The following is a 57,671-nucleotide window of genomic DNA, read 5'->3' on the forward strand; positions in this document are numbered from 1 at the left end:
ACCGTTTCCAAAGTGATAAACGATTATCCTGATGTAAGTGAAAAAACACGCAAAAAAGTCAATATAGCCATCGAATTATTGAAATATCAACCCAATGTGGTCGCACGTGGACTTGTCAAACGCCGTTCATGGACGGTGGGAGTGCTGTTAACGGTTCCGTTTACGAACCCTTTTGTGTCGGAGTTGCTGGAAGGGATCAAAACAGCGCTGGAGAACAGTGGATATGATCTGGTCCGGTTGTCTACTCGATTCGATGATCCGGCGTACTCGTTCATCAAACATTGCCGCAGTCGTAATGTGGATGGCGTAGTGGTATTCGGGGAAGGCAGAGAAAACGCGAGTATTCAGGAACTGGTGGATGCAGAGATTCCAACGATGTTTGTTGATACGGACATGTTGGGCAAACGTGCCGGTTACATTACTACGGATAACGCGAACGGAATCTCGATGGGGGTCAAACATCTGCATGAGCTTGGGCACCGCAAAATTGCCTATATCTCAGGGACACTTGGACCTGCCGTAGCCAATCTGCGATTGGAAGGATATCGGGAAGGGCTGCGAGAATGCGGTATCCCGTATTCTACGGTATATCTGGAGATCTGCGATTATTCCTTCGACGGGGGAAGCAAGGCTGCCCGACGATTGCTGGCACTTCAGGATCAACCAACGGGAATTGTCTGTGCATCAGACATGTCTGCTTTTGGTGCGATTCATGAAATTGAAAAGCATGGACTGAGTGTACCAGAAGATATCTCGGTTGTCGGGTTCGATAACACGTATTATGCTGAGGTATTCAAACCGGGGTTGACAACGGTGAATCAGAATATCTATTCTATTGGCATTAAGTCCATCGAATATCTGATTGCCATGATCGAGAATCCATCTTATTCTCCTCCTGTGGTGACGGAACCTTCCAATCTGGTCATCCGTCAGACGACAGCACCTTTAAAAGCTTAAAAACGTAAATAGTAAAGATGTTTACACGAAGCACAGCTAATAAGCTGTGCTTTTTGTCGTTCTATATCTCATTTGGAAACATATGGTTGATGGAGTGGTGCAAGTCCTATAGTTTAACGGGTAAACAAAGTTTACTGGCAATCGTATAATGAAAGTGCTTACAATTTTCTGTCCATTAGCATCTATCCATCCTGTATAACGATCTTGTAAAGGGCTGGCACATGGCAGAGCAAAGGTTATTCTTCACAAACAACAACGAACCAAGGAGGAGATCGGATGCATTTGAGAAAATGGTGGAGCTTGTGCTTGTCGGCTGTATTGATCTTCAGTTTGTTCCCAAGTGTGGGAACAGGAGGGACACGTGCTTCGGCAGCGGACGTTAAGACTGGCGATGATAAAGTACTGTTCAAGGCTGATTTTGAAGATGGTGTGTTGGGACAATGGCGTCCACGTGCAAGTGAAAAGCTTGATATCGTAACGCAAGTAGGTCATGACAGTACACGCAGCCTGAGAACCTCTTCACGTACCGAAACGTTCCATGGACCCTTAATTGAAGTAATAGATCATGTACAGAAGGGCAGCACGGTTCATATTTCGTTTTGGGCCATGTACGATGAAGGGCCGGACAGTCAGGTCCTTAACGGTGCACTCGAGAAAGAATACAATAAGGACGCTTCGAGTCTTGAATATGCTACCTTTGCCTCCGCTACCTTGAACAAAGGACAGTGGAAAAAAGTCGAGGCAGATGTGGTGATTCCCGAAGAAAATAGTGGCATCACAGGATTCCGCATGTATGTGGAGACACCATGGAAGACGTCAGCGGAAGTGACGCCGGCAGATACGATTTCATTTTACGTGGATGATGTTCTGATTACGGCTGCTCAGAAAATTGAAATTGAGAAGGATATTCCGAATCTGGTCGATATCGTGGGACAAAATTACGCAATGGGAGCTGCCATCAACCAGTCTGCACTAGACGCGGAAAACCAGCATTCCCAGTTGTTGACGAAACACTTTAATAGTATTACAGCGGACAATTTTATGAAAATGGATGCGATGCAGCCCAAGGAAGGAGAGTTTGTCTGGTCAGAGACAGATCGCCTGGTGAAGTTTGCCGAAGCAAATGACATGGAAATCAGAGGTCATACGCTGTTATGGCATAGTCAGGTGCCAGAGTGGTTCTTTACAGATCCAAACGATGCTTCGAAACCTGCCACGCGGGAACAGTTGCTTGCACGGATGAAAACCCATATTCAAACCATCGTGACCCGCTACAAAGGAAAGGTTCATACATGGGATGTCGTCAATGAAGTCATCTCGGATGGAGGCGGCTTGCGGAATGAGGCCAGTAATTCCAAGTGGAGAGATATTATTGGGGATGTAGATGGCGACGGAGATGACAGTGATTACATTGAGCTGGCTTTCCGTTATGCACGTGAGGCTGACCCCGATGCTGTACTGGTGATTAATGACTATGGAATGGAGGGCAATGGAAACAAGGTGAATGATATGGTGAAGCTTGTAGAGAAGCTGCTTGCCAAAGGAACACCGATTGATGCGGTTGGATTCCAGATGCATGTATCCATGTACGGACCGGATGTAAAGCTCATTCGTGAGGCTTTTGAGAAAGTGATCGCTCTTGGTGTGAATGTACAGGTTACAGAGCTGGACGTTTCAATCTATTCAAGTAATTCTGAACTGGAGATGCCTGTCACAGATGAATTAATGCTGCAACAAGCTTACCGTTATCGTGAACTGTTCGACCTGTTCGACGAGCTGGGAGAACGCGGCGTAATGGACAGTGTTACAGTATGGGGACTTGCGGATGATGGTACATGGCTTGATAATCATCCGGTCAAAGGACGCAAAGATGCACCATTGTTATTTGATCGTAAATTAAAAGCAAAACCGGCATTTTGGGCACTGGTGGACCCTACCACCCTTCCGATCTATCGTAATGAATGGACGGCATTGAAGGCCAGCCCTTCTTTCCCGAATCACAAAGGACAGGAAGATATTCTTTGGGGTGCTGTGAAAGGACTCGAAATTAATCATCTGGCAGATGGTACTTCTGCGGTTACGGGTGAGGCTCGTATGATGTGGGATGCCAAAAAGGTGAATTTACGAGTGGAAGTGAAGGATACCACACGTCGCAAAGGGGATCAGGTCCAGGTTTTCCTCGCGGAAGAAGTCAAGGGGACAGGCGCTGTAACTTCTGAAGCTGATCTGTCTGCCAAGAAGAAAAATCCGCCGTCTGCAAATGGTCAATATACATTTAAACGGGATGGCGCTAAAGGCAAAGATAAAAATACTTACAACGTACAGGAGACAAAAACCGGGTATGTTGTATACGCATCACTGCCTATGTCAGCTGCTTTACTTACCGAAGGCCAGGTCTTGTCTCTGGATTTTCGGATTACGGATGAACATGCTGCTGGAAAGACAGCGACCATTGTTTGGAATGATATTTCCAATCAACAGCCTGACAAACCAGCCAACCGGGGCAAACTGAAGCTCGGTTCTGTCTTGAAACAAACGAAGGTCACTTATGGCAAACCTGTCATTGATGCAAAAAAGGATAACGTCTGGAAAAAGGCTGCATCTGTTAAAACAGATGTCTGGGTGGTCGGAAACGCCGGTGCAACGGCGACTGCACAGCTGTTATGGGATGAGAAATACCTGTACGTATTGGCAGATGTGAAAGATCCATTGCGAAGCAAATTAAGTTCTAATGCACATGAGCAGGATTCGATCGAGATTTTTATCGACCCTAGCAAAGATCAGACAACATTCTATCAGGAGGATGACGCCCAGTACCGGGTCAATTTTGATAATGAGGCTTCTTTTGGTGGAAATGCACGGAAAGAAAGTTTCAAATCAGCTACCCGATTAACAAGCGGAGGGTATACAGTTGAAGTGGCAATCCCACTAGACAGCGTTCGTGCTGAAGGGCAAAGATGGATTGGGTTTGATCTTCAAGTTAATGATGATGGCGCGGGAGATGGCAAGCGAAGCAGTGTGTCCATCTGGAGTGATTCATCAGGTAATTCTTATCAAGATACTTCCGGTTTTGGCAGTCTGTTACTGACTCGTAAATAGAATATTTAGTTGTGAATTAGAATATGAGAATGTTAGTTATTCAACATTGTATATCTGGAAATAAGTGTTGATTTTAAAGGCTGGGACGTTTAGACTATATACATTCATATAAACGGGTTCCAATGTATGACAACGGCCTCAACTAAGTCTGTTGTCACGAGTCAAATGATGCGGAGGGAGTGCCTGTCATCCAGACAGCGCACTCGCTTCTTTTTTACATTTTTGCATACATACAAGGCATTTCCCGGTTGAAAGGACAGAGTGAGTGGAGCACCTACATGGCACGTACAACTTAGAACTTGTTATTTTATCCTATATTATTGCATCGTTAGCTTCATACGCTGCCCTTGACCTTGCAGGCCGTGTAAGTCAGGCTAGCGGGATGGCGCGGAATGTATGGCTTACCTGCGGTGCAGTATCGATGGGGCTGGGAATCTGGTCCATGCATTTCGTAGGTATGCTAGCTTTTGTTCTGCCTACGCAAGTCTCCTATTCCACCGGTAAGGTTGTTTTATCTGTTCTACTTGCTATTGTCGCATCGGGGGTGGCCTTGAACATTGCGGGTAGACAATCGGGCAGGATAAGCAAACTCATGATTGCTGGAGTACTGATGACCGCGGGGATCAGCTCGATGCATTATGTGGGAATGGCAGCGATGTCAATTCCGGTTACGTATGAACCAGGCAGAGTGGTGTTATCTATTCTGATTGCAGCGCTTGCTTCATTTGCGGCATTGTGGCTCATGTTTTTCTTCCGTTATCATCAATCAAGACATACCTGGGTTTACAAGATGGGCAGCGGTCTCATTATGGGTATTGGAATCTCTGGCATGCATTATACCGGGATGTCAGCCGCACATTTCCATCATTCACATGGCTCGAAGGTAAGTTCAGGTATGCAGATTGAGCCAGGTATTCTCGCCTACTTGATCGCATCGGGCACATTTATTGCTTTGGGTTTGACGTTGTTTGGCATATTTATCAATCAGCGAATGTCACAGAAAGATCGACGGATTCATGAGAATGAGCAATGGTATCAGGCCCTGTATCATAACCATTCGGATGCTATTATTTCAGTGAACAAGGAAGGTATTGTTAAAGGGATTAATGCTGCTGTAACAACAATCACCGGATATCCTGAAAAAGAGGTCATGGATCGTTCCATTGATGAGATCGCTCAGCAAATCGATATAGAGTGGATAAGTGAATTTGATTCCATCGATTGGGATGATCATGGGCTGGAGCAGGCGCACTACATGGCCAAAATGAGAGATGTACAGGGTGAACTTCTGGACCTTAGTATTGTTGTAGTTCCTGTTGTCATTGATGGCAGACATGTGGGAAGTCACATTTTGATCAAAGACGTAACGGAGGAGAAGCAGGCTCAGGAGAAGATTCGTCACCAAGCTTTGCATGATCCGTTGACGGGGTTGCCCAATCGGCGCAAGTTGGATGATGTGCTGGCTTGTACGATTAACGATTCAGCAGAAAAAGGGAACTCTTTTGCCGTTATGGTGATGGATATAGATCGTTTCAAGATGATTAATGACTCGCTGGGACATTCCATTGGAGATGTATTTCTAAGAGAAGTGAGCAACCGGATCATGAAAGCCATAGAAGCTTCTGATCCCTTGGCTATGGAAAATGTCATGCTGGCCCGGATGGGCGGGGACGAGTTCACACTCGTTGTGACCCAGGGTCAAGCGACAGAAGTAAGAGTGGCAGAACTTGCAAAACAGATTGTTGAAGCCATTCAGTTACCTTATCGACTGAAGGAGAATGACTTTTACGTAACCGCCAGCATTGGAATTGCGATGTATCCGGATCATGGAGTGGGCGTGGATGCTTTGCTGAAACATGCGGACTCCGCCATGTATGAAGTGAAGAAAAACGGCAAAAATGGTTTCCAATTCTACACGGCCCAACTGGATTCGGAACTATATGAACGCATTGAGCTGGAGGGTTATCTTCGTAAAGCTTTGGAACGTGATGAGATGGTCCTGTACTATCAACCACAGATTCGTACCGAGGATAGCCGCATGATTGGTGTGGAGGCTCTTATACGTTGGAACCATCCACTCAAAGGTCTGCTCGCACCCAATGTGTTTATCCCGCTTGCAGAAGAGACAGGCATGATCTATGAGATTGGCAATTGGACGCTCCGGGAAGCATGCAGGCAGATGAAACTCTGGCATGCCAGTGGCGGACCACTCATTCCGGTATCGGTTAACTTGTCCAGCCAGCAGTTCCACCAATCCAACTTGGTAGAACAGGTCAAGAATGCACTCTTGGAGACAGGGCTGGATGCTCGATATCTGGAGCTGGAAATAACAGAGAGCATGATGATGGATGCAGCCGTATCCACGGCGATCCTGAATGAACTGACAGCACTGGGTGTCAAGATCAGTCTGGATGATTTTGGTACGGGATACAGTTCACTCAGTTATCTGAAGCATTTCCCGATTCACAAGCTCAAGATTGATCGTTCGTTTGTGACGGACATTACAGAGAGTCACAGCGATCAAGCCATTGTGGCGACCATTATATCGATGGCACAGAATCTCAAGATGGAAGTCATTGCGGAAGGCATTGAGACGAAAGGCCAACTGGATATTCTGATGCAGAATGACTGCCGGGAGATTCAGGGCTATTATTTCAGTCGCCCACTGCCGGCAAGTGAAGTGGAGCATGATTTTTTTGTGCCGCTGCGATTACAGGGTAATGGTACACCACCGGCACCATCCTAATTTTATGTATGCCAAGCGGCAAGTCCCCGTTTATGTCGGGAACTTGCTGCTTTTTTATTTCTTATGTTAGTCAGTTATACTTTTGAGGAAAAGTTAGATCCAATATTTAAGAAAATTCATTATATATTCCGAAAAAAAAGCATTTTAGTTAAATTAAATCGGAGGATGTCAGATGAGTTCCCTCCAATTCTGATAGGGGTTATCTGGTATCATCCCGACAAGAGACAAATTGATTGAAACGACAAAGCGTTGGATATGATGGAAATACAAAGGAGTGACAATAAATGACCATGTTATTCACTATGCTGCTTATTTTTTCGTGCTACCTTGTTTATCTGTGTTACAAACAAAAACAAATGTTAGATGAGTACAGCAGTGATGCCTCTGATACTTTGTCAGTGCATAAACATATGAAGGAGACTCTTCGAATCGGTTTGTATAACCGCTTTAAACGAGACCTGGAAGAGGAGAAAGAAGAAAATCCATTATTGTTCGAACGTTTTGTAGCAGAGATCATGTCATCTGTTCGAGGCGGTAACACATACGTGACGAAGAGCTCAGGAGACTTCGGCATCGATATTGAAGAGCAAACTGACGAAGGACTATACCTAGGTCAAGTGAAATGTTATAACGATATGAATTTAGTCGGTTTTGGTCCGATTGCGATAATTCACTCTCAGATGGTTAAGCAAGATGCTATTGGTGGTTATGTGATAACGACGAGCGACTTTACGAGTAACGCCCGTAACTATGCTGAAGGATTGGATATCGATCTGATTAATGGCACACAGTTGGTGGAGTTATGGTTGGAACATTTGGAGACTAAGAGTGAACGTGTTATAGTGCTGAATCCTGTTCCGCAAATGTAATCGACAAAAAGTAATGGTTTCATGGCTGGGCTGAGATGTCACCTAGTTGTATGCTATAATTCAGGTAAAAGTATGATTCACCAAATTTAGCGATATCATCAAAGGAGGTTGCGAAGGATGAACTTTAGTCTTAAGGCTCCTGATGGCACTGTCATTGAATCCTATGAGAAGGATCATAAGGAATTCATTCGTATTGCCGGTCTGGAATATGAAGTCTATAACCCGGTGGATGAGCTAGACTCCGATCCGGAGATACGGCAAATGATTGAAGCTTCTGAGAAAGACATAAAACAAGGCAAGCTGTATTCAACAGATGACTTGATTGAACTGGTGAAGCGTGGTGAGCTGTAATTGATGGTTCAATGGACCGCCACGGCAATGAACCGACTTCGCCAGATCAAAAGCGAACATTTTACAGATCAAGAAACGATGGAATACAAAATGAATCTCATTCGCCGTGTTGAAGAGAAGATCGTTACTATGGGAACAATGTTGCCGTCTCGTGAGTACCGCAACACGTACTACTGTTTCGTGGATCGATACGTTGTATCTTACAAGCTGTTGGACAACGGTGAGCGATATGTAATCACTTCATTTAAGCATGGTGCAATGAAACGTAATTTTAAATATTAATTATGAAATGCCAAGCGGCAAGTCCCCGTGTATGTCGGGGACTTGCCGCTTTTTTTATGTCTTATCTTTTATTAATCATTAAACTCATCCATGATAAGCACATTTATATTTTCGTTTCCTATAATGATAATCGAAAACCTTACATAAACTTGCGGTGGTGTTTCTTGCCATCATACGTAAACCAGATCGGTTTATCCTCGACACGTGTCTCGACATGTACGGTACGCCCCCAGAGGCGATACAGATAAGGCAGGGTGCGTTCCATATATTTCAGATCCAACTCGATGCCTTCATATTGATGTTTCAGCACGAGTTCTCCTGTCCGCAGATAATCAGCATCTTGCACGACCAAGTAAGGGGAGCCCCCGTTGACACGTGAAAATACGAGCTGATCCCGTATGTTCTCCCAGGACTTGTCGGTGATTTTCCAGTCCGGGCCTTTTTTCTCAAATACGTAGAGGTCCAAATCCTCGGTTAATTGTTTGGTCATGTAATTGCGGATAAAGGAGGTATCGGAATCGAATTCACGCACCTCGAACATTTTGGCACGACCTTGGCCTGGTTTGCGGCCCCAACGATCCTGTTCTTCCCGGGTTGGGTTATCCCAGCGCCGTTCAATATCCTCGAAAATCTTCAGTCCCAAATAATACGGATTCAGACTTTGTTTGGATGGTTGCACCACGGAGGAGTTGAGTTTCGCAAATTCGATCGTATCCTCACTGTTCAGATCAAGCTCACGGATAATGCGTTGATGCCAGTAAGATGCCCAGCCTTCGTTCATGATTTTGGTTTCCATCTGTGGCCAGAAATATAACATCTCCTCACGCATCATACTCATGATATCCCGCTGCCAGTCGGTCAACACTTCCGAGAATTCCTGAATAAACCACATGACATCCTTCTCCGGTTCAGGCGGAAAATGATGGACCTGAATACCTTCAGCGGGTGCTTCTTCCGTCTGCACGTCATCAAGTGACCATAGATCATCATAGCGACCTTCCGGCCGTGGTTTTTTCTCACCGCGCTGCTCCCGCATTTTCATCTCCATGTAACGTTGTTTGTCCAAATGGCGGGGTTTAATCAGCTGTGGGTCCACATGTTCCTGAATTGCGATCACGGCATCGATAAATGCTTCAACCGCTTCCGTTCCGTACTCCATCTCATAATTGCTGATGCGATCCGCCGTAGCAGCCATGCTTTCGACCATATTACGGTTGGATTTGGAGAAGCGGGCATTGTTTTTGAAAAAATCGCAGTGTGCCAATACGTGGGCTACGATCAATTTGTTCTGAATCAGGGAATTGCCATCCAGCAGGAAAGCATAACAAGGGTTGGAGTTGATGACAAGCTCATAAATTTTGCTGAGTCCAAAATCGTATTGCATTTTCATCTTATGAAATGTTTTGCCAAAGCTCCAGTGGCTGAATCTGGTCGGCATGCCGTAGGCTCCAAATGTATAAATAATATCCGATGGGCAGATTTCGTACCGCATGGGGTAATAATCCAGGCCAAAACCATTGGCAATCTCCATAATCTCGGCAATAGCGTATTCTAGGTCGCGGATCTCATCTGTCATCTAACGCTGCCTCCTTCCCGTTTCTGGAAAAAGCTGCGCAAAGCTTTGTACACTTCGCCTTTTTCTTTGATCACATAATACATGAACTGATCCATCTTAATATGACGATAAGCCGACATCAGTGTGCTACTGCGGTTGTACTGATTCACTTCGCCGTATCCAAACATGTTGCTACGTTTCATTAACTCACCGATCAGCTTCACACACCGTTCGTTATCCGAGGTCAGATTATCCCCGTCAGAGAAGTGAAAAGGGTAGATGTTGTAGCTTGAAGGTGGATAACGACTGTCAATAATATCCAGTGCCTTCATATATACAGAGGAGCAGATGGTGCCTCCGCTCTCGCCACGGGTAAAGAACTCTTCTTCGGTTACTTCCTTGGCTTCCGTATGATGGGCGAGGAAAACAATCTCAACTTTCTCATACTGACGGCGTAGAAAACGGGTCATCCAGAAGAAAAAGCTGCGCGCGCAGTATTTCTCAAACGAACCCATGGACCCGGATGTATCCATCATGGCAATAATAACGGCATTGGATTGTGGAATGATTTTGTCTTCCCATGTCTTGTAGCGCAGGTCATCCGGACTGATGTGATGGATGCCTGGCGTACCAGTCGTTGCATTGCGACGCAGATTCTCCAGAATGGTACGTTTCTTGTCAATATTGGACTGCATGCCTTTTTTGCGAATATCGTTGAAAACTACCGTATGTGTCTCAATCAGGTCTTTGTCTTTCTGCTTCAGATCGGGTAATTCCAGCTCAGCGAAGAGCATATCTTCCAATTCCTCAATACTAACTTCGGCTTCCACAATATCATGACCAGGCTGATCGCCAGCTTTTTCGCCTTTGCCGGGTTTCTGCGAAGCAGAGGGATCACGACCGATGACGTCTCCGACCTGACTGTCACCGTCTCCTTGACCGACATGTTTTTGCTTCTGGTAGTTATACACAAAACGGTACTCATCCAGACTGCGGATTGGTACCTTGATGATTTGTTTTCCATCAGACATGATGATGTTTTCTTCCGTAATCAGATCAGGCAGATTCTGCTTGATGACATCTTTCACCTTTTGCTGATGGCGCTGTTGGTCCTGGTACCCTTTGCGGTGAAGCGACCAATCTTCCTTCGACACAACGAACGAGTAAGGCTGGTGTGAATTTGACATGTAGGCACCCCCCATTGATTACGCGGCACAGTTTGGCCTGTCGGTAATTAAGTATATTCACGGGCGAGGACGATATGTGATGAGAGTGGATATAAAATGATACAATTACGCAAGTTCACCTCAGAGGTAAGGTGAGTCGTAAGAACAGAACTGCACCATTTTTTACAATAACAGTGAACAAGTGTGATATCCTTCCTATACAATAGGAGAAAGACATCAATCATTTAATAGATGCATGTAAAGGAAGGATTTATGTGAATAAAAAGGCGATCAAGGCTTGGATTATGTATGATTGGGCCAACTCGGCTTATGCAACAACTGTGCTTGCCGCAGTACTGCCCGTATTCTATGCTTCGGTGGCTGCCGCAACGCTGGATACGGATACCGCCGCCTCCTATCTGGCCTATACACACTCCATTGGCATGTTGTGCGTAGCTCTGCTAACACCGTTGCTAGGCACGCTAGCTGATTTGTCAGGACGGAAGGGCGACTTCCTGCGTGTATTTGCAATTATAGGCGTCCTTGCCACATTGGGATTCAGCGCAATCGGTGAAGGGGACTGGTTCCTTGCTTCCGCGTTGCTGGTCATATCTACGATTGGTTTTGCAGGTGGTAATACCTTTTACGATGCAATGCTGCCGGATCTGGTACCCGTGGAACGAAGGGACATGATATCCTCCAAAGGTTATGCCTATGGTTATATTGGAGGAGGCTTGTTGCTTGCAGTGAACCTGCTGATGATTCAGCAACCGGGCTGGTTCGGGATGAGCAGTACACTGGCAGGCACAAGACTTGCTTTCATCTCCGTCTCGTTGTGGTGGTTGCTGTTCTCGATACCGATCTTCCGCCATGCTCCGAGACGGCCTGCATCACCGGATCTGCCCGGAACGTGGACAGGGTATGCTGCGGTGGGAGTGCGCAGACTGCGGCAAACCTTTCGTCAGATGCGGCGTTTTCCCCAGTTAATCCGCATGTTGGTGGCTTTCTGGTTTTTTAATGACGGCATTAATACCATCATTCTAATGGCTACGATCTATGGGACAAGTATAGGCATAGGCACAGCCGACCTGATGCTCGCGCTACTGTTAACCCAGTTCATCGGGTTCCCGTGTACATTGTTACTGGGAGCATGGGCACAGCGTTGGGGAGCAAAGCAGGTATTAATCGTTAGCTTATCGGTCTACATATGTATTGTGATTCTCGGTTATTTCATGACACAAGCGATCCACTTCTACGTACTCGCCGGGTTGGTTGGTGTCGTGCAGGGTGTGAGTCAATCCACAGCGCGTTCCCTGTTTAGCAATCTGATGCCAGCAGGCAGAACAGGAGAGTATTTTGGTTTTGTGAATATTACAGGCAAATTCTCTTCGATCTTTGGTCCATTTGTGTTTGGTTATGTTGGGCAGATCACGGGTTCCACACGTTGGGGTATTCTGTCGCTCATCTTCTTTTTCGTCGCGGGCATTGCTGTATTGTTAACCGTGAAGGTACAGAAGGGGTTGCAGGATGCTACACGGGCAGATCAGGAAGAAGAGCGAAATGGGAGCGTTGGAGCTACTGGGAAAAGTTCAGATGTAAGATTTACCTGATGGTTGTTCACCCGTTTTCATATTAAGTTTCTCAACGGATTACGTATGGCTTCAGGCATTGTTCCTCACAGAACATGTCTGGAGCTTATTCGCGTTTGTGCAATCAGAACATAATTGATCCATGAATAAGTGCTTAAATGACAGACAGCAGAATACAGTGAAAGAGTATCAATTTATGAAAAGGTGAAAATAAAAGATTGACATGATACATTTTGTATCATAGAGTAAAACTATAAATACATATTGTATCTGAGAGTTGTCGAATGTAATCATGTGTTTTGCTTCATTCCCGGGTGAACTTCCGACGGAATATTGCAAAATGCTCACCTATAGCATGCATATTACTCGTTTTGCCAAACACAAAGGTAGAGTCTGGTCTATCCCAGCTACACAATTTATACTAATGAACAGAGGAGAGGCTGCCATTGATCGATGCTCAAGGTAACGGACTTGTTTTCTTACTATGTGTTCCCCGCAGTGGTAGTTCCTTATCCACCGTAATGCTGCAAAATCATAGTCGTATATTTGCCACCCAGGAAATGTGGTTTCTGATGAATCTTGTCGATTTACCCAAGGCTGATTCACGTGCTTACGGTGGCAGCTCCATCATGCGCCAGTTCTACAATGCCATGGTATCTGAGGATGTCTTTGAGAAGGCGTGCAGAAGTTTTGCTCTTGAAATCTACAATGGATTCCTGGAGGGGAGCGGAGCAGACTTCATCGTTGATAAATCTCCACGGTACTATTACATGCTGGAATGGCTGGATCGTCTGTTCCCTCAGTCCAAGCGTATTCATCTCCAGCGTAATCCTCTGGCCGTAGCAGCATCATTCAAAAAGGTAAACCGCCATACAGGAGAAGGATTCGACCTGATTCATAGTCTGCAGAGCCCCAAATTAAATATGAAATCCGTAGATCTCACACTTGGGATGCTCCGCTTGAATGATTATTTTGCCAAACCCCACTCCAATGCGTATGAATTGCAATATGAACGATTGGTTTCCAATCCTCAAGAAGAACTTGAGAAACTATGTGCGTTTCTGGGAATTCGATATGAACAGGGAATGGAGCAGTATGGACAGTTTCTGGACAGTGCCAAGTCTGACATGTTCTACAGTATGGGCGTGGGTGATCCTTTCCTCTCTTCGCATCAAGAGGCACATCAGGGTTCTGTTAACAACTGGAAAAACATATTAGAACCACATGAAGTTGAACTGTATTGCCGTGTGATGGGGGCAGATCTGTTCCACCAGATGGGATACAGTGAACAGCTCGCAGAAGCCGAACAATGGACGGGTGTACATTATGATGCAAGTCCGGATCAAGAGGTCATTGATCGAATCACGCATCAGTTGACAGCAGCGACCGGTTGCCACTGGCAACCGCAATACCGAATGCAACCGGCAGATTCTGTCGTTCATGATCCGGTTGGGAATCTTAATGACCCAGTTGTCGAAGAACCGGAAAAGACAGACCCGACGCTAGCTGCACTGGTAACGATCAGACAGTTGCAAGCCGCATTACGGGCAGCAGATCATCGTCTGGAACGGGGTTACAGTGAGCGAGAACGCTTGAAAGTCCAGCTGGCTTCTGCTCAAAGCAAAATACAGCGTATCAAATCATGGGTACCATTTGGTCATCAGATCAGCGCCTGGGCTTCACAGCGCAAGATTCTACGGGGAGGCAAGTCATGAGCGCCATAGCAGGAATTGTTCACAACGATGGTCAGCAGGCGCTATGGGAAGACAGCTGGCGTCTGTACGCAAGCCTGGGGCATGTCCCTGCGGATACAACAGGAGTGTGGAAAGGCAATGAGGCGTTCCTCAGCTGTCATGCCCAATGGATTACACCGGAATCGGTTAGCGAGAAGTTGCCTTTATATGATGAGGAAAGTGGTCTGACCATCACGGCAGATGCCATTCTGGATAACCGAGAACAACTGGCAGATCAATTACAAATATCCAGAGCTGAACTGGCTATGTTGGCGGATAGTGAATTGATCTTGCGTGCCTATCAGCGCTGGGGAGACGATGTAGCCGTCCGATTGCTGGGGGATTTTGTATTCGCGATATGGGATGAGCGGAATCGAAAACTGTATGCAGCGAGAGACATTACAGGCATGAGAGCTTTTTATTACCGACATGATGGTTCACGTTTTGCTTTCTGCACACTGATGAATCCGTTGCTCGGGCTTGAAGGGGTACATAAAGAACTTGATGAGACCTGGCTGTCCGAATTCCTTGCCATTCCTGACATGCATGATTCAGCAGATATCAATTCAACTGTATATCGGGGAATAAGCCAGCTGCCTTCTGCACATACACTTGTCTTCCGGGATGGGAGACTGGAGCTGAAGCAATATCATCGCTGGAATGAAGTGGAACCTCTAAGGCTTAAATCCGATGGCGAGTATGTAGAAGCGTTTCGGGAGGTCTTTGGGCAGGCGGTTGGATCACGATTACGAACGCACAGACAGGTGGCTGCTGCATTAAGTGGCGGACTGGACTCGGGAGCCGTGGTTGGTTTTGCATCCGGAACACTGAGAAGTCAGGGCAAACGGCTGCAGGCCTATAGTTATGTTCCCGTACCCGATTTCACAGATTATACGTCGAAAACGTTGCTCGCAGACGAACGGCCCTTCATACGTTCCACGATTAATCATGTCGGCAATATCACAGAGAACTACCTCGATTTTGAAGGCAGAAGTCCACTCAGTGAAGTAGATACCTGGCTCGACATTATGGAAATGCCCTATAAATACTTTGAAAATTCATTCTGGATTCGCGGATTCTATGAAAAAGCGAGCCAGCAAGATGCAGGCATCCTGCTCACAGGGGCACGTGGTAATTTCACCATCTCCTGGGGACCGGCTCTGGATTATTACGCCAGTCTACTGAAAAGTGGCCGCTGGTACCGCTGGTTCCGTGAGATGCAGCAGTATAGTGAACGAACGGGCATGCCTTTCTCACGTATAGCCAAGATCACCGGGAAAAAGGCATATCCGGATTGGTTCAAGGCTCAGTCCAAAGGAGCCAGCCAGGCCGCATCCGTACAATTGATCCATCCTGACTTTGCGCAGAGAACGGGTGTACTGGAAAGACTCAAATCCATTATTGTTCTGCAGGGCGGTGCCCAGGCTGATGCACTCAAAGTACGTGCCGAGAAATTTAATAACCTGGCCATCGCCAACAAAAACGGTGCTGTAGCTACGAAATGTTCTCTGCGTTACCGCGCTTGGGAACGTGATCCGACAAGTGATGCCAGAGTCATCCGGTTCTGTCTGTCCGTTCCGATTGAACAATATGTGAAACAAGGGACGGATCGTTCATTGATTCGCCGGGCTACTTCACCGGAGTTGCCTGACAAGGTCAGACTGAATCAACGGGTACGGGGTGTGCAGCCTGCAGATTGGTTACATCGCATCATTCCAAATTGGGATGCCTTTACCGCCGAGTTACGTGCTTTGTGTTCTGACAGCAAGGTCGCTGGCATATTAAACACGGAGCGTATCAAGTCTGCCCTGGCCAACTTTCCAAGTCCGAGACCAGAGCTTGCTTCACATCCTGATCTGCGATTGATGATGCATAGTCTGATTGTCTATCGGTTCATTCGGAAATTCTGATATAGCCCGGTGAACTGTGGGCCCGGATTTTTCTTACAATTGACTCATGATAGGAGGTGAATACGATGCAAATGGAAAAAAAGGAATGGCAAGCACCAGCACTGGAAATATTGGAAGTCAACCAAACAATGGCGGGCACAGGTTACAAACATATCGACTGGGTTACGGTTCACGATGCGGATCTCTACGGAACAAGTTAGAAAGCTTTACCATATGCCATCATACTTAGAAGTGCGAAAAGGAGGTGAATACGATGCAAATGGAAAAAAAGGAATGGCAAGCACCAGCTCTTGAAGTGTTGGAAGTCAATCAAACAATGGCCGGTACTGGCTACAGACAAATTGACTGGATCACGGTTCACGATGCGGATCTGTACGATCCAACTTCCTAAGTTGTTTAGTTTTATGAAGTGTCATCATACTTAAAGGGCGGAAATGCAACAAATCCAGCTTTTCGCCTCCGCCCTTATATTTAGCAACATGAATATAAGGGCTTTTTTTTACATTTTATTACGAAGGAGGCGTCGTTCATTGTTGCCTGTGCATTATGTGGCGTATGGTCTGCGCTGGTCGAGTCAAATTCGAATGCCTGAACTACAGATCGCACCCAAGGATGCAGAGACTGATTTTGATGTCGTGGATGTGCACATCGAGTCTTCAGATCTGACCCTATTGTGGGAGGGTTGGGATGTAGGCAACGACAACTTTGTGGCACGAGAGGGCAGTCTTTTTTTCAAAATCGAAGATACAGGTCTGTTTCTAATGGAACAAGGAAAGCGCATTGTTGTATCCCCTCAGCCAGGAGCGGATGAGAAAAAGGTCAGATTATTCATCCTGGGCACCTGTATGGCGGTCATTATGATGCAGCGTGGCATCCTTCCATTGCATGGTAGTGCAGTGGTTATTGATGGCTGGGCTTACGCATTTGTCGGACATTCGGGAGCAGGCAAATCGACACTGTCGGCCGCACTGGCATCACGCGGATATCCACTTCTCACCGATGATGTTGTTGCACTGACCTGGGATGCCGGAGGAAGAGCTATCGTATCACCTGGTTACCCGCAACAGAAGTTATGGCAGCCCAGTCTGGACGGCTTCGGCATGAAGGAACAGGATTATGCAACGGTTCACGCAGAGATTACAAAGTATGCGATACCTGTTCAGCACTATTTTCATGAGATGGCCGTACCACTAGGTGGAATATTCGAACTTGCTCCACAACCGGAGGCAAACCATACATCTGTTCAACTGGTGGAAGTGACGGGGCTAGAACGACTGCATCTGTTATGCTCGCATACGTTCCGTGGTGGACTCGTTGCAAGACAGGGGCTGGCACAATGGTTGTTTGAGACGGCTTCAAGACTTTCAGCAAGTGTGGAGATTGGCAGATTGGTCAGAACGGGTGCTGAGTTTACAGCATTTGAGATGGTGGATCGGATCACAGATCATATACGTAAAGGAGTGCATACAGGACAATGACAGCGACTACGCCGATGAATGTGGAAGACCGGGTAACCCGGAAGGAAGGCAATCTGGTCAGTGATATGGGCAGTGAGAAAGTCATGATGAGCATTAGCTCTGGAAAATACTATAATCTCGGGAGTACCGGTGGACGAATCTGGGACCTGATCGCAGAAGAACGCACGCTGGGTGAAGTTGTTGAGGTACTTGCTGCGGAGTATGAGATTGAGCCAGATGTATGTCGTGAGCAGGTGGTGCAATTCCTGGAACATCTGTCCCGTGAAGGTTTAATCGACGTTACTCGCGGAGTGTAGAATGATGTTGCGAAAAATAAAGGCTTATCTCTCGCTCCCGCGGTCGATGCGTCGACTGGTATGGGAGGCCTATATCCTCCTTGGCTGGGCACGCATACAGAAGGCTATGCCATTTGCCAAAATCGCGCCAGGGCTGGGTACGCCTATGGTAGAAACACCGATGACAGGACTCGAACGCAGCGAGGTCATCACTATACGGAATATTTCCAAAGCAATTTCGCTCGCCAGCAAATATACGTTATGGGAAAGCCGCTGCCTTGTAATGGCGATTGCCGGGATGAAGATGCTTGAGCGACGCAAGATAGAGAGTACGTTATATATGGGGACTGCACGGAATAAGCAAGGACATATGATGGCTCATGCCTGGCTGCGAAGTGGTAAATTGATCGTGACCGGAGCTGATACTATGGACCAATATACGGTTGTCGGTGTGTTTGGCAAACGGTGTCCGGAGAAGGGATCTGGGGAGATTGTCTATGATACATGAAAGTGAACTCTATTCATCAGGGTTTCCGAAGGAGCTTAAGCTGATTTTGAGCATGATTAGAGGTGATCTGACGGCTCTATCCCCTGAAGAACTCAAGGCGGGTTTGCAAGGAACCGATTGGCAACTTTTTCTGCGGCTTGTCTATCATCACCGTTTATACTCTGTCCTTTATGTGAAAATGAAAGAATTCAACTCTGCAATCATTCCTGCAGATGTTATGGAGAGTCTGAGACAACAATATACGGTCAATACGTTCCGCATGTTACATCTAACAGCTGAAATGGAGCAGGTGTGTGGTGCTTTTCGTGAACGCGGTATCCGCAATATTACACTAAAGGGACCAGCGCTCGCCCATGATCTCTATGGCGATGTATCGATGCGAACCTCCAAAGACCTGGATATCCTGATTCCGTTTGATGATGTGGAAGCGGCTGAAGGCATTCTGGCTACCCTCGGATATGTATCCAAGGAAGGGGAGCGGGCACCTACGGTGCGCAGCTGGAAATGGCGGGAACATCATATCTGTTACACCCATCCGGTCAAAAGGACTCAAGTGGAGATCCATTGGCGCTTGAACCCGGATTCGGGCAAAGAAACCGATTTTGAATTGCTGTGGAAACGCAGCCGGTTCAGTTCATACACACAGACACCTGTCCGTATGCTCGAACAAGAAGACCTATGGGCTTATCTCGTAACCCATGGTGCACGACACGGCTGGTTCAGACTGCGCTGGTTACTGGATATCGACCAGATGATCCGCAGCATGCCACTTGATGTGAAGAAATTAGAGAGACGTCTGAAAGCGGAGGGGCGTTTATCGATCGGTTCGCAGGCTCTTCACTTAGCCTCAGATCTGTTGAATACGCCGCTGGATGTAGAGTACAGGTCCTTGATGTCCTTAAGTGACCGTACAGGCAAGCGATTAGCCAACGAAGGCGCAAAGTTCATGAACGACATGCTGGAAAGTCCGGCTGATATGAAGTCTTATCAATCGTATTTGTTTAAACTTCGAAGTACAAAACAGAAATGGTTTTTCTTTATTGAACGTTTATATCCAAGTACATGGGATGTGGATCAATTGCCACTTCCACGTTCTTTGTTTTTTCTATACTTTCCGTTACGTCCGTTTCTCTGGTTCTGGCGGCGAATTAAAAGGTATACGGTGACGGAAAGGGGTAAAGTATGATCTCGGAATTAAGGTATTTCATGCGAAAGTTGCATCATGTCACGGGGCCCATTTTATATTGGAATCTGCTAGGGATGATCTGTATCAGTCTCATGGAAGGGATCGGTATCTACATGCTTGTTCCGATGCTGAGTCTGATTGGCATATTTGAGATGGGCTCCACAGGCTTAAACATTCCCTGGCTTGGCGACGTGTTGAATCGTTTTTCTGAAAATAGCCAATTGTTACTCGTATTGTTCACCTTTGTGTTGATTGTCTCCGGACAGGCCTGGATGCAGCGTCTCCAGACGATCCGTAATACTCGAATCCAACAGCAATTTGTACGAACGCTGCGCATGGAAACCTATGGTGCTATTATTATGGCGCAATGGTCATTTTTTCTCCAAAAACGAAAATCCGATTTTAACCATATATTAACGACTGAACTTGCACGTGTGAGCCAGGGAACGAGCATTATGCTGCAAATGGCAGCCTCTCTGATCTTTACGGGCATTCAGATCGGTCTTGCTTTCTGGTTATCCGCCAAGCTGACGGCACTTGTGCTGGTCTGTGGATTGGTATTATTTATCGTCTTACGAAAATTCGTCAAGCGGGCCAAGCAGATCGGAGACCAGACCTCTGAATTCTCGCAAAGTTATTATAACGGCATTACCGAGCATTTTAACGGCATTAAGGATATTAAGAGCAACATGCTTGAGCGCTCCCACATGAACTGGTTTGAGCGCATGTGCAGACAGATAGAACGCAATGTCATTCAATTTAGCCAATTGAACAGTGGAACACAGCTAATTCACCGGATGTCCGCGGCAATCATTATTGCGGCATTCATCTATCTTTCTCTCCGTGTAATGACGGTGCCACCCGCAAGTCTGCTGCTCATCATCCTAATCTTTTCCCGCTTATGGCCAAGGTTTACGGCAATTCAGTCCAATCTGGAGTACATCAGCTCCATGCTGCCTGCATTTCGGGTAGTCAGAGAATTACAAGCGCAGACGGCGAAGAGTCGTGAGATTAGTGAAGAGATTGCTTCGGCAGGAGACGTTGGAACTGATGGGATTCAACCTATGGAACTGAAGGAATCTATCACCTGTGAGGATGTCTGCTATCGCTATGAGGGAAGTGATGCTTACTCATTGAGAAATGTGCAAGCTTCGATTCCAGCAAGGGGTATGACCGCAATTGTGGGGAAATCCGGAGCAGGCAAGAGCACGCTGATAGATCTGATTATGGGCCTTGTGAGGCCTGAAACTGGTCGTATTTTGATTGACGGTGTTCCTCTGTCAGAAGAACGATTATTGAGCTGGCGAAGTTCAATCGGATATGTCTCCCAAGATCCATTCCTGTTTCACACAAGTATTCGTGAGAATCTGCGTCTGGTTGATCCAAATGCAAGTGAAGAACAGATGTGGCAGGCTTTGCAATTTTCCTCCTCTGCAGCATTTGTACGGAAGTTGCCTCAGGGTCTGGATACGATTATTGGTGATCGGGGTATTCGTCTATCCGGGGGTGAACGTCAGCGATTGGTGCTTGCCCGGGCTATGCTGCGTAATCCTTCTGTATTGGTACTGGATGAAGCAACGAGTGCGCTGGACAGTGAGAATGAACAGTACATTCATGAGGCGCTGGAACGGTTAAAAGGACATGTGACCATTATCGTGATTGCACACCGATTGTCCACGATTCGGACGGCAGATCGTGTAATTGTACTTGATGAAGGTCGGGTGATTCAAGAGGGCGGGTACCAGCAGTTATCAACTGATCCGGTAGGGACGTTCAGCAAACTTTTGAACATGCAAGCGGGTGTTGTGGGACAATAAGTAGGTTATGACATAACGTAAAGAGGCGCGCCACGATTGGTGCGCCTTTCATGTAAGTAGTTAGTATAATGAGCAAGAATTAATGAACGAGGGCTGTTTTCGTAGGAAGCGGCAGTTGAAGAGCACCGATCTGCTCCAAATGCTGTACGATCTCTTGCACGGCTTCCTCAATGGACCATTGCTCTGTATCGATGATAAATGAAGGAGATTTGGGTACATCATAGGGGGCGGAAATGCCTGTGAAATGCGGGATGTCACCATTGCGTGCTTTTTTGTATAGACCCTTGGGATCACGACGCTCACATTCTTGAATTGAACAGCGCACATAGATTTCAATGAAATCATCTGGTTCAAATAACTGTCTAACCATCTCCCGATCCTGTTCATGAGGAGAGATAAAAGCCGAAAGTACAAACAACCCGGCGTCTACCATTAACTTTGATACTTCACCAATTCGCCGCAGATTTTCTTGACGATCCCCTGCTGTAAAACCGAGATCACGGTTCAGTCCATGACGTACATTATCCCCGTCCAGAACATAACAGCGTACGCCTTGATCGGAGAGATACTGCTCCAGGGCAAATGCAAGGGATGACTTTCCTGCACCTGATAACCCGGTAAACCATATGGCACGACTACGGTGCCCATTATGCTTCTCCCGGTCTTGCCTGTTGATGCTGGATGATTGCCAGGTTATATTGCGCTCTTCCTTTGACATGAGTATCCCGCCTTTTCCCTACCATGATATGTATAATATTTTAACATATTTACAAGATTATAGCACCTTGCAGATTTCTTCAAAATAAGCGTGAATCGACAAAATATCGGGTATAGATGTAGTACATACATAAGCATTATGCATATATCCAAGGAGTATTTTGAATAGAATGATGCAAAATGCTCACATCGCAGGAGGAACAATGTCATGAACAAAAACATACAAAACATACAAGTTGGGTTTAAATGCCCGGATTGCCAGCAGGATATCCGAGCGGAATTTATAGATGAACAGGTCAGCACGGTTCGTTGTAAAGGTTGTGACAGAGCGTATACACTTTTGAAGCCAACCATCGGTGATGAGATTCTACTGGATTGGGAGCAGGAGGCTTTGTATCACAAGCTGAGGGCAGAGCGGTCCGAACTGGAGAATCACAATATGTCGGCCTTGATTATCAAAGTTATCGAGTTGCTTACATGGCGTGATCGGGGAGATGGACAGACCCGTGCCATACAGACCGTGAGGGAATGGCTTGTTTCCAGTGGCAAACCTCAGACCTTACTTGAATTGTTCCATCAATCTCAGTCACAACCTGAAAATAAACGTTTCGATCGTTAATGATTTACATACATTAGCCGTTACTGTGGCATATTACCTGAAGGTGTTCGTGTGTGCAAACGACTAACCGAATTTTTCAGGAACAGGAGCGGATAGAATGAAGCGAATGGTTCTATATATACTGTTGGGACTGTTATCCATCAGTATGGTACCGGCACAGACTGAAGCGTCACCGGTTACCGGAGCGTATCACTTTGGCTTCAAAAAAAGTCAAAACGGTCAACTGCCCTCCATTGATCAGGAAGGCTTTAAATCAATCTTACAACATAACGATGCCATTTTCCTGGGGGATACAAAACAGAAGGAATTGTATCTCACGTTTGATAACGGGTATGAGAATGGATTCACACCTGCCATACTGGATGTTTTGCGTACCAAGAAGGTGCCGGCGGCTTTCTTTGTGACAGGTCATTATCTGAAAGATCAGCCTGAGTTGGTCAAACGTATGGCGGCTGAAGGTCATATTGTCGGTAATCATTCATGGAGTCATCCGGATATGACCCGCATCTCCAATGAAAAGCTTAGAGAGGAACTTGAGAAGGTCAAGACGGAGGTCAATCGGCTGACCGGTCAACAAGCGACCTTTTTACGGCCACCGCGTGGAATTTTTAACAATCGTACGCTTGCAGAGAGTCATGCCCAAGGGTATGTGAATGTGTTCTGGTCTGTTGCTTATAAAGATTGGGATACCAATGTGCAGCGTGGCGCACAATATGCTCATCAACAGGTGTTGAAACAACTCCATCCGGGTGCTGTCATTTTGCTTCATTCGGTATCCAAAGATAACACGGAAGCTCTGGGTTCCATTATTGATGAGGCCCGCAAGCAAGGATACGCATTCAAAAGTCTGGATGATCTGCGGACCAAAAGTTATTGATCCTGTATCATAATGAGCAATGGACCAAGTGTAGGTCATTCAAAAGTTTAGCAAAAATATTAAAGGGCATCCTGAGCGATTAAGCTCGGAATGCCCTTTTTTGTTTATAACGGTATGCCAGTCCAAGTATTGGATGTACCACATACAGATTTAGAAGAAAGGATTGGGTAATACGATACGATGTAACGTGTAATACTATAAAACAGTATTATAGATGATTCCAATCGTTTTCGGGCCGCAATGACTGCATACTACACAACCAGCAGTGGTTAGTTCAACTCGGGCACCCGTCTGTTCCTGCAAAGACTTCTGCAAGTCAAGCGCATCCTCTTCAGCCATGGTGTGCACAACAATCAGCAGGTCTGGATCGATCTGATCCTTCTGGCTGAGCGTATTATTCAGCATTTGTTCCAGAGCTTTCTCCCGTTTCCCGCGCACTTTATAGGCAGGTGCCATCTTGCCATCTGTTACCCGGATGACAGGACGAATCTTCAACAGGCTTCCAATCAGGTTCTGCATGCCCGAACAGCGTCCGCCTTTATGCAGATACTCTAGTGTATCGATAACAAACTCCGTGCGTACATTTGATTTCATCGCCTCAATCAGGTGTGTAATCTGAGTCAGGTTTTGTCCTTTATCAGCAGCATTAACAGCTTTCATTACCATCAGTGCAATTCCTGATGAGAGATTCTGTGAGTCAATGACCGATATTCGACCTTCCGGGAACTCGGAACTAGCTAGTCGTGCATTTTGATAGGTAGAGGAAAGTTCAGAAGATAAGCTGATATATAAAATCTCATCCCCTTGATCTATGTAAGGTTGAAATGCCGTTATGAAGTCAGCGGGGGAAGGTGCAGCTGTTTTGGGAAGACGCCCATCTTGGCTAACACGTTCATATAGCTGTTCAGGCTTAATCTCAGCACCGTCTTTCAGTGATTCTTCACCGAACACGACATACAAAGGGATGATACCGATATCGTGCTGCTGGATCCATTCTGGAGCCAGATCACTTGTGCTGTCCGCAAAAATTTTGATTCGTGACATGTCAATCTCCTTTGAAAACAATGATTTTGGCAAAAAATATAGATTATACTTATGTGTAAACCCATTCATTTTAATTATAAGGAAACATGACGTTGATGCAAAGCGTTACATCAGCGTCATGCCTACCAAGATAAGTCCAACGAATAACAGAATCATGATCCCATTTAATATGGTTCCGATAATGGCAAAAACTTTCTTTCGATTCTTGAGGACAAGACCAATAATTCCGACGATACCTCCGGCCAGATTGAGAATCAGGCAGACCAGGATGGCTAATGAAGCCAGAACCACTGCTGGATGCAAGGCGATCTCTTCTGTCTGCAACGGGGTGAGAACTCCGATGGATTCGTTTACAGCCATGGTGGCAATAAAGAATATCAGAATATAACCCAAGATTGCAACCAATCCAATGACAAAGCTGGCGATCCCAGGTCCGGAATGTTTCAGTGGTGCCATTGGTTGCCTCTCATGATCTGGCGGGTATGCTTCATACCCATTGTTATTGTATGGATCTGCATGGCCAGGATTCTGATCCGTGTTGTTATAACCTGAATTATAGGAATCGCGATTATCCATAATGTTGACTTGCCTCCCTTAATCATCGTACTGAGTGTTATTAACCTAATCAATGAGTAATGATTCTTTCTTAAAATACAACGATTACATACCTGTTTACTTTTCCATAAATATCGATAAAAATCAAGGATTTGCGCTTGTTTCCTACAATTTATAGGGCAGGGATAGGATTGTTAAGTATAAACAGACATATGACCTTTGAAGCTCCGTCCCGACTGGTAAAGAAGGAGTGGATTCGCTACAATAATAGGTGTGAAGTGTAGTTGAATTAAGGGAGAGAACTTATATGCAACGAAGATGGATGATGCTTGGAGCTGTAATGACCATGCTGTCGGTGGCGATTGGTGCGTTTGGTGCTCACATGCTCAAGGATACGATTGGGCCGGCGGCCATAGCTACATATGAGACAGGTGTGCAATATCACATGATTCATGCATTGGCTTTGCTCATTATTGGTTTGACGGCTGGTCAACTTGGAGCATCGACAAAACTGAAGTGGGCAGCGCGTCTGTTGTTTATCGGAATTATTGTGTTCTCAGGCAGTTTGTATGTGCTTAGTATTTCTGGCATCAAGATTCTGGGTGCCATCACACCGATTGGTGGGGTAGCCTTCATTGCCGGATGGTTGTTATTGGCATTAGATGTATGGCAGCGAGGTAAGGATCGCTCCTGATCGGTCCAAATAAATCTCGGAGGGTTCAATCCTACATGAACCATTGAAGTAAAAAAGCAACTTGCGTTAGAATGTCCCGTCATTCTAACGCAAGTTGCTTTTTGTTTTAATCTGATGAAGTTAGTTACAGAAACTCATCGATTTCATTGGTTCGGAACGTATACACCTGTTTTTCATCGACATGGTAGATGCTCACAATACTGGTATCACGATCAAAATTCAGAATACGGCAAGGAATGCTCTGATGTTTACCGTTCTTGTTATTGACAACAATACGGGTGAGTTTATTCTCTTTAATGAGCGTGTCAATCCACGCGTCAAACGAGTTCCCATCGGATACATTGGATGTTTGGGTGGCAGGCTTTTTCTCGCTAACCGGTTGTTCTTGTTGATTCTGTGTTTTGACTGGAGCAGGTGAGGCAGGTGTCTGAGCTGCAGTGGACGCCTTCTGTGCTGCGTTGGCTTTTTTGCGTTCGTTGTGAAGTGTGACGAAAGAGTCCTTCTTGGACTGGAGTGTCGCTTCAATAATTTTGCCTAGCTCTATGCCGGATTGAATCCGAAAGTCCGCAATTTGTTCTTCATTGTTTATGAACTCCAACAGGGACTGCAGTGCCAATGCATTTGAGCGGCTCTTAATAAGTATATCGACATTAAATAAAAAGCCGATGTCCTCTTGATTGGATAAGGTTTCTTTCATTCATCCCAGCCCCGTTAAAAATTATGTCAGCTCAAAAAAACGCTTCAATTCACTATATCATTAAAAAGGAAATTATCATAGTGCTAGAGACGCAGAAATATGCCGAAACAAATGGGTGAATATTACAAATAAACCTTATTATTCACGTCTTTTAGAAGGTGTCCACAAGACAATCCAGAATGAGGAAAACAACATTCGTGAACTGTGGAAGAGGAGGTGGATCGGGCAATTTGTTGACCGATGCAGCCCATTATTGTTGGAGAGCACGTATTGGCATTTACGGAGCAACTACCTTACCTCATTTTGGAGTAGAGTCGCAAAGTGCTGTTACACGTAAATAATGAACCCGTATGAGACAACATTCATCTTATGCCCACTTTAATTGTTTGTACTCTGACGTTTAACAACCGTCTTCTCGTTATTATGTTACAATATGCTCATCACACATTAAGGAATGAAGACCATGCATCAAGAGGACAGTGTATTTGAACAGATTATGAAGCAGAAAAGATTGAAGCCTGTCAAGCCTGAAACTACAAAAGTTCAAGTTAAACCAATACATAAAAAGAAACTAGCTCAGGAGCCATTAAGTGAATTGGATGTCCAGTTCAAAAAGTCGGTAGCTGAATCAATAGACCGCAGTGTACTTCATAGACGAGTACTGGGGATTAGAAGAGATTTAACGGAGATAAGGCGATTAAAGAATGATGAGCATACGTTTTAAAGTAGGCCCAATTCAACTCACCTTGGGTGAGGGGGGCTTTTATTGGTGTGTATTCCCTGCTTTCTAATCCCTTTTATCGAATCCCATAGACCCGCTCCTTTTGGCATGGTATAATCATTCCATAATTTAGGAGACGAGGTCTACATATGAAGAAGTTGGTTTTATCGTTTTTAGTTTTATTATTGTTTGTCGTTTCAACTACATATGAACCAGCAACAGCAGCTACTAAGTATGATTTTAAGAACGTAAATTGGGGTATGACAGTTAATCAGGTTAAAAAGAAAGAAAAATCTAAATTGCTAGATCAATCAAAAATAAAGGATATCTCGTTATTGGAGTACAAAACAACGGGATTCAGAGTCAACGCAAAACTAGTATACATATTCTACAAAAACAAATTAGTACGTGCAGTATACGAGATTTTTCCTAATGATACTAAGAAAACCACTATGGATAAGTACTATAAATACTTCAGCATAAAACGTGATCTCTTTGATGAATATGATGGTTCAATTAACTTCAAAGATGGTTTAACTCCAAGTGGGAAACGAGTACTTTATGATAGTGAAGACGTAGAAAAAGATTTAGTCTCGGGTGCTATTGCTCTTGAATCTAATTGGATAATTGACAAGAAAAAAACCAGCATTAGTTTAATGTTGGCTAGGGTTACTGATGCTGTAAGGCTTAGAGTAATATACACGGATAATAATTTAAAGTATGACCTTGATGAACTTATAGATGCTCAAAAATATTAATGATTATTATGAGAGCTGCCTCATTTCTGAGGTGGCTTTTTATATTTCAACTAAAGCATAGTTCTACTATCTAAGTCTGCGAGAAGAATTAGCAATAATATATTTGAACTGTAAGTACCTACATTTTCTCAAACACGGCAGGTGTCCACACGACAATCCAGAATGAGGCATACAATTATCGTGACCTGTGGAGTGAGGAGGTGGATCGGGAAATTATGGTGACGATGGAGCCCATTGTAGTTGGAGAGCATGTATTGGTAGGGGTAGAAGTCAAGCTGCCCAAAACAACGTTGTTGACCATTAACACATCCAAAGGATATATCATGTGCGGAGCACTCGACGTGGGGTTACTTAATGAGAAGCTCGGGAATCGCAAAATTATTGCAGCTCGGGCGGTTGGTGTGCGTACACTGGAGCAATTATTGCATGCACCTATGGAGTCGGTGACAACAGAAGCCGAGGCCATGGGCATTACCGTTGGCATGACGGGTGTAGAGGCTTTGTTGAAAATGATCTAATTACTAACAAAAGGGCTCCCCATGTGGGAAGCCCTTCTTTAGCGTCTTAGCGTTCTAATACAGAGCCGGGCACATCAGTAGCCACTAGCTCTATACACGATCTTTTTTCTTGAACGCTTCTCATTAAATTAAGCTTCTTCCTTTGCGAACAAGGCAGCCAGATTTTCTTGGAAAGGTGCGCGAACAACGCCTTTTTCCGTGATAATAGCTGTTACATATTCGTTAGGCGTTACGTCAAATGCTGGATTGTATACTTTAACACCTTGGGGTGCTGTACGTTTACCAAATCCTTCGGTCACTTCTTCCGCAGCACGTTCCTCAATTGGAATGAGGTCCCCGGATGGAGTGGACAAGTCGATAGTTGACAATGGGCTTGCTACATAGAACGGAATATTGTGAGCCTTGGCAAGCACGGCCACGCTGTAAGTTCCGATTTTGTTAGCTACGTCACCGTTCGCTGCAACACGATCTGTTCCGACGATAACGGCTTGAATCCAACCTTTGGACATGACCATGCCTGCCATGTTATCACAGAGCAGCGTGACATCAATGCCGGCTTGCTGTAACTCAAATGCAGTCAGGCGTGCACCCTGAAGTACGGGACGAGTTTCGTCTGCAAATACCTTCAGGTGAATGCCGCGTTCCTGCGCGAGATACATTGGAGCAGTTGCCGTACCGTATTTCGCCGTAGCCAGTCCGCCTGCGTTACAGTGAGTAAGTACACCCATACCATCTTCGAACAAAGGCAGTGCATTCTCACCGATCATGCGGCATACTTCTTCGTCTTCTTTCTGAATCAACAGAGCTTCTACTTCAAGAGCATCATTGCCCTCATCCAGGCTCAGGCCGGATTCAACGACCTCATTTGCTTTTTGCATCATGCGATCCAGTGCCCAGAAAAGGTTCACCGCTGTTGGTCGGGAAGTAGCCAGATGAGCACATATGGATTTTACGTGATCCAACCAACCTTGAACGGTTGTTCCGTCATATGATTTGGCACCCAATACAACACCAAATGCAGCAGCAATACCAATCGCCGGAGCACCGCGCACTTTCATGGAGTGGATGGATTCCCATACTTCCTCGGGTGTATACAATTTCAACATGAGGATCGTTTCGGGCAGCAGACGCTGGTCAAGCATTTCAAGCTTGTCCTTTTTCCAGATGAGAGAGGACAGAGGCTGATATTCAGGGGTTGTCATGGGTGGTTCCTCCGTTCCTTATGTTAAACCTTAGTAGTAGTAACAGCTGTGGATACAATATCCAGTACTTCGCCGATGGTATTCAAGCGACGATTGTTCTTGATCAATGCTTTACCAATGGCCAATGATTTACGCTGAGCATGTTCACGTTCAGTCGCATTTGGAATGGTATCTATATCCGCCACGTGAGCGAGTCCCACGATACGACGAACCATTTTGGCACCTGCGAAGCCAATGGAATCTCTGAACAATTGTTGCACATATAGATCCTGATACCCTGGCGTTTTTGCCATCGGATCAACGAGGTCATTAACCCAGAGGGCACGGAAACGAGATTCGAATTCAGTCCATACATCACGAACCATATTCAGCAAAAGCGTCTCACGCTCACGCAAAGCAGTCTCATCCTGAATCCATCCTGGCAGGGATGCGTAATTCAAGAGCAGGTTCGCAAGGACTGCACCGACATCAAATCCCATGGGGCCGTAATATGCAAATTCGGGATCGATGACCTTGGTTGATTCAGGTGTAACAAAAATACTGCCTGTATGCAGATCTCCATGAAGCAATGCCTGCCCATGTGTTAGGAATTTTTCCCGCAGTAAGGCCACTTCAAGGTGAAGTTCTCCATCTGTGCGGAGGGCTTCAGCCTCGTCCTCAATGGAAACATCATAATTATTTTTCTCAGCGATCCGGTAGGGTTCATCAAAGATCAGATCCTCCGTTATTTTGCATTGGTCCGGATTAATGAATCTGCCCTGTTGTTCCTTCTTCAATTGCTGATCCATGCCCAAGTCTGATGTGAAGAACAACGTTCTTGCCATGAATTCCCCGATATGCTGTGCAAAAAGAGGATAGGAAACACCTTCGATCAGGCCTTTACGCATGATCACATGATCACTCAGATCTTCCATAACCGTTAACGCGAGGTCATCATCGTAATGATACACTTCGGGTACCATCCCTGGACACAGACGATACTCTTCCTGCAGAATCTCACGTTCAATGCGGGCACGTACCAGAGAGAGCGGCCATGATTCTCCAACCACTTTCGCATAAGGAAGCGCCTGTTTGATAATGATACTTTTATCGGAGTTCTGATCCGTGATGTGGAATACCAAATTCAGATTGCCATCGCCGATCTCGTGACAATCCAGATTCGCATCTGCTGCAAATGGACCCGGTAATGTTTTGGCCAGTTCAATTGCATCCTGGGGGGTAAACGGGCGATATTGGGACAAAGGTGCCACCTCCATATATATGAAGAAACAGGAAAACCCACTTCTTTGCTTGGTATATGTCAGTATATCGGAAATAACGCGGTTTTTGAACTTTTTTTTGAGACAAGTCAAGTCGATCCTGATTCGAACTTCCGGTTCAAGGGTAAAAACAAATAGGCCGGACGGTTGAGAGAAACGCCGTTAACAAGCCTCTCCACTACATGTGGTGACACATTATTAACTCTCTGTTATGCATTGCGGGACAACCTGCTTATCATGGCATGACAGACTAATTTTAAATAAAGGATGGGATTAATATGGCTACAAAAAACAAAACAGATCAAGCAAAATCGGTGGAACAAGTACTTAATCGTCAGGTAGCTAACCTGAACGTATTGTATGTTAAAATCCATAACTATCACTGGTACGTTAAAGGACCTAACTTCTTCACGTTGCATGTGAAATTCGAAGAGTTCTACAACGAAGTTACAGTACAAATGGATGAAATCGCAGAGCGTATCCTTACGCTGAAAGGTAGCCCGGCGGCTACAATGAAAGAGTATTTGGAGCTTTCCTCTATCCAGGAAGCAGCAGGCGGAGAAGACGCAAAAACAATGGTGCAAAACCTGATCGAGGACTTCGCTACACTTTCGAATGAATATCAGGAAGGTATCGAAGTTGCAGATGCAGCTGAAGATCAACCAACATCCGATATGCTGACAGGCTTTAAGGCTGACCTGGAGAAACACATGTGGATGCTTCGCTCTTTCCTGGGTTAATATAGCCAAGATTTCGCCTAATACAAGTGGGTCTCTTGCGTAAGCTTTCTGATCCCCGATCATGTTGTCAGAAACGCCCTGAGCGTCTATACTGCTGACAAGAACGATAGGGGAGGGGACCGCTTATGTTAGAACCAACGATACCGGCTTTAAAAGAATGGGCTTCTGCAATCAAAGCACTGGAAACGGGTCGCCAGATTATGGTGATGCGCAAAGGTGGGATTGTAGAGGAAACCCGACATTTTGAGCTGAAAAGTCCGGCGTTTTACCTGTATCCGACTTATGAACATCAGCGTAAAGAACTGATTAAGTCCTCGGATCAATCCTATGTTGAAGAATCACTGGCCGAATGGGTGCCCGAAGCTTCGACAATCCGTATTACTGCATATGCCGAAGTAACGCAGGACCTGGAGATACGAGATCAGGAGATGCTGGATCGACTTCTTGACTTTCATATGTGGACAGCGGATTTTGCCGAAGACCGTTTGAAATGGAAACGGAAAGATCCGCTCCATGTATTGATTTTACGTGTGTACCTTTTGAAAGAACCGATGGAAATCCCCGTACTGCCTGAATATAATGGTTGCCGTTCATGGATTTCTATTCCGAATGGTCCGGTGCCGCGCGAAATGACGCCGGTGGTGGACGTTGCGGATTTTGACGAACAGGTACAGAAGATTAACGAGATGCTCAAATTGTAAATGGTAACGTTATTTAACGGAGGGACTTGTCCATAATATGGATGAGTCCTTTTTTTAGATTAGTGTACAGCAGATGACATAAAAGCTTGAATTGCTGTGATTTTTCTCACTGTGCATTTGTGCTTAAGATGTTTTCTGATTTGATTCAATTTGTCTTTTACTATAGAATCAGAAAGAATAAGGTTTCATGCAATGGACAAAGGTTCTTAGGAAATGACTTGATTATCATTGAGAATCAGTTTAGAATTATTCTAAAGTGTTCTTGCTTTAAGAATCGAGTACAGGAGAAATTCAGGGGAAGCCCTGTTCAGATATAATAGGCGCTTTTTCGTTTTCGACAACTAACATCAATTTAATCAATGGAGGGAAACAATACACATGGCTACGAATTTCGTCATTGAAGGTCTGAAAGCGACGATCGAAGGTAAGGAAATCCTGAAAGGCATCAACCTGGAAATGAAAGGTGGAGAAATCCACGCAATCATGGGGCCAAACGGAACAGGTAAATCCACTCTTGCTTCTGCATTGATGGGTCACCCTAAATATGAAGTAACAGACGGTAAAATTACACTTGATGGTGAAGATGTATTGGATATGGCTGTAGATGAGCGCGCACGTGCAGGTCTCTTCCTGGCTATGCAATACCCAAGTGAAATTGCAGGTGTTACAAACTCCGACTTCTTGCGTAGTGCAATTAACGCACGTCGTGGCGAAGGTAACGAGATCTCCCTGATCAAGTTCATTCGTCAAATGGAAGGTAAAATGAAAGAACTCGACATGAACCCTGAGTTCGCTCACCGTTACCTGAATGAAGGTTTCTCCGGTGGTGAGAAAAAACGTAACGAGATTCTGCAAATGATGCTGCTTGATCCGAAAATCGTAGTACTTGATGAAATTGACTCCGGTCTGGACATCGATGCTTTGAAAATCGTGGCTGACGGTGTGAACGCTATGAAGAGCGAAGACCGTGGCTTCCTGATCATCACTCACTACCAACGTCTGTTGAACTACATTACGCCTGACTATGTTCACGTAATGATGCAAGGTCGTATCGTGAAATCCGGCGGACCTGAATTGGCTCACCGTCTGGAAGCGGAAGGGTATGACTGGGTAAAGGCAGAGCTGGGAATTACAGACGAAACTGTAGGCCAAGAAGCGTAAAGACAAAACGGAGGAGGATTAATTAATGACTACACAAACAATTCTTCCGGTTGAATCTGAAGCGCTTCGCGCCTTGTCGGAAAGCAACAATGAACCCGGCTGGTTGACCGAACAGCGGCTTGAAGCTTTAAAGCTTGCGAGCGGGCTTGCGCTTCCTAAACTGGAAAAACAAAAAATCGAACGCTGGAATGTCAGCGAGTACGGAACATATAAAACAAGTGAAGCTATTTCTTCTTTGACAGAAGTACCTGCTTCTATCAAAGATCTGGTTCAGGATCAAGCTGAAGGCAGTCTGGTTATCCAGCGCAATTCCGGTACGGTATACTCCAAGGTGTCTGCTGATCTGGCAGCAAAAGGAGTTATCTTCACGGATCTGGCTACAGCGGTTCGCGAACATGGCGATCTGGTAAAACAATATCTGAACACAGCAGTTAAAGCGGATGAGCATTCCCTCGCTGCATTGCATGCGGCACTTTGGAATGGCGGGGTCTTCCTGTATGTTCCGAAAAATGTCGAAATCGAAGTACCACTGCAAGCAGTGTTGCTTACGGACGACGCATCTGCAACGTTTGCACCTCACGTGCTTGTAGTTGCAGAAGCAAACAGTTCAGTAACTTATGTTGATAACTATGTATCTGGCGAATTGTCCGCACCTGTTTTCCATAATGGTGTTGTAGAAGTATTCGCAAAATCCGGTGCTAAAGTACGTTTCGCATCGGTTCATCAACTGAGTGTGAATGTAACTGATGTTTCATTCCGTCGTGCAGTGTTGGAGAATGATGCTTCCATCGAATGGATTGTAGGCGAAATGAACAATGGCGACACAGCGAGCAACACGATGACCGTGCTGAAAGGCAATGGATCAAGTTCTGATTCCAAAGTCATCGCTGTAGGTTCCGGTTCGCAGAAAATCAACTACACCACAGAAGCTCGTCACTTCGGCAAGAATACACCAAGTCAGATGATTACACGTGCAGTTATGCGTGAAGAAGCATCTGCAATCATTAACGGAATCACTAAGATTGAGAAAGGCGCTACCAAAGCCGATGGACAGCAGACAGAGAAAGTGTTGATGCTGAGCCCTAAAGCACGTGGAGATGCGAACCCAATCCTCCTTATTGATGAAGATGATGTAACAGCAGGTCACGCGGCTTCTGTTGGTCAAGTCAATGCCGAGCAGATTCATTACTTGATGTCGCGCGGAATTAACCGTACGGATGCCGAACGCCTGATCATCTATGGCTTCCTAGCTCCGGTGGTGGCGGATATTCCTCTGGAAGCACTGCGCACCCAATTGCAGTCCCTGATTGAGAAGAAGCTGGGACAATGAACCCATCCATTCGCGAGCAGTTCCCGATCCTCCACCAGGAAATTAACGGACACCCGCTCGTATATTTAGATAGTGCTGCAACTTCACAGAAGCCTCATGCTGTGATCGAAGCAGTCAAACATTATTATGAGTATGAGAACTCCAACGTACACCGTGGTGTTCATACCCTTGGAAGCCGTGCAACGGACGCTTACGAAGGCGCACGTGAGAAGGTAGCCAAGTTTATCAATGCCCGCAGTACACAGGAGATTATCTTTACTCGCGGGACAACGACAGCCCTCAATCTGGTGGCTTCATCGTACGCCCGCGCCAATTGCAAAGAAGGCGATGAAATTGTTATCACGCAAATGGAGCACCATAGTAATCTGATTCCTTGGCAGCAGGTTGCCAAGGAGACAGGTGCAACATTGAAATACATTCCGCTTCAGCCTGACGGTCATATTGAATTGGCTGATGTCGAGAAGACGATTACGAACAATACTAAAATTGTAGCAATCGCTTATGTATCCAATGTTATGGGTCTGATCCATCCTGTGAAACAAATTGCTGAAATTGCACACCGCAATGGTGCTGTCATCGTTGTTGATGGCGCACAAAGCACACCTCACATGAAGGTGGACGTTCAGGATCTGGACTGTGATTTCTATGCATTATCCGGTCATAAAATGTGCGGACCAACCGGAATCGGTGCACTCTACGGCAAAAAGGCGCTGCTGGAGTCCATGGAACCCATTGAGTTCGGTGGTGAAATGATTGATGATGTGGGTCTGTACGAATCCAACTGGAAAGAGCTTCCCTGGAAGTTCGAAGGTGGAACCCCGATTATCGCAGGTGCGGTAGGGTTGGGAGCTGCCATTGATTTTCTGGAGCAGATTGGTATGGATGAGATCGCACATCATGAGAGTGTGCTGGCAGCTTATGCAACAGAACGACTGGCCGAGATCGATGGGTTAACCATCTATGGCCCAGCCAAGCGGCATGTGGGTGTTGTTACCTTTAATCTGGGGGATGTTCATCCGCATGATGTGGCAACTGTGCTGGATGCGAGTGGCGTAGCCATTCGTGCCGGACACCATTGCTGTCAACCACTAATGCGCTGGCTTGAAGTTAGCTCAACAGCTCGTGCCAGCTTCTATCTATACAATAACGAACAAGATGTAGATCGGCTTGTCAGCGCCTTAATCCAGACAAAGGAGTATTTTGGCGATGCAACTTGATGATCTGTACAGACGTGTTATAATGGACCACTACAAAAACCCGCGTAACCGCGGAACATTTGATAATGACGCTGTCACGGTGAATTTGAACAATCCAACGTGCGGCGACCGGATTTCACTGCAAATTTTGCTGAAAGACGGAATCGTCCAGGAAGCCAAATATACGGGTGAAGGCTGCTCCATCAGCATGTCCTCTGCATCGATGATGACAGAGGCCGTCAAAGGCAAAACGATGGAACAGGCACTCGATATCGCTAACCGTTTTTCCTCACTGATGAAAGGTGAAGAAGTCGATTTCGACGATTATGAAGATCTCGAAGCCCTATCCGGTGTGAACAAGTTCCCTGCACGCATCAAATGTGCCACTCTGGCCTGGAATGCATTACGCAAAGGGATTGACGAAGAGAACAAAGTACAATAACGATAGGGAGGTAGAGCAAGATGGCTAAAAAAGCACCAGAAATGGAAGAGTACAAATATGGTTTTCGCGACGAGCACAAATCCATCTTTCAAACCGGTAAAGGTCTGACTGCAGAAGTGGTTACCGAGATTTCCAAGATTAAGAATGAACCGGAATGGATGTTGGAATTCCGTTTGAAATCCCTGAAACAATTCGAAAAGATGCCAATGCCGAAATGGGGCGGAGATCTCGACGGATTGGATTTCAATGAAATTCAGTACTACGTTCGTGCTTCTGAAAAACAAGGTAAAACATGGGAGGAAGTTCCTTCCGAAATCAAGGAAACCTTTGATAAATTGGGTATCCCTGAAGCAGAGCAAAAGTTCCTTGCAGGTGTATCGGCTCAGTATGAGTCCGAGGTTGTATACCACAACATGCAAAAGGAATTGGAAGACCAAGGTGTAATCTTCATGGATACGGACACGGCTCTCAGAGAGCATCCCGAAATCCTGCGTGAATATTTTGCAACGGTTATTCCACCAGCAGATAATAAATTTGCTGCTTTGAATAGTGCGGTATGGTCTGGAGGAAGCTTCATCTACGTGCCTAAGGGCGTTAAATGTGAAGTACCTCTGCAAGCCTACTTCCGGATTAACTCCGAGAATATGGGACAATTCGAGCGTACACTCATCATTGCGGACGAAGACAGCTTCGTTCACTATGTAGAGGGCTGTACAGCTCCAATCTACAGCACGAACTCACTGCATAGTGCGGTTGTTGAGATCATCTGTAAGAAAAATGCTCGTGTTCGTTACACAACGATCCAAAACTGGGCACCAAACATCTACAACCTCGTTACGAAACGTGCGGTTGCAGAAGAAAATGCAACGATGGAATGGGTCGATGGTAACATCGGTTCCAAACTGACGATGAAATATCCAGCGGTTGTACTGAAAGGCCGTGGAGCTAAAGGTTCCGTACTCTCCATCGCTGTAGCTGGTAAAAACCAGCATCAGGATGCAGGTGCGAAAATGATCCACTTGGCTCCGGATACAACATCTACGATTGTATCCAAGTCCATCAGTAAACATGGTGGTAAAGTAACGTACCGTGGTTTGGCTTCCTTTGGACGTCAAGCTGAGGGCGCGAAATCCAACATCAAGTGTGACACACTCATTCTCGATAATGAGTCCACATCGGATACAATTCCTTACAATGAAATCATGAATGATAACATCATGCTGGAGCATGAAGCTACAGTATCCAAAGTGTCTGAGGATCAACTCTTCTACCTGATGAGCCGTGGTCTGACTGATGCAGAAGCAACACAGATGATTATCATGGGCTTCATTGAGCCATTCACGAAGGAATTGCCAATGGAATACGCTGTTGAGATGAATAGATTGATCAAGTTCGAAATGGAAGGTTCCATTGGTTAATCCAATGCAGCGCCTTTTGAAGCCGTAAAGCTGAAGCTAGTTGCTGATGTTAAGCGGTAGATATCGTTTTATGTGATCGAATACCCTCTAGAACAGACTTTTTAAAAAGTCTCTCTAGGGGGTATTTTTATTCAAAAAATCTGGGGATAACAGTGATCAGAAGGTTATTCTGTTATCGGAGTGGCAAGCGGAAATATTCTTTAGTTCAATTTGTATATTTACAAATGAATAGACCAGCGTTATTCTTCCATTAACGAATATTACATATATTTGAATAGATTCTAATATGAGGAGGGTTATGATGCGAAGAAGTATAGTTCAAAAAGGAGCAGCCTTGGTATTGTCTGCTGTTGTTGCCTTTACAAGCTCTCTGTTATTTTTATCAACGGCGAGTGCAGCAGAAGGTGGATCGGTATCGGGTTCATTCAAGGTACTCAGTTACAATGTAGGTGGTCTTCCGGACCTGGTATCCAGCTCCAACCCAAAGGAGTACACCGTTCAGATTTCCCCAAAATTAAATGACTATGACATCATTAATGTGCAAGAGGATTTTAATTATCATAATGAGCTGATATCCCAAGTCACTCTGCCGTATTTGACGAAAACAAGCGGAATTGCGGGGTTTGGTAGTGGGTTGAACAGTCTGTCCAAATATCCATTCCGTGACTTGAAGCGTATTACCTGGGATAAGCGATCTGGTCTTTTTGACAATGGAAGTGATGAATTGACTCCAAAAGGATTTACAGCAGCTACATATGAGATCACACCTCAGGTAAAATTGGACGTGTACAACTTGCATGCGGACGCAGGTAGCGATGATAAATCGCTTGAGGCCAGACGAGATAATATCAGACAACTCTCCAATTACATAAAGGAGCACTCGGACGGGAACGCAGTTATCGTATTCGGGGATACCAATACACGGTACACCCGTGCCGCTGACAATATAGAGCTACTCATGTCTGAGAATGGTTTAAGAGATCCGTGGATCGATTTGATTCGTGGTGGGAGTATTCCCGCTGATGGAGACGCCCTTATGGATGCAAGCAATTTAAATGGACCCAACTATGAGATCGTGGACAAAATTTTGTATCGCGGAAGTAAAGCATTGTCCCTTAATGCACAGAGCTACCGTTTGGAAAATCAAACATTTGTTGACCCGAGTGGGAAGCAACTCTCCGATCATTATCCGATTACAGCGGAATTTGTGTACAGCACATCTTCTCAGTACCAACTAAGTTCAACAATCGGAGGATCCGGAGGAACTGGGTTTAATGATCTGAATCAGATTCCCGATGCCAGACCTAGCTCAGTGGTGCTTAACTCGGGCAATCGTGTAGACGGCATTTCAACGCTGTACAGGGATGGAACGAACCTGGTACATGGTGGTCAATCCAACATTGCCACACTGAACTTGGCAGACGGAGAGTACTTAACCGAGGCAACAATTGGTCAGGGGACACGTAATGGAGATAAACGGATCTTTTACGTGGAGTTGTCCACCAATCTTGGAAATAAAGTAGAAGGCGGACAAAAGACCACAGAACAAATCAAACTTGAGGCACCAGCGGGGTGGTACATTGCCGGATTTTATGGAAGAGCAGGACAGGAATTGGATCAGCTAGGCGTCATATACAGACCTCTGAATTAGAAGTGAGCAGTGGTTAAAATGAAATAATAATATATACATCTCATAGAGTGTTCATATTAGCACAGCGCCGCTTGGAATATACCGTTGGAGAGACCATAAGGTTTCCTTAATGATATTCTGAGCGGTATTTTTGTGGAATAAAATAAGACCAATAGCACAAGCCATTTCATAGATTTAAGCATTTAATGATAGAAAAGGATGTGAGTGTATGAGCGTGAACCCTTTCGAGGGATATCGGATTACAAGTTCATTCGGCTATCGAATTCATCCTATTCATGGTGGACAGACATTCCACCGCGGAATTGATCTCGTGACAGAGCCTTGGAATGGCCCCGTCTATGCCTTTATGGAAGGTAGGGTACGTTTTGCTTCCGAAGGAGTTACAGGCTCCGGATTCGGTGGTTATGGGCTTACAGTTGCAATTCAAGATCATCGCGGTTACTTGCATTGTTATGCTCACCTTTCGCGGATTGCCGTAAACGTTGGGCAGCGGGTGAAGAGAGGCCAGCTTATCGGTAATCAGGGAAGCACGGGTCAGAGTACCGGCCCGCATGTACATTATGAGATCCGGAAAACCAGCGCGCCATCTTACGGATATACTGCCAGCGAAGATGGTGTGACAGAACCGGGTGTGTATCTACAGGCCGAATACGGAACTGCATCTCAGGAACAGGAGGCTCCGCCGATGACGACTGAGCAGAAGAAAATGTTTGAAGCCATGCAGAAAACGCTGGAGATTCAAGGGGGATGGATTCAGCAACAGGAGCAACTTTCTAATATGGATTGTCCCGCATGGGCTCAACAAGCATTTGATTATTATCGACCGTTTATTATGAATGACAAAGGCAGTTATGAATTTTGGAGATTACTTGTTATCATGTACCGCAAGGAAAAAGGCATCCAGGTTCATTCGGAGTCCGATATATAGATCCCTGCAAAGAACAGGGAGTAGCAAAAGGCTAACCCACTCAGGTAGATGCAGACAGACAACCATTTATCGAATGTTGCCTGTTCGCCCGGTTCATTCCAACGGAAACGTCATATGTTAGGGTATACCTGATGAAGAGGAGGCAATCACATGAGCGAAGTAGGATATGGCTGTGGTGGCAATGTAGGCGGAGTAGGCGGCGTTGGTGGATACAATATGTTCACAAACACTGGTGCAATCTTGGTACTGTTCATTCTGTTGGTTATCATTACAAAAGCATTCTGTGTGTAATCCAACATGATTGAATCGGAATAGACAAAAGGGAAGCCGATTACGGCTTCCCTTTTGTCATATGCCAACCTATAAGTTGGTTATTTCAGTTACTATGGGGTTCTTCGTATACATGCTGTGTACAATGAACAGTTATTGTACATAAATCTCAACGATAGCAATATCTCTTTCTTTCGCTAAATCGATAAAGGCCGTAGAGGTCTGAACGAGTGGTCGGAAATAATCCGCAGGATTATTCATGACAATGAGCCCCGTCTGACCCGTGGTGAGCAGAACCCTTTTACCGATAAAATTAGGCAGCATGTGCTTGATCAGTTCTTGTGTTGCTTCAGCATTTAACTGACCAAAGCTGAGGCTGTACAGTTCACACAGTACAGAGATCAGTTCCTGTTTGGTCTGGTACACCCGATTGGTCGTCATGGCGCTGTAAACGTCTGCTACAGCAGTTATACGGGAATAGGGGTGGATCTCGTCTCCTCGCAGTCCATGAGGATAACCACTTCCATCCTCGCGCTCATGATGTTGAAGTGCAACCGTTGCCAGAATTTCATCCTGCGTGGATTCTTTAATGATATCGTACCCATAGAATGTGTGTTTCTTCATTTCGTCAAATTCTTCCGTAGTCAATTTACCAGGTTTATGTAAAATCTCAGAAGGAATCTTGGACTTGCCGATATCATGAAGATATCCTGCTTTGGCTACCGTTAGACATTCCTCGGGGTTGTAACCCATCCAGCCGGCGATATAAAAAGCGAGCATTCCGACTTGCAATGAATGGTTGTACGTATAATCGCTATCCCCGTCCAGCATAAGCAACAAGGAGACAACATCTTTTTGTTTTTCCAACTGTTCTGTTAGGGTAAACAAAATCTCATCGACCTGTGTCTCATCAATAAAACCCTTCTCCATCGCTTGTTGAAATAGAGATTCAGTACCTTTGATCGTATCGTTAAACAAATTAGTTAACAGACGGGTTTGATCGGAAGGTAAGGTTTGTGCATCAGAGTGTAGGTCGGATGGTGTGTGTTCTACATCTGCGTACTCGATTCCATGTTGCAACAGTTTGGATAGGTCATCTTCACTGAGGGTGGAACCTTTCATCAGCATGTGGAGACCCGAACTGTTGTATACATCATTTTTTAACAGGTCACCCGGTTTAAGATCAGTAACATGCACTCTCACGTATAAACCACCTTTTCTCGACTAATATCGACACATATAATTATAATAACAAGAAAAAAATGGGTTGACAACGACTTATTTACTATTAACCCACTCTATCTAAAAGGTGTAAAGGCTCATTATTTAGTTCTCCATGGGGTTCCATGGTCCTAATTGATGTCCCTTCCATTCAGATCCATCTTCCCAAATTTCCTTTTTCCAGATCGGAACGGTCTGTTTCAGTCTCTCTATGGCGTAACGGCTTGCATCATAACAGTCGTTGCGATGAGGCGAGGAAACGGCAATGACTACACTAATCTCTGCCACATCCACTTTGCCGATTCGGTGACTGATTGCACATAACACACCAGGCCAGCGATCGGAGATTTCCACACCAATGGCTGCCATCTGAGAAAGAGCCATCGGCACATAGGCCTCGTATTCAAGATGAACGGTGCGCTGTTCACCGGTCATTTCACGAGTTGTACCTACAAAAGTAAGAGCTGCCCCGTGATTCGGGGTAATCACTAGCGCCGTTGTTGCTTCCACGGACAAGGTGGACTCTGTAATCAGAAATAAGCCATCTGCAGTCCGATGCTCTGGAACGGTAGAGCGAAGTTGTTCATCGGATATATCCGTACCATCGCCTCCAGAGACGGGAGGGATCAACGCAAGTTCATCTTCTGAGCTAAGTATAGTATCGGCAGGAGCGTACTGCTGGTTAACTGCCAAAAAGGATGTCTTTATCTGAGAAGCTGCCTCTGGGTAGGCCAGACTCAGTTTTTCTTTTAAATCGGCAGCGGTTGGAATGTCTCCAATGTACTCAAACTCCAGAAGGGATGTATTTAAACGTTCTGCAATGCCTGCAAATAGTTGAATTGTCAATTTCATGGATATGACTCACCTCTTTTTGATCTCTAAACCCTATAAATATATCATAACGACGCGGAAAATGTTATGCTTATCCATTAGAAGAATGAACGTTTATTGAAGAGCAGGGGAGGCGGTGTGATGAGCACCAGGGAGAACCAAACGTTAACGATTCTGCACACCAACGACATTCATAGCCACTTCGGCTCCATGAGCACCATCGCCGCTATGATCAATGAGGAACGTGACCAAGGTGGCAACTTCCTTGTATTGGATATCGGCGATCATATGGACCGTATGGCCGTTGAGACAGAAGGGACGCTGGGGACGGCTAATGTTGATGTTATTAACCTGACGGGCTACGATGCCATTACAATCGGCAACAACGAAGGACTAACCTTTACGCCAGATCAGCTCTCACAGTCCTACGCTGGACTTCTGTGTCCTGTGGTATGCAGCAATGTTGTGGAGCAAGATACTGGACTTGCGCCAGTGTGGATGAAACCTTCTCTGATTGTGGAGAAAGGTCCATTTCGCGTTGCTCTGCTGGGGGCAACGGCCCCTTTTACCACGTTTTACGAATTGCTCGGGTGGGATGTTCTGGACCCTGTGGAGTCATTAAGAGCTCAAGTGGAAGCATTACGTGATGAAGTGGATGTGGTGGTTATTCTTTCACATCTGGGGCTTTCGACGGATCGGAGACTGGCAGAGCAGATTACGGGAATTGATGTTATTCTCGGTGGACATACCCATCATGTTCTCGAAGAACCCTTAGTCATTGGTCAGACCGTGCTGGGTGCAGCTGGAAAATTTGGCCAATGGCTTGGGAAAGTGGTTTTGGAACGAACAAGTGTGGGAGAGCCTCTCCAACTGGTAAGTAGCGGTTGTATGGCTGCCAAGAGTATATTACTGGATGATCAGGTCGCGCTGGCAATCGCTACGAATCGTGCCGAGGCTGAAAGGACACTCAATCAGACGGCAGTGATAACGGATCGGGTGCTGCCCATCACGTATGACCGGGAATCCCCGTTTGCTACCTTGCTTGCACAAGCTGTTCGTCATTTCACGGGGGCACAGCTGTCTCTGGTGAATGCAGGTCAGCTTCTCGGAGATCTTCCACAAGGTAATATTACAAAAGGAATGTTGCATTCCCTATGTCCATCTCCTATAAATGCTTGTACAATATGCTTGAGTGGAAGTCATATTCGTGAAGCACTTGAGCAGTCCTTGTTGGACGAGTTTTCAGGTAAGCCCATTGTGGGATTTGGTTTTCGTGGTCATATTCTAGGCACGTTATGTATGGACGGAATGGAAGTTCAATACAATCCAGATGCGCCAGCCTATGAGAAGATCCAGACCATATCCATCAATGGAGAGCCTATGGACGAACAATGTGAGTATATCGTTGGGACTCTGGACATGTTTACGTTCAATGTGGGGTATCCTCCTCTTGCTCATGGAACCCGTACGCTCTATCATCTTCCGGAATTCATACGCGATTTGCTGGAAACGGAAATAAAACGACCAGGGGCTCTGGACGACAGCCTGCGAGCCCGCTGGCATCAAAGCTAAATTTAAGTGCTCGCCTTCTGCTGAAGCGGCGGCTAGTGGTAATTACATCTACGGAGCGGGAGAGGATAGGCTGTGCGTTTAGTACATATAAACTTATTGCAGCCTGGCATGAAGCTGGGGAAACGTATTTATAGTGAAGAAGGCCTTGTATTACTTAGTGAGGATGTAGAGCTAACCAGTCGATTGATTGGACGCCTTAAGGATCTCGGAGTCGGTTATGTGTATATTAAAGATGCTGCGACAGAGGACATCATTGTTCCTGAAATGTTGCAGGAAGAGACCCGAAGGAAGGCACTGGTAGAGATCAAGCAGCAATTTCAGAGCATGTCGGGAATGAAAACGAAGAATCGGATTCCTCATTTCGGTAAAGCGCTTAGTGGTGTGATGAATGCGATTCTGGAAGACATCGGCAGTCAGAAGGAAGCCATGATTATGCTGATGGACATGAACTCCAGTGATTTTGACCTGTATAATCATTCGCTGAATGTATGTGTGTATACACTGGTTCTTGGTGTCGCTTCGGGTTACACACGCCAGCAATTAATGGAGATTGGTCTGGGTGCCTTATTGCATGATATTGGCAAGACTCAGATTGCACCAGAAATTCTGCATAAGCCTTCCAGATTAAGTGACGAGGAATTTAAAATCATTCAGCAGCACACTACATATGGACATCGTATTCTCAAAGACGAACCAGGTATACCGCTTCTATCTGCACATTGTGCATTGCAGCACCATGAGCGAATTGATGGCAGCGGATATCCCTTTGGGCTGAAGGATAAAGAGATTCATGAGTATGCCAAGTGGATTGCTCTTGCTGATTCGTATGATGCCATGACAACGAATCGAGTCTACAAGCAAGCCTTGCTGCCACATCAGGCCGTAGAGGTGCTGTATACGGGCTCAGGAACGCTTTATGAACAACGAATGCTGGAGAGATTCAGGGATTGTGTAGCGATCTACCCCGTGGGCCTATCGGTCACGCTCAGTACGGGAGAGGTTGGGGTGGTCGCAGCGATTCATCCACGTGTTCCTCAACGTCCACTTATCCGGGTGCTCAAGGATGCCGACGGCCAGACCTTATCTTCGCCCTACGAAATTAACCTGTCCACAGCACTGTCTGTGATGATCACAGGTGTAGAGGGTCTGGAGGATACACCTTCATCTGCCCAAAGTGAACGGTTGGAAAGCTGAACAAGCTTAGAAATGATTAGCGCTCATGTCGTAATATCGGGGCCGTTTCGTGATTCGGCCCGGAGTTACCTGAGTGTTTTTTGTCATGTAATGGACAGGGTCTACGTATGCCGGAGCATTCAAAATTGTGCTATGATAAAAGATAACTCCAAAAAGAGAAACACAAGGTATGATGTAAATAAAACTTTTTAGGTTAATAAAAGGAATAAGGTGAAGAACAATGACCATGCTAAACTCAGGATCGGTACAACCGATGCCTTTATCTCCAACGAATGATCCGTGGGATCCGATTGGCTCTCTGCGTACATATGGACGCCATGTGTTGACCAGTGTAGAAATGACTGTGACACATCTGTGTAACATGCGGTGTGAGCACTGTGCCGTAGGAGATATGCTTACGATGCGTGAAGCGCCGGCTCTTCCATTACCGCTGATGCTGAAACGATTGGATGAAGTGGAGCATCTGCAGACGATTAGTCTGACGGGTGGCGAGCCAAGCTTTAGCCAGAAAACAGTGGATGAGATGATTATCCCACTGCTCAAATATGCCAAGGAACGTGGAATCCGTTCCCAAATCAATTCCAACTTAACGCTGGATATCAGCCGATATGAGCAACTTTTGCCGTATCTGGACGTTATGCATATCTCATTCAACTACCTGAATGCTGACGATTTCCATCAAGTCGGATTTGCGAATAGTGGCAGACCTGTGAAACGTGAAGTCGCGGTGAAGATGTATGAGAAAATGATTGAAAATTCCCGCAAATTAAGTGAAGCAGGCATGTTTATCTCTGCCGAGTCCATGATTAACTTCCGTACACACGACAAGCTGGATGGTATTCATCAATTGATTCGTGAGATGGGCTGTGTTCGTCACGAAGTGCATCCAATGTATAATTCGAACTTTGCTTCGTCGTTGCCCGTGTTATCACTGGACCATATGAGAGCAGCGATTCATCGTTTGCTTGATGCACGTGACAAAGATATGTGGATGCTCTTTGGTACTCTGCCATTCTTCGCGTGCAGTGCAGCAGAGCAGGATCGGGAACTGATCAACCGTTTATACAGCGAACCAAATGTGACGGTACGTAATGATCCGGACGGACGCAACCGCGTTAACGTCAACATGTTCACGGGTAATGTGTATGTGACCGATTTTGCCGATATCCCGGAATTTGGTAATATTCGTGATCGTAAACTGGATGATGTGTTCCATGAATGGTCAGCTGAACATCCGTTGAATCAAACGGTCAATTGCCATTGCGATATTGCATCCTGTTGCGGACCAAACCTGCTAGTGGCAGATATGTATTACAAAGGTGTGGATTTCAAATCGAGAAAGGCAATCACACGTTGATATTCCAGGTGTATTCCTGAAATAGATAGAAAAGGGGAGTTTCAACTTGGATATTCATACCGAATTTCATCTTGGGCAGCTGGTATTTAATCTGGTCTGTGTCTTTTTGCTCGTATTTTTGAATGGCGTATTTGTCGCAGCGGAATTTTCGCTTGTGAAAGTAAGGCAGACACGCTTAACTCAATTGCAGAGTGAAGGAAATCGTATGGCTGGTTATGCACTGAAGGTGAATAGTAAACTGGATTCCTATCTATCGGCAACTCAGTTCGGGATTACGCTGACATCGCTTGGACTCGGGTGGCTGGGAGAACCGGCCATCTCCGAATTGCTCGTTGAGCCACTCATGTTTAAACTTGGTGTAGGAGATACAGGGCTTATTTCGACCGTGTCGGTCATTATCGGTTTTTGTATCATTACGTTTCTGCATATTGTGCTGGGTGAGCTTGCACCTAAATCGTTGGCAATTCAAAAAACAGACGGAGTGGCATTGTTTTTATCTGCGCCCTTGCTGTTGTTCTACAAAATCTTCTTCCCGTTCATCTGGGTACTGAATGTATCGGCCAATGCATTGCTGCGTCTAGCGGGTATCGAACCTGCCAGTGAAGGCGAAGCTCACTCGGAAGATGAACTTCGTATTTTGATGAAGCAGAGTGCCAAAAGTGGTGTCATCGATAAAGATGAGATCAAACTGATGGACAACATCTTTGATTTCTCCGATATGCTGGCACGTGAAGTGATGCTGCCACGTACAGACATGGATTGTTTGTACACGCATATGTCTTTGGAAGAGAACTTGGAGATCATTAACGCAACCAAACATTCCCGGTATCCCGTAGCAGTAGAAGACAAGGATGAGATCATTGGATTTATACACATCACCGATCTGTTGCTGGCTAAACCGGAGCAACAACATGATCTGGCGTCACTTGTTCGTCCAATCTTAAACGTTCCTGAATCCATGGAAATCAGCCATGTGCTGCGTCTCATGCAGAAGAAACATTCACAGATGACGCTGGTTGTGGATGAATATGGCGGCACAGCTGGATTGCTGACTGCGGAAGAAATTCTGGAAGAGATCGTTGGAGACTTGTATGACGAGTTTGAGGATGAGCGTCCGCATATGGAACGGAGTGGAGATTCATTTTCCATTGATGGTCGTTCGCTTATTGAAGAAGTTCATAAGTGGACCGGAGCCATCATTGAGGATGAAGAAGTGGATACCATCGGCGGATGGTTGTTTAAAGAGCTCGGGGGCAATCCATCCAAGGGGAAAACGCAGGAGCTGAATGGGTACGTTTTTGAAGTGGAAGAATCGACTCGCTTGCGAATTACCCGTGTTCGAGTGTACAAGCAATCTGTCCCTCAAGACATGAATTCGGAAGAAAAACCAGCAGAATAGAACTCGTTGCAGGAGTAAGATAAGACGAGCAAAAGTATGAAATGATGCAGATTACGAAGATCTGCCAGGATGTAAGACCTTTGGAAGTTACCTGAAAGGGGAACGAACCGAAGGTCTTTTTTTATTTTAAAGAAGAATTTGGAGAGATTCTGCACATAGTTGAAACGAATTTCGGATTAACTTCGGGGACAGCGTCATATGGATATAGAGACGGGAAGCGGGAAAGAACTCAGTGTTATTCAATATGCACCAATGATGTAATAAGGAGGCGTTGTTTTGTGAAAGATCCGCAGCTTCGTGCTTACGCCCCTTTTGTGGGGCCGTTTGATCCTTGTCCGCCAGTAGCAATTCGGACGTATCTGGTACCTCCGCAGTTATTTATTCCATTTCAGCCCATGGGCTGGCCACAGTACAGTCCGGCAGAAGCATTAAGAGTGGGGACGTTATGGCCTGCATTATACAGCCCTTATACACCAGCCAGATCGAAGGGAAGGAAGGTGGATGTGGATGGAACCTGAAGGAGCAAAAGCGTGCGATACCCAATACTATGAACTGCTGGAGGAGCTTCAGGCTCTGGATTTTGTATTAGTGGAGCTGAATCTGTACCTGGACACCCATCCTGGGGATTATCAAAGCATAGAGCAATATAACAAATTCACGCAAGAACGTACGCGGGTGGCGCAGGAGTTTCAACAATTGTATGGACCACTGATGAACTTTGGTCATGCCTTCTCCAAGTATCCGTGGGAATGGTCTCAGACGCCCTGGCCATGGCAAGTGTGACACATCAGCCTCAGGCTTCCTTGCAGGACTTTAGGGACAGGAAGCCCGAGGGTTAGAAGAAGGGCTGTATTTTAATAACGTAGAGGGAGGCGTCTTACATGTGGGTGTATGAGAAAAAACTGCAATATCCCGTAAGGGTTAGTAAATGTGATCCTCGTATGGCGAAATTGCTGATGGAACAATATGGCGGTGCCGATGGGGAGTTGGCCGCTGCCCTTCGATATCTGAATCAGCGTTATACGATTCCAGACAAGATTATCGGTCTGCTGACGGATATTGCTACAGAGGAATTTTCTCATCTGGAGATGATTGCGACCATGATCTACAAGTTGACCAAGGACGCGTCGGTGGATCAACTGGAAGAAGCGGGACTTGGGCCGAACTATGCTCAACGCGATTCTGCCTTGTTTTATACCAATTCCTCCGGTGTTCCCTTTACAGCTGCCTACATTGCTGCAAAGGGTGATCCAATTGCGGACCTTTACGAGGACATTGCAGCAGAAGAGAAAGCCCGGGCTACATATCAATGGTTGATCGACCTGACCGATGACGTGGATCTGCAGGATAGTCTGAAGTTTCTAAGGGAACGCGAGATTGTGCATTCCTTGCGTTTCCGGGAGGCTGTAGAGATCCTGAAAGACGATCGGGAGACAAAGAAGATTTTCTGAACGTTTGGTATAAAAGCAGAAGTCTGGCAGTCCAATAGGGCTGCTTTTTGCTTTGAAAAGATAGTATTATTAAATAATTAATTTTAAAGTTAAATTACACATAATTATATATTTTACAAATATTGTTGTTTAATCCACTTACATATTATACAATGAAATTGTAGTTAAAAACTCTATTTAGGAGATGATCATTTTGAGACTTAGTAAAGTTCTTATTTTGACTGCATGTTCCTTTATTCTGACCACTTCCATTTCAAGTGCAGGCGTGTCTGCGGCAAATATTCAACCCAATACCAGTATAAGTGTATCAGACGTAGTATCTGCTAGGCTTGAAAGTAAACCTTTTTCTGTAGTGCATTATTACCCTGTAGGTTTTGGAGTACCGAAATATCTTACGGACTATATTACGCCAGATGGCTATGTAGGAACCTTGGTGTTGGTTAGTTATCATACTGTGGATGGAATTGTTGCTGCAAGATACGAAGGGACCGTTTACAGATAATCAGAAATGGTAGATTAAACCTTCTAGTATTCAGATTCTTATAACAACCTATTTATAATAAATTTGAAAGTAGCAGTTCCAAGATAAAATAATTTGGACTGCTACTTTTCACGTTTAAATCATATTTATTGTGTAATAATATGTAAGTGGTACTTTTCACAATTATAGATGTTTAATCTCCAATGATAGGGGAGAAAAAGGAAAAAATAAAACCATCCCCGGTATACTACTGGGATGGTTTTATTGGATTTTGAAGTGTTTACCTAATATTCAACTACCATGGCAACATTTTGCCACCCGGCTCCAACGGTCCAGAACAGAACTTTGTCACCACGATGAATCTGACCAGTTGTAACCGCTCGATGTAATGCGATGAATGGACTGCTGGTTGAGGTATACCCGAATTCATCTCCGATATAGACGGCAATATCATCACCAATGCCGACGTTCTCGGATACAGCCCGAATGTTACTAATGGATAGTTGGGAGAAGCAGGCGGCTCTGATCTCGTCTTGTCCAATCTCGTTACGTGTCAACAACGTACGAATGGACTCGGAAGCGGCATCCACACAGATGGAATCATCAAATGGAATGAATTTCACATGAAAGGCACCTGCATCCACACCCGTTTTGCCCAGTTTCGCCAGGCCTTCAGCAGGAAAGAGTGAATTACCATACACGCAGGTATCCGTCTGATAGATTGAATCAATGAAACCGACAGCATGTTCATCCCGCTCTACAATAACCGCCGCTGCTGCATCACCGAAATTGGCGAAGTACACGGGATCATCGGGACTGGCGTGAGGAGCCACGTAATCCGAGCCGATGATTAATGCGCGGCGAATTCGAGGATTGCCCAGCATCTGTCGGCTAACTTGTTCAAAAGCAGCAGTCATGCCTGCGCAGTTGGCGTTACTGTCAATACAGATCGTGTGAGAAGCTCCGTTAATCAGGCGATGAATCATCAGGGAATTCGTAGGAAAGATGTATTCTGGCGTTTGGCTTGCATAAGCAATCAGATCAATATCTGCACCGGTGAGTCCGGTTTTTTCCAGTAGATTACTGGTTGCCTCGTAGGCCATGCTTAGTGAATTTTCGTCATCGTTGTCAATTTTATAACGTGTATCACGACCAAGTGCCTGTAACAATCCACGAATATCTACACCTCTTGCATCAAAATGTTCAATATAAAAATCATTGTGCACCTTGGTTGCTGGATGATAGATATCGATATCTACAATACGAATTCCGGCCATCTTCATTCTCCTCTTGAGCGGAAGGGTGAATTCACAGCTTGTCCGCCTGGTTTATTAAGTGGTAACGGTAGATATGATTTCGAGATTGTCCAGACCGACTGATCGGCCGAGCCGGGACAATTGCATTTTTAGAATCGCGTTGTTCTCGAGGGTCAACACGACTTTTTTATATTCATCTTTTTTGAACAATTGAAGGCAGCCTTCCAGAAGAGGAACAATCTCCGGAGCAGTAACATTCAACTTTTTGCAATCGATGTTCAGGTCATACTCCTTGGTGTTAATAGAAGCGATCGTATCCTGATAGGCCGAGATGGAACGCAAACCGTCTTCTTGAGAGAAAGAACCCTCCAGTTCAATGTTTAACACCTTGTTTGGAACGTCAGTCTTCAGAATGAAATTTCCCATGTTTGATCTCTCTCCTTTAAATGAGTTAAGGCTATCCTGTTAGTGGATACACAGCCCCATAGGGCCTCTGCTGAAAGCTTCTAAGATGAGAGCTGGTTCGAAGGATAATTTAACCATATTATAAAGGTAGGAATGTAAAAAGATCAATAAAAAAGTCGAATCATGTATAAAAATGTAGAAAAGTTAATTACTGTATTTCGTCCAAGGTGGCAAGCAAAATATTAAATGCACTTATAATGCGTGGAGCACCCACACATGGCGCCAGATGTAGCAATATTCCCTTGAGCTGATCTACAGTTACCCCGACACTCAGAGCCATCGTGTAATGTACGCCCAATTGTTCATACTGTCCTTGGGTGATCAACGAAGAGATGATAGCAACTTCCTTCCATTGATCCGTAATCGTGGTGCGCTGAAAGATATCCCCGTACGCCGTCCCCATAATAAATTCCGACAATTCGGGAAAATGTTCTTTGATGGGTGCGAGAGCTCTTGCGCCGTACTCACCAGATAGTTTCGCGAAACGGTCTAGTCCCTGAGCTACATGTTCACTCATGATATGCTCCTCCTAATTCAAATTTACGGTGCGGTGAGCTGTGGGTGGAATTTCATCTCGATCGGTCAGAAGCTCAATAACAGTTACCTGATTCAACGTCTGGGCGGTGTTCAGCGCAGATGAGAATTCAGCAAGGGTTTCTGCTCGAAACGCAACCGCACCGAGAGATTCGGCAAATTTGGCAGCATCCATAGGAACTTCATATAATGTGCCATCAATTCTGCCTGTTGTTTTTTCCATTCCTTTGAGTGCCATGTCCAGTTGTTTGTTGTTAACGACAATGAAAATGACGTTCAGATTGTTGCATACCGCAGTATTGATCTCCGTCCCAAGCATCATGAAACATCCGTCACCGGTGATGCATACAACGGTCTCTCCGGGTGAAGCGGCTTTTGCACCTATCGCCATACCAATGGCGTTCCCCATGCAGGCAAAGTAAGCGTCAAACACAAAGCTGCCTGGTTTCTTGACTTTATATCGCTGAACCGCATGAAATCCATGGCTGCCATCATCAACAAACAGCTTATGATCATACGGAAGCAGATCGCTCATTCCATCTAGCACAGAAGCCAGAGACAGTTGGGGGAGATCTGGTAAAGGGACAGTGTAATCCATGGGTGCTGTGGTTCTCACAGGAGTAGGAAGGTCTTCTAATGTGCCCAGCAAATATTGCAGGTTGTCCTTCAAATCACCGGTGATATGTAAGGTTTGAGCGCTCAGAATCTTGCCTACAAATGTAGGATCAGCGTCAAATTGAATGAGGTGTGCCGGGTGATGTTCAGGCTTCAGATTGCAGAGGGTCATGTCACTTAGACGTGAACCGAGTACGATATAAAGGTCACTTTGGTTCAACATGTCGTCTGCATGCGGGAAACCTCCAACACCACAAGGTCCATGGTACAGGGGATGGTCCCACGCAATCGCTCCTTTTCCACCAGGAGTAGTAATGACGGGAATGTTGAACGATTCGGCCAATTGAAGCAATTCATCATGGGCTCTGGCGCGACTTACACCTTTACCAGCAATAATTAAAGGGCGATTGGATTGTTGAATGAGAGGAAAGATGCGATTCAGATTAGATACGCTAAGCAGAGGTTCCGGTTCGGGAATGACAATCCGGCATTGGGATAACAATTCGGTCTGTACGTCAAAAGGAATACAGAGGTGAACAGGGCCTTTATTAGGGCCGAGTGCAATGGAAAGGGCATGGTTCAGCAGTGTGCCGAAGTGATCTCCACGCTCAACCAGTTTGCTGAATAGCGTAGCAGGCCTGAACATTTCGGCCAGATCAGCCAGATAAGAAGAAGAATCCTGACACTGGGGGAGCCCCAGTTCCTGAATGGATTGATGACCCGTAATAAACAGTACAGGCAGATTGTTGGCCTTTGCATGAGCTGCTGCAGTAAGCAGATTGGTTCCGCCTGGGCCGGATGTGGCAAAGGCAACGCCGAGTTTACCTGTCTGTAATGCATAACCAGATGCTTCAAAACCTGAGCTGGATTCATGACGGCCTGGAATGAACTCTAATCCGTAATCCACCATTTTCAGTACAGCAGGACAGATGGATTTACCAATAATACCAAAGACATGAGTAACGCCTAGATTACGCAGAGTTTCTGCCAAATAGTCCGCAACTGTTCTCATGCGGGACACCTCGCTTCATGAAATAGGTTATTAGAACCATACGCATATTCCGTTTATTGAATGCAAGTTACAGTCTAAGGTTGTAAGAGGAAATATTCATTGTTATTAGGAAGAGTATCTTTTTTTGTGGTTTTTTGTCAACCTGTTTTTGTGAGTCTAAATTCCTGATTCTTAAGTTGGTAACGCTTTAAGTATTGCTGGATAAAGTAAAAATAATTGGTTATATATCCCTGCAACGAATTACCCAATCACAACGAAGTTACAAATAATGTAAATAAATGACTGTAAATGATGAATTTCAGCCTCTAATAGCGACTTGAAAGCTAGAGGTTTATTTTTTTTCGTATCAATGCATCGCATTCGCAATTCTTTGCTTTCTGCTATACTGGAAAGGAATTGGGAGGGGATGGAATGACAGTCATCAAGATGGCTCTGATTGGGCTGGGTAAAATGGGACTACATATGGTTCATCTAATCGAGAATACCAAGATGGACACGGAGATTGAGATTGTAGCGGTGTGTGATGCGAATGAGGAAGGTTTGGCGTCTTTTGCAGCTTCTCATCGGGGAGTTAGGACATATACGGATTACAAGCAATTGATGAATGAACATCAGATTGATCTGCTGTATATTGCAGTTCCGCCGAAATTTCATTACCCGGTTGTCATGGAAGCACTGGAGCGCAAAATTCATGTTTTCTGCGAGAAACCGCTTGCCAATAGTGTAGATGAAGCCAAAAAGATGCTGGATGCAACAGAGCAGGCTGGCGTTGTTCATGCCATCCACTTCTCGATGCCGCATGAACCTTCCGTGTTAAAGTTGCAAGAGATGATTGAGCAGGGTACTGTTGGGACAATTCGCAAAATAGATCTCATTTTGCAATTCCCGCAGTGGCCACGATCATGGCAACAGAATGCATGGATTACGAGCAGGGAACAGGGTGGATTTATTCTTGAAGTGGGGATTCACTGGATTCATATGATTCAAAAGGTGTTTGGTGCCATCCGGGTTGTTAGCACTCAGGTTCAATATCCTGAGAATGGTGACTGTGAACTAGAAGTACAGGCTGCAATGGAACTGGAAGACGGAACCCGAATTCAGCTGAACGGCATCTCTCAATTTGCCGGGGAAGAACGTGTATCCATGGTGGTGTACGGTGCGAAGGGCACGATTGCCTTGGAAAATTGGGAAGAATTGAAGACGGGCCTGGTGGGACAGCCACTTTCTCCAGTGGAAGTGCTTGAATCCGCCAGTGAATTGCCGGTTCTTAAACATGTCATTGCCCGTATACAAGGCAAACCAGCTAAGATATATGATTTTAACGATGGGTATCAGGCACAATTGGTACTGGAAGCGTTGCGAAACTAAATAATGTGACTAACTCCATTAGCGTTTCCATTCCAATAGGAGGTTCTTTGTCATTAAATCAACAAGATAAGTTTTCAGAAGTGGATAGTTTCGCTCAACTACAATATAAATAATATACTTTCAAGGGAGTGAAGCAGATGGGGCAAAAAAATGGCCTTTCTATATCATCATCCTACTCATTCTCTCCAATCTGGCTGTAACCTATATGCTCTGGAATTCGAACACTCAATATGATCGACTTCAGGACAAAATGAATCAATCTTTCACAACGTATGCGGAGAATATTCAGGATCAATTGCGAAAAAATGCTGAACGGGGTTTGGAGGAAGAAATATACCAGTATCAAGCGGAAGCTTCCAAATTAAATGCGGTAGCTACAGGTACAACCTATTACAGTGAGCAACCGTTAGTACGCAATGTTTCTATGAATCTTGAACGATTTTTTAGAGATTATCCACGCTACCAGCATAGGTTGACTGTGTCAGAGGTAGAAACTTTACAGGGGTTGTTATCCGAGTGGATTACGAAGCCTGCAGATTCAGCCACGAATAACAAGCTTAATGATTTTCTTGTTTTGCAAAAATAAAAATAACGAGCATTCCTCTTCAAATACGCCCTTGGAGTTGAGGAGCGTTCACTCTGAGGGTGTTTCTATATGCTTCTGAAATGGAATGAAAAAAGATGATTTCTGTAAATACAGAAATCATCTTTTTCTTTCAACTCAGCCGTATCAGCAAGAGTTTTACTTAAGCTTGAATCGCTTAACCAGCTGATCAAGTGCATCGGACATTTCATTCAACTGCTTGGACGTGTCAGACATTTCCTGCAGAGAAGCAAGTTGTTCCTCCGTCATCGCAGATACTTCTTCCGTGGCTGATGCAGTGTCTTCCACAACAGCCGATACTTCATTAATGGACTTCATCACAGCCTCACTACCGGAAGTTAACTCCTCGACAACAGCAGATACCTCTAGAACTTCACCACTGAGGTTATGAATATGCTGAGTAATGGTTGAAAAAGCATTACCTGCATCCTCAATGGTCCGCAATCCTTCATTCACATGTAGAGTGCTCTCATCAACCACTTGCACCGTACTTTGAACACCTGCTACCACGGTTTCCAATATACTTGTAATCTCTTTGGCTGATGTTGCACTTTGGTCTGCAAGATTACGGATTTCCGCGGCAACGACAGCGAAGCCGCGTCCATTATCCCCAGCGCGGGCAGCTTCGATTCCGGCGTTAAGTGCAAGCAGATTGGTTTGTCTCGCAATACCCGACATTGAATCTGCAATGTTGATCACTTGATCAGACATCTTCGAAATTTCATTAATGGCTTCCTGTACAGAGAGGAAGGATTGCTCAATGGAACTCATTTTACCTACAGCATTATCAATGCGCTGTTGCCCATCCACAGCAATGGATTCGGTACGAACTGCACGGCCTGCCACATCACTTGCCGAGGAGGCGACACGATTAAGCCCGTTGAGGGATTGCTGCATCGCAGCTACCATGGTTTGCGTAAGAGCAACCTGTTCATCAGCGCCTTCAGCGACACGTTCCATGGCAGTGGCAACTTCTTTTCCTGCAAGATGGCTATCGGCCACCCCTTTATCCAATCGATCCGAAGCTGTGCTCAGAATCATGGCATTGCTCTGAACGTCCAGCATCATTTGCTGCAAACCAGTGAGCATTGTATTGGCCGCCTCTGCGAGTTCACGAGTTTCGTCTTTCATTGGCGTAGCGATTCTCAGTGTCAGGTCGCCATTGGAAGAACCGATGTCATTTAATGCCTGCTTTACGGTACGAATGTTTTTAACAATGGCACGTGACAGGACCAAAGCAGTGATGAACGAGATAATGGCCACAACGATAAGTGCCCCATACAGTTCCAAGT

General features: G+C 45.4%; 57 protein-coding genes (2 of these 57 only partly in view). 42 read left to right on the forward strand and 15 right to left on the reverse strand.

What is annotated here, in order from left to right; genetic code table 11:
• The 6 genes from EL84_RS15455 to EL84_RS15480 all read left to right on the forward strand — a co-directional run.
• Positions 1-957, forward strand: partial view of a LacI family DNA-binding transcriptional regulator gene (locus tag EL84_RS15455; RefSeq protein WP_017689571.1) — the 3' portion only. 48 nt of this gene lie to the left of the window's left edge; only the last 957 of its 1,005 coding nucleotides appear in the window; the start codon falls outside the window, past its left edge; it ends in the stop codon at positions 955-957.
• 276 nt (positions 958-1,233) lie between these two features.
• On the forward strand, positions 1,234-4,056 hold the full coding sequence (locus EL84_RS15460) for an endo-1,4-beta-xylanase (RefSeq protein WP_053061506.1): 2,823 nt from the start codon (positions 1,234-1,236) through the stop codon (positions 4,054-4,056).
• 265 nt (positions 4,057-4,321) lie between these two features.
• Positions 4,322-6,802, forward strand: a complete 2,481-nt coding sequence (locus EL84_RS15465) for an EAL domain-containing protein (protein WP_047842289.1) — start codon at positions 4,322-4,324, stop codon at positions 6,800-6,802.
• A 284-nt stretch (positions 6,803-7,086) separates the two neighbouring features.
• Positions 7,087-7,671 (forward strand): restriction endonuclease, encoded by a 585-nt coding sequence (locus tag EL84_RS15470; RefSeq protein WP_076318325.1) that lies wholly within the window; start codon positions 7,087-7,089, stop codon positions 7,669-7,671.
• A 117-nt stretch (positions 7,672-7,788) separates the two neighbouring features.
• Complete coding sequence (locus tag EL84_RS15475; RefSeq protein ID WP_047842290.1) at positions 7,789-8,022, forward strand: hypothetical protein; 234 nt, start codon at positions 7,789-7,791, stop codon at positions 8,020-8,022.
• A gap of 3 nt (positions 8,023-8,025) precedes the next feature.
• Entirely contained in the window at positions 8,026-8,304 is a 279-nt protein-coding gene (locus tag EL84_RS15480) for a type II toxin-antitoxin system RelE/ParE family toxin (protein ID WP_047842291.1), read from the forward strand.
• 139 nt (positions 8,305-8,443) lie between these two features.
• Here the strand turns inward: EL84_RS15480 and EL84_RS15485 are convergent, their stop codons facing one another.
• Together EL84_RS15485 and yhbH are read right to left on the reverse strand one after the other, a co-directional pair.
• The gene (locus EL84_RS15485; protein ID WP_036610000.1) at positions 8,444-9,880 is read right to left on the reverse strand and encodes a SpoVR family protein; all 1,437 of its coding nucleotides are present in this window, start codon (positions 9,878-9,880) and stop codon (positions 8,444-8,446) included.
• Positions 9,877-11,046 carry a sporulation protein YhbH gene (gene yhbH, locus EL84_RS15490; protein ID WP_036609998.1) on the reverse strand — a complete coding sequence of 390 codons (1,170 nt, stop codon included), beginning with the start codon at positions 11,044-11,046 and terminating at the stop codon, positions 9,877-9,879. The genes EL84_RS15485 and yhbH overlap by 4 nt, the downstream gene beginning before the upstream one ends.
• 254 nt (positions 11,047-11,300) lie before the next feature.
• On the opposite strand from yhbH, the gene EL84_RS15495 reads away from it, so the two are divergent.
• From EL84_RS15495 to EL84_RS15530, 10 genes are all read left to right on the forward strand, one after another.
• Positions 11,301-12,635: an MFS transporter gene (locus EL84_RS15495; RefSeq protein ID WP_047842292.1), complete on the forward strand. Its 1,335-nt coding sequence runs from the start codon at positions 11,301-11,303 to the stop codon at positions 12,633-12,635.
• Between the two features lie 425 nt (positions 12,636-13,060).
• Entirely contained in the window at positions 13,061-14,329 is a 1,269-nt protein-coding gene (locus EL84_RS15500; protein ID WP_047842293.1) for a sulfotransferase family protein, read from the forward strand.
• Entirely contained in the window at positions 14,326-16,257 is a 1,932-nt protein-coding gene (locus tag EL84_RS15505; RefSeq protein WP_036609989.1) for an asparagine synthase-related protein, read from the forward strand. Before EL84_RS15500 ends, EL84_RS15505 begins: the two co-directional genes overlap by 4 nt.
• A 65-nt stretch (positions 16,258-16,322) precedes the next feature.
• Positions 16,323-16,457: a paeninodin family lasso peptide gene (locus tag EL84_RS31770; RefSeq protein ID WP_200868501.1), complete on the forward strand. Its 135-nt coding sequence runs from the start codon at positions 16,323-16,325 to the stop codon at positions 16,455-16,457.
• Positions 16,458-16,510: 53 nt separating this feature from the next.
• A complete protein-coding gene (locus EL84_RS31775) occupies positions 16,511-16,648 on the forward strand; it encodes a paeninodin family lasso peptide (protein ID WP_174806426.1) in 138 nt (45 codons plus the stop codon).
• A gap of 139 nt (positions 16,649-16,787) precedes the next feature.
• Complete coding sequence (locus tag EL84_RS15510) at positions 16,788-17,735, forward strand: hypothetical protein (RefSeq protein WP_053061507.1); 948 nt, start codon at positions 16,788-16,790, stop codon at positions 17,733-17,735.
• Positions 17,732-18,031, forward strand: coding sequence for a lasso peptide biosynthesis PqqD family chaperone (locus EL84_RS15515; protein WP_017689560.1), 300 nt, complete (start codon positions 17,732-17,734; stop codon positions 18,029-18,031). The genes EL84_RS15510 and EL84_RS15515 overlap by 4 nt, the downstream gene beginning before the upstream one ends.
• A 4-nt stretch (positions 18,032-18,035) precedes the next feature.
• Complete coding sequence (locus EL84_RS15520; RefSeq protein ID WP_017689559.1) at positions 18,036-18,518, forward strand: lasso peptide biosynthesis B2 protein; 483 nt, start codon at positions 18,036-18,038, stop codon at positions 18,516-18,518.
• A 52-nt stretch (positions 18,519-18,570) separates the two neighbouring features.
• Positions 18,571-19,704 (forward strand): nucleotidyltransferase family protein, encoded by a 1,134-nt coding sequence (locus tag EL84_RS15525; protein ID WP_235431616.1) that lies wholly within the window; start codon positions 18,571-18,573, stop codon positions 19,702-19,704.
• A complete protein-coding gene (locus EL84_RS15530; protein WP_200904560.1) occupies positions 19,704-21,521 on the forward strand; it encodes an ABC transporter ATP-binding protein in 1,818 nt (605 codons plus the stop codon). Before EL84_RS15525 ends, EL84_RS15530 begins: the two co-directional genes overlap by 1 nt.
• Positions 21,522-21,600: 79 nt before the next feature.
• Here EL84_RS15530 and cysC read toward each other — a convergent pair whose 3' ends face one another.
• Positions 21,601-22,239, reverse strand: a complete 639-nt coding sequence (gene cysC / locus EL84_RS15535) for an adenylyl-sulfate kinase (protein WP_047842296.1) — start codon at positions 22,237-22,239, stop codon at positions 21,601-21,603.
• A 207-nt stretch (positions 22,240-22,446) separates the two neighbouring features.
• Here cysC and EL84_RS15540 point away from each other — a divergent pair, with 207 nt between their 5' ends.
• Positions 22,447-22,857 carry a hypothetical protein gene (locus EL84_RS15540; RefSeq protein WP_036669870.1) on the forward strand — a complete coding sequence of 137 codons (411 nt, stop codon included), beginning with the start codon at positions 22,447-22,449 and terminating at the stop codon, positions 22,855-22,857.
• A 97-nt stretch (positions 22,858-22,954) separates the two neighbouring features.
• Positions 22,955-23,734 (forward strand): delta-lactam-biosynthetic de-N-acetylase, encoded by a 780-nt coding sequence (gene pdaA, locus EL84_RS15545; RefSeq protein WP_036669871.1) that lies wholly within the window; start codon positions 22,955-22,957, stop codon positions 23,732-23,734.
• Positions 23,735-23,929: 195 nt separating this feature from the next.
• Here the strand turns inward: pdaA and EL84_RS15550 are convergent, their stop codons facing one another.
• Positions 23,930-24,778: a DegV family protein gene (locus EL84_RS15550; protein ID WP_036669872.1), complete on the reverse strand. Its 849-nt coding sequence runs from the start codon at positions 24,776-24,778 to the stop codon at positions 23,930-23,932.
• A 105-nt stretch (positions 24,779-24,883) separates the two neighbouring features.
• Positions 24,884-25,354, reverse strand: a complete 471-nt coding sequence (locus EL84_RS15555; RefSeq protein WP_051447149.1) for a hypothetical protein — start codon at positions 25,352-25,354, stop codon at positions 24,884-24,886.
• 286 nt (positions 25,355-25,640) lie between these two features.
• Between EL84_RS15555 and EL84_RS15560 the strand changes: the two genes are divergently transcribed.
• Positions 25,641-26,027 (forward strand): DUF423 domain-containing protein, encoded by a 387-nt coding sequence (locus tag EL84_RS15560; RefSeq protein WP_017689551.1) that lies wholly within the window; start codon positions 25,641-25,643, stop codon positions 26,025-26,027.
• Positions 26,028-26,151: 124 nt separating this feature from the next.
• Here the strand turns inward: EL84_RS15560 and EL84_RS15565 are convergent, their stop codons facing one another.
• Positions 26,152-26,724 carry a hypothetical protein gene (locus EL84_RS15565; protein ID WP_036609959.1) on the reverse strand — a complete coding sequence of 191 codons (573 nt, stop codon included), beginning with the start codon at positions 26,722-26,724 and terminating at the stop codon, positions 26,152-26,154.
• 463 nt (positions 26,725-27,187) lie between these two features.
• On the opposite strand from EL84_RS15565, the gene EL84_RS15570 reads away from it, so the two are divergent.
• From EL84_RS15570 to EL84_RS15580, 3 genes are all read left to right on the forward strand, one after another.
• On the forward strand, positions 27,188-27,448 hold the full coding sequence (locus tag EL84_RS15570; RefSeq protein ID WP_047842297.1) for a hypothetical protein: 261 nt from the start codon (positions 27,188-27,190) through the stop codon (positions 27,446-27,448).
• A gap of 146 nt (positions 27,449-27,594) precedes the next feature.
• The gene (locus tag EL84_RS15575; RefSeq protein WP_047842298.1) at positions 27,595-28,203 is read left to right on the forward strand and encodes a hypothetical protein; all 609 of its coding nucleotides are present in this window, start codon (positions 27,595-27,597) and stop codon (positions 28,201-28,203) included.
• A 215-nt stretch (positions 28,204-28,418) separates the two neighbouring features.
• The gene (locus tag EL84_RS15580) at positions 28,419-28,721 is read left to right on the forward strand and encodes a YunC family protein (RefSeq protein WP_047842299.1); all 303 of its coding nucleotides are present in this window, start codon (positions 28,419-28,421) and stop codon (positions 28,719-28,721) included.
• Positions 28,722-28,849: 128 nt separating this feature from the next.
• Here the strand turns inward: EL84_RS15580 and mtnA are convergent, their stop codons facing one another.
• Together mtnA and mtnK are read right to left on the reverse strand one after the other, a co-directional pair.
• The gene (gene mtnA, locus EL84_RS15585; protein WP_036609936.1) at positions 28,850-29,923 is read right to left on the reverse strand and encodes an S-methyl-5-thioribose-1-phosphate isomerase; all 1,074 of its coding nucleotides are present in this window, start codon (positions 29,921-29,923) and stop codon (positions 28,850-28,852) included.
• A gap of 23 nt (positions 29,924-29,946) precedes the next feature.
• Entirely contained in the window at positions 29,947-31,164 is a 1,218-nt protein-coding gene (mtnK, locus tag EL84_RS15590) for an S-methyl-5-thioribose kinase (protein WP_036609933.1), read from the reverse strand.
• A 296-nt stretch (positions 31,165-31,460) separates the two neighbouring features.
• Here mtnK and EL84_RS15595 point away from each other — a divergent pair, with 296 nt between their 5' ends.
• From EL84_RS15595 to EL84_RS32285, 10 genes are all read left to right on the forward strand, one after another.
• The gene (locus tag EL84_RS15595; protein WP_017689542.1) at positions 31,461-31,922 is read left to right on the forward strand and encodes a Dps family protein; all 462 of its coding nucleotides are present in this window, start codon (positions 31,461-31,463) and stop codon (positions 31,920-31,922) included.
• A 125-nt stretch (positions 31,923-32,047) separates the two neighbouring features.
• On the forward strand, positions 32,048-32,623 hold the full coding sequence (locus EL84_RS15600; RefSeq protein WP_017689541.1) for a DUF1802 family protein: 576 nt from the start codon (positions 32,048-32,050) through the stop codon (positions 32,621-32,623).
• Between the two features lie 378 nt (positions 32,624-33,001).
• Entirely contained in the window at positions 33,002-33,784 is a 783-nt protein-coding gene (gene sufC, locus EL84_RS15605; protein ID WP_036609931.1) for a Fe-S cluster assembly ATPase SufC, read from the forward strand.
• 25 nt (positions 33,785-33,809) lie between these two features.
• Positions 33,810-35,114 (forward strand): Fe-S cluster assembly protein SufD, encoded by a 1,305-nt coding sequence (sufD, locus tag EL84_RS15610; RefSeq protein WP_036609929.1) that lies wholly within the window; start codon positions 33,810-33,812, stop codon positions 35,112-35,114.
• Entirely contained in the window at positions 35,111-36,331 is a 1,221-nt protein-coding gene (locus tag EL84_RS15615) for a cysteine desulfurase (protein ID WP_047842300.1), read from the forward strand. The genes sufD and EL84_RS15615 overlap by 4 nt, the downstream gene beginning before the upstream one ends.
• The gene (gene sufU, locus EL84_RS15620) at positions 36,321-36,752 is read left to right on the forward strand and encodes a Fe-S cluster assembly sulfur transfer protein SufU (protein ID WP_017689537.1); all 432 of its coding nucleotides are present in this window, start codon (positions 36,321-36,323) and stop codon (positions 36,750-36,752) included. The genes EL84_RS15615 and sufU overlap by 11 nt, the downstream gene beginning before the upstream one ends.
• A 20-nt stretch (positions 36,753-36,772) precedes the next feature.
• Complete coding sequence (gene sufB / locus EL84_RS15625) at positions 36,773-38,170, forward strand: Fe-S cluster assembly protein SufB (protein ID WP_036669904.1); 1,398 nt, start codon at positions 36,773-36,775, stop codon at positions 38,168-38,170.
• Positions 38,171-38,471: 301 nt separating this feature from the next.
• The gene (locus EL84_RS15630) at positions 38,472-39,821 is read left to right on the forward strand and encodes a jacalin-like lectin (RefSeq protein WP_200904532.1); all 1,350 of its coding nucleotides are present in this window, start codon (positions 38,472-38,474) and stop codon (positions 39,819-39,821) included.
• Between the two features lie 208 nt (positions 39,822-40,029).
• Positions 40,030-40,749: a M23 family metallopeptidase gene (locus tag EL84_RS30880; protein ID WP_053061508.1), complete on the forward strand. Its 720-nt coding sequence runs from the start codon at positions 40,030-40,032 to the stop codon at positions 40,747-40,749.
• Positions 40,750-40,899: 150 nt separating this feature from the next.
• Complete coding sequence (locus EL84_RS32285; protein ID WP_017689533.1) at positions 40,900-41,040, forward strand: hypothetical protein; 141 nt, start codon at positions 40,900-40,902, stop codon at positions 41,038-41,040.
• A 132-nt stretch (positions 41,041-41,172) separates the two neighbouring features.
• Here the strand turns inward: EL84_RS32285 and EL84_RS15640 are convergent, their stop codons facing one another.
• Positions 41,173-42,222 (reverse strand): HD-GYP domain-containing protein, encoded by a 1,050-nt coding sequence (locus tag EL84_RS15640; RefSeq protein ID WP_047842301.1) that lies wholly within the window; start codon positions 42,220-42,222, stop codon positions 41,173-41,175.
• A gap of 123 nt (positions 42,223-42,345) precedes the next feature.
• Positions 42,346-43,092 (reverse strand): molybdenum cofactor biosynthesis protein, encoded by a 747-nt coding sequence (locus tag EL84_RS15645; RefSeq protein ID WP_047842302.1) that lies wholly within the window; start codon positions 43,090-43,092, stop codon positions 42,346-42,348.
• Positions 43,093-43,212: 120 nt separating this feature from the next.
• Here EL84_RS15645 and EL84_RS15650 point away from each other — a divergent pair, with 120 nt between their 5' ends.
• The 8 genes from EL84_RS15650 (at position 43,213) to EL84_RS15685 (ending at position 50,546) form a co-directional block, all read left to right on the forward strand.
• Entirely contained in the window at positions 43,213-44,643 is a 1,431-nt protein-coding gene (locus EL84_RS15650) for a bifunctional metallophosphatase/5'-nucleotidase (protein WP_047842303.1), read from the forward strand.
• Positions 44,644-44,715: 72 nt separating this feature from the next.
• Complete coding sequence (locus EL84_RS15655) at positions 44,716-45,837, forward strand: HD-GYP domain-containing protein (protein ID WP_036669909.1); 1,122 nt, start codon at positions 44,716-44,718, stop codon at positions 45,835-45,837.
• 220 nt (positions 45,838-46,057) lie between these two features.
• Positions 46,058-47,194, forward strand: a complete 1,137-nt coding sequence (gene yfkAB, locus EL84_RS15660; protein ID WP_101313331.1) for a radical SAM/CxCxxxxC motif protein YfkAB — start codon at positions 46,058-46,060, stop codon at positions 47,192-47,194.
• 46 nt (positions 47,195-47,240) lie between these two features.
• Positions 47,241-48,593, forward strand: a complete 1,353-nt coding sequence (locus EL84_RS15665) for a hemolysin family protein (RefSeq protein WP_036609914.1) — start codon at positions 47,241-47,243, stop codon at positions 48,591-48,593.
• A 278-nt stretch (positions 48,594-48,871) separates the two neighbouring features.
• On the forward strand, positions 48,872-49,111 hold the full coding sequence (locus EL84_RS15670) for a spore coat associated protein CotJA (RefSeq protein ID WP_047842304.1): 240 nt from the start codon (positions 48,872-48,874) through the stop codon (positions 49,109-49,111).
• On the forward strand, positions 49,101-49,376 hold the full coding sequence (locus tag EL84_RS15675) for a spore coat protein CotJB (RefSeq protein WP_036669913.1): 276 nt from the start codon (positions 49,101-49,103) through the stop codon (positions 49,374-49,376). Before EL84_RS15670 ends, EL84_RS15675 begins: the two co-directional genes overlap by 11 nt.
• Before the next feature lie 98 nt (positions 49,377-49,474).
• Positions 49,475-50,044 (forward strand): manganese catalase family protein, encoded by a 570-nt coding sequence (locus tag EL84_RS15680; RefSeq protein ID WP_036669914.1) that lies wholly within the window; start codon positions 49,475-49,477, stop codon positions 50,042-50,044.
• A gap of 193 nt (positions 50,045-50,237) precedes the next feature.
• Positions 50,238-50,546, forward strand: coding sequence for a hypothetical protein (locus EL84_RS15685; protein ID WP_047842305.1), 309 nt, complete (start codon positions 50,238-50,240; stop codon positions 50,544-50,546).
• A gap of 263 nt (positions 50,547-50,809) precedes the next feature.
• Here the strand turns inward: EL84_RS15685 and EL84_RS15690 are convergent, their stop codons facing one another.
• From EL84_RS15690 to EL84_RS15705, 4 genes are all read right to left on the reverse strand, one after another.
• Positions 50,810-51,802 (reverse strand): 3-oxoacyl-[acyl-carrier-protein] synthase III C-terminal domain-containing protein, encoded by a 993-nt coding sequence (locus EL84_RS15690; RefSeq protein ID WP_047842306.1) that lies wholly within the window; start codon positions 51,800-51,802, stop codon positions 50,810-50,812.
• A 54-nt stretch (positions 51,803-51,856) separates the two neighbouring features.
• Positions 51,857-52,207, reverse strand: coding sequence for a hypothetical protein (locus EL84_RS15695; protein ID WP_036609902.1), 351 nt, complete (start codon positions 52,205-52,207; stop codon positions 51,857-51,859).
• A gap of 187 nt (positions 52,208-52,394) precedes the next feature.
• The gene (locus EL84_RS15700) at positions 52,395-52,763 is read right to left on the reverse strand and encodes a carboxymuconolactone decarboxylase family protein (protein ID WP_017689521.1); all 369 of its coding nucleotides are present in this window, start codon (positions 52,761-52,763) and stop codon (positions 52,395-52,397) included.
• 12 nt (positions 52,764-52,775) lie between these two features.
• On the reverse strand, positions 52,776-54,407 hold the full coding sequence (locus EL84_RS15705) for a thiamine pyrophosphate-binding protein (protein ID WP_047842307.1): 1,632 nt from the start codon (positions 54,405-54,407) through the stop codon (positions 52,776-52,778).
• A gap of 411 nt (positions 54,408-54,818) precedes the next feature.
• Between EL84_RS15705 and EL84_RS15710 the strand changes: the two genes are divergently transcribed.
• Positions 54,819-55,775 (forward strand): Gfo/Idh/MocA family protein, encoded by a 957-nt coding sequence (locus tag EL84_RS15710; protein ID WP_047842308.1) that lies wholly within the window; start codon positions 54,819-54,821, stop codon positions 55,773-55,775.
• 205 nt (positions 55,776-55,980) lie between these two features.
• Positions 55,981-56,361 (forward strand): hypothetical protein, encoded by a 381-nt coding sequence (locus tag EL84_RS15715; RefSeq protein ID WP_047842309.1) that lies wholly within the window; start codon positions 55,981-55,983, stop codon positions 56,359-56,361.
• Positions 56,362-56,517: 156 nt separating this feature from the next.
• Here EL84_RS15715 and EL84_RS15720 read toward each other — a convergent pair whose 3' ends face one another.
• Positions 56,518-57,671 carry the 3' portion of a methyl-accepting chemotaxis protein gene (locus EL84_RS15720; RefSeq protein ID WP_047842310.1) on the reverse strand. Its footprint extends 565 nt past the window's final position, so 1,154 of the gene's 1,719 nt are visible here — the last part of the coding sequence; the start codon falls outside the window, past its right edge; the stop codon is at positions 56,518-56,520.

Origin of the sequence: Paenibacillus sp. VT-400 (genome assembly GCF_001029205.1) — a bacterium.
GTDB classification, from domain to species: Bacteria; Bacillota; Bacilli; order Paenibacillales; family Paenibacillaceae; genus Paenibacillus; species Paenibacillus amylolyticus.

Coding starts and splice junctions, on each gene's coding strand:
- EL84_RS15460 (WP_053061506.1), top strand. CDS start 1,234: ATGCATTTGAGAAAATGGTGGAGCTTGTGCTTGTCGGCTGTATTGATC.
- EL84_RS15470 (WP_076318325.1), top strand. CDS start 7,087: ATGACCATGTTATTCACTATGCTGCTTATTTTTTCGTGCTACCTTGTT.
- EL84_RS15475 (WP_047842290.1), top strand. CDS start 7,789: ATGAACTTTAGTCTTAAGGCTCCTGATGGCACTGTCATTGAATCCTAT.
- EL84_RS15480 (WP_047842291.1), top strand. CDS start 8,026: ATGGTTCAATGGACCGCCACGGCAATGAACCGACTTCGCCAGATCAAA.
- EL84_RS15485 (WP_036610000.1), bottom strand. CDS start 9,880: ATGACAGATGAGATCCGCGACCTAGAATACGCTATTGCCGAGATTATG.
- yhbH (WP_036609998.1), bottom strand. CDS start 11,046: ATGTCAAATTCACACCAGCCTTACTCGTTCGTTGTGTCGAAGGAAGAT.
- EL84_RS15505 (WP_036609989.1), top strand. CDS start 14,326: ATGAGCGCCATAGCAGGAATTGTTCACAACGATGGTCAGCAGGCGCTA.
- EL84_RS31770 (WP_200868501.1), top strand. CDS start 16,323: ATGCAAATGGAAAAAAAGGAATGGCAAGCACCAGCACTGGAAATATTG.
- EL84_RS31775 (WP_174806426.1), top strand. CDS start 16,511: ATGCAAATGGAAAAAAAGGAATGGCAAGCACCAGCTCTTGAAGTGTTG.
- EL84_RS15515 (WP_017689560.1), top strand. CDS start 17,732: ATGACAGCGACTACGCCGATGAATGTGGAAGACCGGGTAACCCGGAAG.
- EL84_RS15520 (WP_017689559.1), top strand. CDS start 18,036: ATGTTGCGAAAAATAAAGGCTTATCTCTCGCTCCCGCGGTCGATGCGT.
- EL84_RS15525 (WP_235431616.1), top strand. CDS start 18,571: ATGATTAGAGGTGATCTGACGGCTCTATCCCCTGAAGAACTCAAGGCG.
- cysC (WP_047842296.1), bottom strand. CDS start 22,239: ATGTCAAAGGAAGAGCGCAATATAACCTGGCAATCATCCAGCATCAAC.
- EL84_RS15540 (WP_036669870.1), top strand. CDS start 22,447: ATGAACAAAAACATACAAAACATACAAGTTGGGTTTAAATGCCCGGAT.
- pdaA (WP_036669871.1), top strand. CDS start 22,955: ATGAAGCGAATGGTTCTATATATACTGTTGGGACTGTTATCCATCAGT.
- EL84_RS15550 (WP_036669872.1), bottom strand. CDS start 24,778: ATGTCACGAATCAAAATTTTTGCGGACAGCACAAGTGATCTGGCTCCA.
- EL84_RS15555 (WP_051447149.1), bottom strand. CDS start 25,354: ATGGATAATCGCGATTCCTATAATTCAGGTTATAACAACACGGATCAG.
- EL84_RS15560 (WP_017689551.1), top strand. CDS start 25,641: ATGCAACGAAGATGGATGATGCTTGGAGCTGTAATGACCATGCTGTCG.
- EL84_RS15565 (WP_036609959.1), bottom strand. CDS start 26,724: ATGAAAGAAACCTTATCCAATCAAGAGGACATCGGCTTTTTATTTAAT.
- EL84_RS15570 (WP_047842297.1), top strand. CDS start 27,188: ATGCATCAAGAGGACAGTGTATTTGAACAGATTATGAAGCAGAAAAGA.
- EL84_RS15575 (WP_047842298.1), top strand. CDS start 27,595: ATGAAGAAGTTGGTTTTATCGTTTTTAGTTTTATTATTGTTTGTCGTT.
- EL84_RS15580 (WP_047842299.1), top strand. CDS start 28,419: ATGGTGACGATGGAGCCCATTGTAGTTGGAGAGCATGTATTGGTAGGG.
- mtnA (WP_036609936.1), bottom strand. CDS start 29,923: ATGACAACCCCTGAATATCAGCCTCTGTCCTCTCTCATCTGGAAAAAG.
- EL84_RS15595 (WP_017689542.1), top strand. CDS start 31,461: ATGGCTACAAAAAACAAAACAGATCAAGCAAAATCGGTGGAACAAGTA.
- EL84_RS15600 (WP_017689541.1), top strand. CDS start 32,048: ATGTTAGAACCAACGATACCGGCTTTAAAAGAATGGGCTTCTGCAATC.
- sufC (WP_036609931.1), top strand. CDS start 33,002: ATGGCTACGAATTTCGTCATTGAAGGTCTGAAAGCGACGATCGAAGGT.
- sufD (WP_036609929.1), top strand. CDS start 33,810: ATGACTACACAAACAATTCTTCCGGTTGAATCTGAAGCGCTTCGCGCC.
- EL84_RS15615 (WP_047842300.1), top strand. CDS start 35,111: ATGAACCCATCCATTCGCGAGCAGTTCCCGATCCTCCACCAGGAAATT.
- sufU (WP_017689537.1), top strand. CDS start 36,321: ATGCAACTTGATGATCTGTACAGACGTGTTATAATGGACCACTACAAA.
- sufB (WP_036669904.1), top strand. CDS start 36,773: ATGGCTAAAAAAGCACCAGAAATGGAAGAGTACAAATATGGTTTTCGC.
- EL84_RS15630 (WP_200904532.1), top strand. CDS start 38,472: ATGCGAAGAAGTATAGTTCAAAAAGGAGCAGCCTTGGTATTGTCTGCT.
- EL84_RS30880 (WP_053061508.1), top strand. CDS start 40,030: ATGAGCGTGAACCCTTTCGAGGGATATCGGATTACAAGTTCATTCGGC.
- EL84_RS32285 (WP_017689533.1), top strand. CDS start 40,900: ATGAGCGAAGTAGGATATGGCTGTGGTGGCAATGTAGGCGGAGTAGGC.
- EL84_RS15645 (WP_047842302.1), bottom strand. CDS start 43,092: ATGAAATTGACAATTCAACTATTTGCAGGCATTGCAGAACGTTTAAAT.
- EL84_RS15650 (WP_047842303.1), top strand. CDS start 43,213: ATGAGCACCAGGGAGAACCAAACGTTAACGATTCTGCACACCAACGAC.
- yfkAB (WP_101313331.1), top strand. CDS start 46,058: ATGACCATGCTAAACTCAGGATCGGTACAACCGATGCCTTTATCTCCA.
- EL84_RS15675 (WP_036669913.1), top strand. CDS start 49,101: ATGGAACCTGAAGGAGCAAAAGCGTGCGATACCCAATACTATGAACTG.
- EL84_RS15680 (WP_036669914.1), top strand. CDS start 49,475: ATGTGGGTGTATGAGAAAAAACTGCAATATCCCGTAAGGGTTAGTAAA.
- EL84_RS15690 (WP_047842306.1), bottom strand. CDS start 51,802: ATGGCCGGAATTCGTATTGTAGATATCGATATCTATCATCCAGCAACC.
- EL84_RS15695 (WP_036609902.1), bottom strand. CDS start 52,207: ATGGGAAATTTCATTCTGAAGACTGACGTTCCAAACAAGGTGTTAAAC.
- EL84_RS15700 (WP_017689521.1), bottom strand. CDS start 52,763: ATGAGTGAACATGTAGCTCAGGGACTAGACCGTTTCGCGAAACTATCT.
- EL84_RS15705 (WP_047842307.1), bottom strand. CDS start 54,407: ATGAGAACAGTTGCGGACTATTTGGCAGAAACTCTGCGTAATCTAGGC.
- EL84_RS15710 (WP_047842308.1), top strand. CDS start 54,819: ATGACAGTCATCAAGATGGCTCTGATTGGGCTGGGTAAAATGGGACTA.
- EL84_RS15715 (WP_047842309.1), top strand. CDS start 55,981: ATGCTCTGGAATTCGAACACTCAATATGATCGACTTCAGGACAAAATG.